Below are 55,743 nucleotides of genomic sequence, written 5' to 3'. Positions count from 1 at the left end.
GTCGTTGCGTCCAGCCCAGTGGAAGAGCAGCCCGTGGGTGTCGACGTGGGTCAACTCGAGGTGCTCGTGCACCAACGGGAACTGGCGCGCGAGCTCGACGAGGAACGCGTCGAACGCGGCGGTGTCGACGAGGCTCGGGTCCCGGTGGGAAACCGTCGGAATCCGGATCAGGGTCCGGAGCTTCTCCACGGCTGGATCGATGGTCTGTGCTCCCATGCGAGCACAGTAGCCGCGAGATTCGACGCTGGGTGAGCTTCTGGGACGGCTAGGAGCACTTCTTCACGGTGCGCGCCACACCACGCGCCCAGACCTTCCGGCCCTTGACGGTCGGGTGCACGCCGTCGGCCAGGATCAACTTCGCCGCGTTGCGTCGTGCTCGACGGTGCCAGTTGAACACGCAGGTGTGTGGTCGCTCCCGAGCGATCTGTCGTACGTCGCGGGTGTATTGATCCATCAGGTCAGCCAGCTTTCCCGGACCTGCCTTCGTCGGCCGCCAGCGCTGCGGATCGCGCCACGTCGTCGTGAAGGTGACGCGGGTCGTCTCCGGCAACAGCTCCAAAGCCGCCCGGTAGTCCTCCGCGCCCCAGCTGGGGTGACCGTTGGCCCCGAGGGCGACCACGACGTTCTTGGGAGCGGGGCTCAGTTGCATCCGCGCCTCCAGCAGCTCGGGCAGCTGCCGCACGTTGCGCCCGGCGACGGCATCGACCTGCCACGCGGGCTTGCGAGCGTGCAGTTGCCTACGGGAGTGGAAGGCGATCGAGTCGCCGACGATGTAGACGCTGCTGGGACGGACCACGACATCTGCCTCGGGGACACCCGCCGCCGGCAGCGCAGCGCTCGTCAGCAGTCCGCAGATGAGTGCTGCAGTGACCACGACGCTGGAAGCAAACCGGCCCGCTCCGGGGCCACCCCACAGGTTCATCACGCGGAACAATGTAAGAGATGCCGCGATCGCCCGCACAAGGAACCGTCAGGTTCCCGCGATCCACGCGCCGTGGCTCGTCGAGGACAGGCTCAGTGGGTGGCACCGGGAGCCGGGATGCTCCGGTCGGCCCCGTCGTCGACGCGCACCTCGAAGTCGTAGCCGCCGTCCAGGGTCGCCGTCGCGAACACTGCCGGGGAGCCCGGCGTCACCACGAACGTGTCGGTGAGTTCATTGAGGTTGACGCCACCGCTGTCACCCTGCGGCGCCATCTCCTCGGAGGTCTCGATGGTGATCTCGTCTCCGTCGACTTCGACCACTTCGATGTCGATCCCACCCATCACCTCGACCCGCACCTGCTCCCCCACGCCACCCTTCAGCTGCAGTTGCGCGACCGTGGGCTGGTGATCGGGCTCCCAACCGTTCCAGTCCGAGAACTCGACCACCAGGTCGCGCGCCGGCCCGGTGGACGTGCCAGCGTCCGAGTCATCACAGGCCGTGGCGATGGCAACCATCAGGACGAGAGCGGGCAGTGCGGTCAGCGACTTCGGCATCCTCATGGTGGGTGGGACGGCGTACGTCGCCCGGTGGTTCCCGCTGGAGCCTCGACGTAGCGTGGCTGCCATGAAGCTGGCCGTGGTCCGAGGAGACATCACCGAGCAGCAGGTGGATGCCGTGGTCAACGCTGCCAACAGCCGGATGCGCGGAGGTGGAGGGGTCGACGGGGCGATCCATCGGGCGGGCGGGCCAACGGTGCTGGAGGACTGCGTCGCACGGTTTCCCGACGGCCTGGTCACCGGCGACGCCGGGTGGACGACCGCCGGCGACCTGCCGGCACGATGGGTGATCCACACCGTGGGCCCGGACCGGCGAGTTGGCCAGAGAGACCGTTCGCTCCTCACCTCCTGCTATCGCCGATGTCTCCAGGTCGCCGACGACCTCGGCGCACGCTCGGTCGCCTTCCCGTTGGTCGGCGCCGGTGTCTACGGCTGGCCGGCCGACGTTGCCGCCCGGACCGCCGTGGAGACGCTGCGCGACACACCCTCGCAGGTCGAAGAGGCGCTCATCGTGGCGTTCTCCGAGCCACTTCGTGCGCTGGTGGCGGCGCTGCTGGACTGAGGCCTCCCAACCCGGCCCCGCTCAATCACTGTCGTCGGGGCCGGCACCGGAATGGGTCGCCGGCCCTTCAGCCATGGCGCCGCCCTCAGAGGTCCAGTCGGACGAAGTGCCGTCGTCGGACGATGGATCGCGTGAGTCGTCGAGATCAGGATCGCTCACGACGTCGGGCTCACGCTGCGGCTCGTCCTCACGGTCGGGCAGGTGCTCACTGCTGCGGGTTCCTCTCGGGTCGGACCAGTTCGGTACCCACGTCGAGCCCGGCCAGCTGTCGCCGAGCCGCGGCGCACCACTCACAGTGCCCGGACCCGCAGCTGCACGCCGTCGGCTCGCGCCTTCAGCTGCCAGGTCACCAGGCAGTCGCGGCAGATCAGGTGCACCGTGACTGCGCAGTCGCACCCGGCTTCGAGGCACACCACCGTCACCCTGAACTCGGCCACCTCCGGGCAGGACCAGCGGCGCTCACCTGCTTCATGGACACACTCGCACGGCGGTTGCCTCCCTCGGTCGGTCTCGAGCCGGGAGAACACGTCGGGGTCGTCGGTCAGCGATGCCATGGGAACCTCCAGGTCGGTCGGAGCGCCCAGCCTGCGCCCCGCCTCCGACACATCCCGGGTCCTGTCCACAGGCGCCGCTGCGCGTCACCGGCCCCGCGCGGACCCGGTCAGTCGAGGAGTCTGCGCACGTAGAGCTGGCGGCGCAGCCGCGCCACCACTTCACCCGCCTCGTCCGTGAGGTCGATGTCGAACCACCGCAGGTGCTTCTGCCCGCTGGCGGTGGCGATCCGCATCGCCTCGACCGTCTCCGGTCCCACCTCGATGCGGGCGGTCACCGCGCTTCGCCCGGGGCGGATGAAGTCGATCTCCGCGGCCTTGTCCCAGCAGGCGTATCCGGGGCCGAGTTGTCGGTCGGCGAGGATCGGCAGGAATGGGTCCGTCATCGAGAAGAGGGTGCCGCCGAACGCGGTGCCGAAGAAGTTCGCGTTCTCAGCGGTCAACTCCATCCGCACCACGGCGTGGCTCCAGTCCGGCGCGATCTCGGTGACCGACACCTTGGCGGCGACGAAGGTGGGCCACTGGTTGATCAGCGCGCGGAACTCCTCGGGGCTGAACTTCATCTCTGCAGGGGTGCTCACAGGGCAGGCTCCTTCGGGTTTTCAGACAGCGGAGGCGAGTGCGAGCTTCAGCGCGAACCCGAGGAAGACCGCGCCCACGACCGTGGTGCCGCCGGCCGCCAACGCCCGCCGGCGACGTACGGCCGCGGCCAGTCGGGCGCCGGTGAAGATGAGCGCGCTGAGATAGAGGAAGCTGGCGATCTCGACGAGCGCGCCGAGCACCAGGAACGACAGCGCGGGCTGCGCATAGGCCGGGTCGACGAACTGCACGAAGAAGGCGATGAAGAAGAGGATCGCCTTGGGGTTGAGCAGGCTGATCACCAGCGCCCGACGGAACGGCCGCTCAACCGGGACCCGTTTGTCGACGACCTCCTCGACCATGTCGCTGTCCTTGCGGTGCCACACGCCCCACGCGCCGCGCAACATGCCGATCGCGAGCCACCCGAGATATCCGGCGCCGAGATACTTGATGACGTCGAAGACCAGGTCGTTGGCCTTCAGCACCGAGGCGACACCGGCCGCCGAGAGCACCATGAGCACCGCGTCGCCGGTGAAGACGCCGCACGCAGCCGCATAGCCGGTGCGCACGCCCTTGCGTGCCGCGACGGAGAGCACATACATCGAGTTGGGCCCGGGCAGCAGGACGATCAGGATCATCCCGATCAGATAGGTCCCCAGGTCCGTGATGCCCCACACGCGGGAATCATCCCACCACCCGGCTCGTTTGGGTACGCCGCGACGCAGCAACCGCAGCCCTCTTGCCGACCGCGCCGAGCGGCGTACTGTCACCACTGACTGCCCGCCACCCTCAGGAGGTCTGATGTCCGTCGTCCCCGAAGCCCTGCGCACCTATGTCGCTGATCTGGACCCGGGGCACGGGATCTGGGCCGGCGGCCCGTCTGCCGGCGAAGGTGGACGTACCTTCGTGGTGCTCGACCCGGCCGACGACTCCGAGATCGCCCAGGTCTCCAACGGATCCGCGGTCGATGCCGTACGTGCAGTGGATGCGGCAGCCGGAGCCTTCCCCGGGTGGGCTGCGACGGCGCCCCGTGAGCGCAGCGAGGTGCTGCGTCGAACCTTCGAGATCATGCACGCCGAGGCCGAGCAGCTCGCCGGACTGATGGCGTGGGAGAACGGCAAGTCGCTGGCCGATGCCCGCGCCGAGGTCAGCTACGCCGCCGAGTTCTTCCGATGGTTCTCCGAGGAGGCCGTGCGCACCGAAGGCAACTACGGGAGCTCGCCGGCCGGCGGCACCCGCACGATCGTGACCCATCGTCCTGTCGGCGTCGCCGCCCTCGTGACCCCGTGGAACTTCCCGGCCGCGATGGCCACGCGCAAGATCGGCCCGGCGCTGGCCGCCGGTTGCACGGTGGTGCTCAAACCCGCCTCCGAGACTCCCTGACCGCGCTCGCCATCGCCAGGGCGCTCTCGCGCGCGGGGGCTCCCGACGGTGTGGTCAACGTGGTGCCGTCAAGGGACGCGGGAGGGTGGTGACCGCCTGGCTCGAGGACGAACGGGTCCGCAAGATCTCCTTCACCGGCTCCACCGGGGTCGGCCGGCAGCTGCTGGGACAGGCCGCTGACCGTGTCGTCAACACCTCCATGGAGCTCGGTGGCAACGCACCCTTCGTGGTGGGTCCCGATGCCGACGTGGCGGCCGCCGTCGAGGGCGCGATGTTGGCGAAGTTCCGCAACGGCGGCCAGGCCTGCACCGCTGCCAACAGGTTCTACGTGCACGCCGACGTGGTCGACGACTTCGTGGCGAGGTTCGGTGCCGAGATCGAGGCGCTGAGCGTCGGACCGGCTTTCGAGGACCACCAGATCGGCCCCCTGATCACCGCCAAGGCCCGCACGAAGGTCGTGGAGCTGCTCGACCAGGCAACCGCTGTCGGAGCCACGGTCTCCCACCGCAGCGCCGCCCCCGACGGCCCTGGCCACTTCCATCCGGCAGTGCTGGTCACCGACGTCCCGCCCGATGCGCAGTTGTTGGCCGAGGAGGTCTTCGGCCCCGTCGCACCGGTGGTGACGTGGACCTCCGACGACGAGGTCGTGGCGCTGGTGAACGGCACCGAGTTCGGCCTGTCGGCCTACGTGTTCGGCAGCCTCGGCTGGGCACTCCCCTTCGCCGAGCGCATCGACGCCGGCATGGTCGGCGTCAACCGCGGCCTCGTCTCCGACCCCGCGGCCCCGTTCGGCGGGGTCAAGCAGAGCGGCATCGGACGCGAGGGATCGCGCGAGGGCATCCGCGAGTACCAGGAGACCCAGTACTTCTCCGTCGACTGGCCCGCGAGCCAGCAGTAGTTGCGCCCGCGACGAGGTCAGGGAACCGCAAAGTTGCGCGACCTCGCGGGACAAGGTGCGCGACCTCGCGGGACAACTTGCGCGACCTCGCGGGGACGGGCGGGTCGGAGGACTCCCGACCCGCCCGCATCTCATCCCCTGGTCATCACTCGGGGCCCGACTGCGCTCGAACCACGTGCGCCGGGCCCGACGTACGCCGTCACGACATGTCGACGATGGCGGCGACGGGGCCGCCACCCTCAGGACCCTGGTGGGCAGCGGAGACGGACACGAAGACGGCCGGGTCACCGGTCACTGCCGCGGTCACACCACCGACACAGGACTTGATCTGACGGTGCCAGTGCACGTCGGAATCGTCGAGCATGGCGTTGCGGCGACCACGGACCTCGCCGGACTGCGACGCCTCACACTTGAGGAACACGTTGACGAGGCGGCCGTCGAGATCGGACGTGCGCGGGCGCTCGGGCAGGTCGAGGCCGGCGCTCTTGATGGCCTCCCAGATGCCGTCCGCGTCGAGCGCGTCCTGCATCACCGAGTGACCGATGCGGTAGTTGCCGCCGACGCCGCGGGCGTTGCCGACCACCACGATCTGCGCCTGGTCGAGCTCCACGCCGGACGAGCAGGAGGCGACCGCGGAGAAGAGCTCGCGGTTGTTCATCACGTCGGCGTCGGTGGGCATCTCGATCTCGCCCAGTGCGACGGCGATGCCCAGACCGGTGACACCGTTGGAGAGGTCCATGGACTCGTGCGTGTGCTCGGTCCACACCTCCTTGCCGCGGGCCTTGGCGTCGCGGATGGTGTGGATCGTCAGCAGCGGGGTCTTGGTCTGCACGTAGTGGACGTCGGCCGGGTCGGTGATGCCGGCCTTCTCCATTGCCTCCTTCACTCCGGCTGCGACCTTCTCGATCATCGCGGTGTAGCCGATCTCCTCGGGCAGGATCGGCTCGCTCATCGCGAAGCCGACCGTCAGCCGCAGGTCGTCGGTGGGCTCGGCGTCGGTCGTGGCGAAGATCGTCGCGTGCGGGCTGATCACCCCGTCGGTGCCACCCGACCACACGATCGGGACCTGCTTGACCTGGTCTTCCGGCGCGCCCTTCTCGACGAGCACCTCGCGGAACGCACGGTCGGCGATGATCCGCGTGTAGTCGTTGACCCCGCCGTTGCCCTCGGTCTTGCCGATGATGGCGATGACCCGGTCGGCGGCCATCACGCCGTCGTCGATCAGCTTGGCGAGCTCCGAGGCGTCGGCGACGGAGTGGATCGGGACCTTGCGCACCTCAATGGCAGAAGGCATCAGGAGTTCCTTTCGGTTGGTACTGGGCTACTGGCTTTGTCGAGGAGAAATCAGGGTTCGGGTACGACGCGGGTCCCGGCATGTCCGTGCACCGCGTCGGTGATGTGGGCGAGATCGGTGATCACCCCGGTCTTGCCGGTTGCTTCCACGAAGTTGCACAGGGCCTCGACCTTCGGCCCCATCGATCCGGCGCCGAAGTGCCCTTCGGCCGCATAGGCGCGCATCTTCGACAACGACACCTCACCGAGCGCCTCGGCGTCCGGGGTGCCGAAGCGCAGCACCGCCTGGGGCACGTCGGTGGCGATGACCAGCACGTCGGCATCAACGAGCCGTGCGAAGAGCTCGGCACCGAGGTCCTTGTCGATCACCGCCGGCACACCCACCAGGGAGCCGTCGTCACGACGGACGACCGGGATGCCGCCGCCACCGTTGGCGACCACCACGAAACCGGCCTCGATCAACGTCTGGGCCGCCGGAGCATCCACGATCTCGAGGGGCTGGGGCGAGGCGACCACCCGGCGCCAACCCTTCTCGCCCATGTCGTGCCACACCTCGCCGTGGTCGATCAATGGCTGCGCCTCCGCGAGCGGAAGGTGCCGTCCGATCGGCTTGGTCGGCTTCTGGAATCCCGGGTCGGCGGCGTCGACGACGGTGCGGGTCACGAGGGCCGCGGTCCGTCGGACCACTGCGCGACGTGCCAGAGCGGCGTCGAGCGCATTCATCAGGATCAGCCCGAGGGTGCCCTGGGTCTGGGCGCCGCACCAGTCCAGCGGCACCGGCGGCACGACCTGGGCCGCCACCTCGTTCTTCACCAGCAGGTTGCCCACCTGCGGTCCGTTGCCATGCGTGACCACCACGTCGTGGTCGTGCTCCAGGAGTCCGGCCACCGCTGCCATCGCGGTCTCCGCGGCCTCGATCTGGTCCTCCGGACGAGCGCGTCCTTCGGCATTCGTCAAGGCGTTTCCGCCCAGTGCCATGAGTACTCTCATGCAGCCAAGTTAGTGGTGCCCGTCACCCCGTTCACCGGCAACTCTGGCCAGACCCGCGCCGATTCCTAGGCAGATGTTGTGCACTGCGATCGCTCAGCCCAACTCACGGCGCACGACCTCGACCAACGGCAGGCCATCGCGCCCCAGGACGGCGCGCACACCGCGTCCGCCGACTGGCAGACCGTGCCGGTCGTAGTGGTCGAACATCCGCAGCAACCACGCACGCTCGCGCTCCGGCAGACCGGCTCCGGGCCCGTCGGCCCACCCTCCGGGGTCGGTACGGCGACACGCGACCTCACGCCCCAGCACCCGGGCCGCGGCACTCGCCACGTCGCTCACCGAGGCGAGCCCGGGACCGGCGATCTCATAGGTGGCCCCGAGATGGCCCTCCGGGGAGATGATCACCTCGGCGGCGACCTCACCGACATCGACGAGGTCCGCGAAGCCGAACAGGGCGTGGACGTCGTAGGGCACCGCCAGCTCGGGCACGTCGGCCCGCAGCGCCGGCAGGAAGTTCTGCACGTAGGCACCCGGTTGCAGCACCGTCCACGCCAGGCCACTGCGGCGGACTGCGTCCTCGGCATGGGCCTTCGCCAGGTGGTGGGGCATCGACGGCGCAAACGGCGACGCCACCGAGTGGTGGACGACCCGCGAGACACCGGCGGCACGGGCCGCGGCGAGGGCCTCCTCGGCGTAGGACAACTCGTCCGGATGCATGTTGGGCGCCAACAGGTAGAGCGCAACGCACCCGCGCAACGCCGCGGTCAGGCCCCCGGGGGCAGCCAGGTCGCCACGACCCAGGGCCCGGGCACTCACGCCACGCGCAGCGAGGGCACGGCAGACCGACTGTCCGGTCTTGCCGTGCCCTCCCAGCACCGCGACGCTGAGGTCAGCGGACGTCGACATCCGCGCGCTGTGCTCCCCGGCGAGCTGGGCGTAGCCCGGTCCCCGGTCGAAGAAGGCGTCGTCGTCGGACTCCCAGGCCGGCCGGCTCGCACGCTCGGCCGCGGTCGCGTCGGCGTCGTACCCGAGGGCCTGCCCCGAGCCTGTCGAGGAGTCGTCGAGCGAACCGGTGAGCACCACGCCGTAGTCGCGCAGCGCTGCCTCGACCGAGACCTTGCGCCAGACCACGTCGCGCACGACGAGCTCGGGGTCACGGGCAAGCGGGTCGCCCCAGCCGCCACCACCGGTGGTACGAATCCGGATCACCTCGCCGGCCTTGATCGGCTCGGCGTCGGCGAGGGCGTCGACATCGCGCTCGTTGGGGCCGCCCGGGTCGACGGTCACCTCGAACGGCTTGCCCGCCTTGCCACCCCGTACCCCCAGCAGGCAAGGATCGACCGGTCGGCGATGGACATGAAGTGGGCGTCCTTGAGCATGCGGATGTGCTTCTCATAGCCGAGGCCGCCTCGGTAGGTGCCGGCACCACCCGAGTCGACGGCCAGGGTCAGCGACTCCACCAGGAAGGGGAAACGCGACTCGGTGAACTCGCTCGGCAGGTTGCGGGAGTCGGGCACGACATGGATCGTGTCCTCGCCGTCGGCGTAGTAGCGACCACCGGAACCGCCACCGAGCACCTCGCGCATGAGGTAGGGACGGCCCTCGCGGTCCTCACCGTAGACGCCCGTGTAGCGGATCGTCTCCTGGTCGGCGGGCATCTTGCCGTCGACCGCCTTGGCCACCACTCCCGCCAGCACACCCAGCAGCCGCAGGATCACGAACGTGCGGGCGTTGGTCGGCGCCGGGAAGATCGGCGTCAACAACGTGCCGGGCTCAGGGAACCTCATCTCGATCAGGGGAACGATGCCCTCATTGACGTCGAGCTCGGCCATCCGCTCCGGGGTGTCGGCGAGGTTGCGCAGGATCGGTGCCAGCCACTTCTTGAGGAAGACGCCGTCGGCGTAGTCGCCGCAGTGGTTGATCGGTCCCTTGGCCTGTGGGCTGGTGCCGGAGAAGTCGAGGATGAGCCGCTCCCCTCCGGGTCCTCCGCCGCGGTCCGGGTCAGGGTGATCCGCTGGGTGTGCAGCTGCGGCTCCTCGACACCGTCGTGCTCGGCGTAGTCCTCCCACACCCACGAGCCGACAGGGATCTTCGAGAGGATCTCGCGGCGGTAGGTCTCGGTGGTGCGTTCCAGGATCGCGTCGAAGCACGACTCGACCGTCTCCACGCCATAGCGCTCGAACAGCTCACCGAGGCGACGGGCGCCCATCAGGCAGGCGGAGCACTCGGCATCGAGGTCGGCAGAGAGCGACTCGGGCATCCGGGAGTTGCGGGTCATGATCGCCAGCGCGCTGCGGTTGGGCACGCCCGCGTCCCACAGCTTGATCGGGGGCACCATCAGCCCCTCCTCGAAGACGCTGGTGGCGGCCGACGGCATCGAGCCCGGCACCGCTCCACCGATGTCGTCGTGATGGCCGAAGGCCTGCACGAACGCCACGACCTTGCCGTGCGCGAACACCGGCACGGTCACGCAGAGGTCGGGCAGGTGGCCGATGCCACCCTCGGAGCGATAGACGTCGTTGTGGAAGAAGACATCCCCCTCCTTCATCTCCTCGAGCGGGAAGTCGCGAGCGACGGGGTGCACCAGCGCCGAGTAGGACCGACCGGTCAGCTTGCGCATCAGCCGGTCGTGGATACCGGCTCGGAAGTCGTGCGCGTCGCGGATCATCGGGCTGCGGCTGGTGCGTGCGATGGCGGTCTCGACCTCCATCTCCACACTGGAGAGCGTTCCCTGGACGATCTCCACCAGCACCGGGTCGGCGCCCGCACCGCGGTCGCCGGTGAGGAAGTCGTAGGGGAAGTCCGTGGGGGCCCTCCGGCCCACCTGCTCCTGGGGAACCGCGCTCATCGGTCTGCCTTCCTGGTCACGATGATGTTGCCGAAGTCGTCGATCCGGGCAGCGAAGCCCGGGTGCAGCGGGACGGTCGAGCCGAACTCCTCGATGATGGCCGGGCCCTCGATCTCGGCGCCCGGCGCCAGGTCAGTACGCCACAGCAACGGCGTCTCGACATAGCCGTCCTCGGGGTCGAAGCACACCTTGCGGCTGCCCCGCGCGGCGTCCTGGCCGGTGGCCTCGATCCGCGCGATGTCGGGACGCTGGATCGGGCCGACGCCCGACACCCGGAGGTTGACCCACTCGACCTGCTGGGTCGCGTCGTTGGAGAAGTCGTAGCCGTAGAGCGCCCGGTGCTCGGCGTGGAAACGCTCGGCCACCTCGTCGAGTGCGGCCTTGTCGAGATCACCCTCGGGTACGGCGACCCGCACCTCGAACGCCTGGCCGAAGTAGCGCAGGTCGGCGGTGCGCACGAACGCGTGCTGCTCAGGCGCGAAGCCCTCCTTCTCGAGAGCGACCCGGGCCTGCTCGGTCAGGGTCTCCACGACCTCGGTGATCGCGGTCGCGTCGAGCTGTTCCTGGAGGCTCACGTGGGTCTGCACGTAGTCGTTCTTGACGTCGACGGTCAGCAGGCCGAAGGCCGACACGTTGCCGGGGTTGGGCGGCACCAGCACGGTGGGCACACCGAGGATGTCGACCAGTCGGCACAGCAGGAGGGAACCGGAGCCGCCGAAGGTGGTCAGCGCGAAGTCGCGCACGTCGAGACCCCGCTTGACCGTGACCTGGCGCAGTGCGTTGGCCTGGTTCCAGGCGGAGATCTCGAGGATGCCGACGGCGCACGCCTCCGGTGAGAGGTTGAGCTTCTCGGCCAGCGCCACGATGCCCTCGCGAGCGGCCCCGACGTCGAGCGGGATCTCCCCACCCAGCAGGTGGGGAGGGATCCGGCCGAGGAAGACGTGGGCGTCGGTGATGGTGACCTCGGTGCCGCCCTTGCCGTAGCAGATCGGGCCGGGGTCGGCACCTGCCGACTGCGGGCCGACCTTGAGGGTCCCCTCGGGCGACAGGTGCGCGATCGAGCCGCCGCCGGCACCGACGGTGACGACGTCGATCATCGGGATCTTGCTCGGGTAGACACCGACGGAGCCTTCGGTGGTGAGCGTGGGCTCGCCGTCGATGACCACGGACACGTCGGTCGACGTACCGCCACCGTCGCTGGTGAGGACCTTGTCGAAACCGGCGTTCTGGGCGATCAGGGCAGCCCCGAGCGCGCCGGCGGCCGGACCGGAGAGGACGGTGGTGATCGGCTGGTGCACGACCTCGTCGGCCGAGAGCACGCCGCCGTTGGACTTCATGACGTAGAAGGGGACCTGGCGACCCGCGCCCTCGGCGAGCCGCATCTTGATGTTGTTGACGTAGGCGCTCAGCCGCGGCTTCACGGCAGCGTCGACCAGCGTGGTCATGGCCCGCTCGTACTCGCGGTACTCGCGCAGCACCTCGCTGCTGACGGAGACGGTCGCGTCGGGGTGCTCCTCGGCGATGATCTCGCGCATCCGCTCCTCGTGGGAGGAGTTGGCGTAGGCGTGGAGGAAGCAGACGCCGAGGGTGTTGATGCCGCGATCGCGGAACCAGCGGGCAGCCTTGCGAGCCGCCTCCTCGTCGAGCGGGCGCACCTCGGCACCGGTGAAGTCGAGGCGACCGCCGACCCCCTTGACGAGGTCGCGGGGCACGATCCGGTCGGGCTTCACCCAGAAGTAGGAGTTGCCGTAGCCGTCGGGCACGCTCTGGCGGGCGATCTCGAGCATCGCTTCGTAGCCCTCGGTGGTGATGAAGCCGAGTGCGTCGACCTTGCCCTCGAGCAGCTGGTTGGTCGCCACCGTCGTGCCGTGGCTGACCGCGCCCACGTCGTCGTACGACGCTCCCTCCAGCAACCCGAGCACCTTGTCGATGCCGGCCAGGAAGCCGTCAGCCGGATTGCTCGGGGTGGAGGGGTCTTCGTCGTCACCTGACGGCCCGTCGCGTGGTCGAAGGCGACCACGTCGGTGAAGGTGCCACCGGTGTCGATGCCGATCCGGATCGCGCGGTCCGCTGTCGCCGCATCTGGAGTGCTCATGAGGACGATTCAACTCGGCCCACGTGTCGGCGACCACGGCAACTTCTGCCATTCAACTCGCGATTCTTGGGCAATGTTTGCGACGCTGTTGCGTGAGGTCCATCCGTTCACGGCGCGAGACCCCGGCGGCATCGTGAAACTGGGTGCTCAACCGCACACAAGTGTCGCCGCGGCGCGGGTCAGAGAGCGGTGAAGGCAGCCGCGATCTCCAGCAGGCGGCGGTCCGCTCCGTGCGGCGCCACGAGCTGCACGCCGACCGGCAGACCAGCTGGCGTGTGGCCGGCAGGCACCGAGATCGCCGGACATCCGGTGACGGTGATGGCCCAGGCCGAACGCATCCATGCCAGGTAGTCAGGCATCTCCTGCCCATTGATCGCGGTCGGGAACTCCTGCTCGACCGGGAAGGGCGGCACCTGCGACGTCGGCAGCAGCAGCACGTCGACGCCGCCGAAGAACTGCCGCATCTCCTCGCTCAACGCCGTGCGCTGGGTGTAGGCCCGCGCCACGTCGACCCCGGTCAGCGAGGCACCGGCACGGATGTTGTCGGCCAAGGACTGCTTGAAGTCATCAGGGCGCTGCGCCAGCAGGTCAGCGAACTTCGCATGGAAGTGCCAGGCCCGCAGGGTCCGGAACGTGTCGTCGGCCAGCGCCAGGTCGGGTGCCGCCTCGACGAGCTCGGCACCTGCCGCAGCGAGCCGCTCCGCGGCGCCGCGTACGACGGCACCCACCTCTGCGTCGACGACCAACGTGCCGCCGAGGTCGGGGGCGAACGCCACCCGAAGGCCGGCCAGCGAGGTCGCCAGGGTTCCCCGGCGGAGCGGCGAAGACAGTGCCGGGATCGCCCAGCGCCTGGGGCGCCCGCGGGTCCGGCCCAGCGAGCACCGAGAGCAGCAGCGCGAGGTCATCGACGTTCCGCGCCATCGGTCCACCGACCGAGGTGGTCTCCCACTGGTTGTAGAGCGGCCACTCGGGGACCCGGCCCAGGGAGGGCCGCAACCCCACGACGCCGCAGAAGGAGGCCGGATTGCGCAGGGAGCCACCCATGTCGGAACCGTCTGCCAGCGGCACCATGCCGGCAGCCAACGCACATGCAGCGCCGCCGCTCGACCCACCGGCCGAGTGCGTCGGCGCGACCGGGTTGCGGGTGACCCCGAAGACCTTGTTGAAGGTGTGGGAGCCGGCCGCGAACTGCGGCACGTTGGTCTTGCCGACGAAGACGGCGCCGGCGTTGCGGATGCGCTCGACCAGCAGGTCGTCGCCGTCGGCGACATGGTCGACGTGGGTCGGCGAGCCGTAGGTCGTGGGCCAGCCCCCGAGCCGATGCGTGTCCTTCACGGCGAAGGGCAGCCCGTGCAACGGACCGACCTCCTCCCCGCAGCCAACGCCTCGTCGGCAGCCAGGGCAGCGGCACGAGCCCGTTCCTCGTCCAGGGACACGATCGCGTTGAGTTCCCCGTTGCGCTCGGCGACACGCGTCAGGTGGAGCTCCAGCAGCTCTCGTGCAGAGATCTCACGGGACCGAACGGCCGCGGTCATCTCCCGCGCGGTCGAGTCGGGGGTGATCATCGACGACGACCGAAGATCCCGCCGACCACGACGCCCACCAGCACCAGACCTGCACCGAGCACGACCCCCTTGACGAAGTCGTCCGGGGAGCCGGTGCCACGGGCTGCGACGGGGGCGGTGAAGACAGCACCCGCTGCCGGGGCGGCGCCCGGCTCGGCGACGGCTGCCGGCGCACCGGCAGGTGCCGTAGCGGCAGCCGCGGCAGCAGGTACGGCACCCGAGAGCACCTTGTCGACGTTGCCGAAGAACTCGCCGGCCATCCGGCGGCTGACCGAGGTCAGCATCCGCTGCCCGACGCCGCCGATCATGCCGCCCACGACGGCGTCGGCCTCGTACCTGATGGTGGTGGTGCCGTCACCGTTGTCTGCGAAGGCCACGTCGACAACCGCACCGATCGTGCCGGGCGCGCCGGCTCCGTCGAGCTTCATCTTGAGGGACTGCTGGTCGACGAGGTCGCTCATGACGCAGGTGCCGGCGTACGTGCCCTTGATGGAGGCCACGCCAGCGGTGACGGTCATCGCGTAGGCGTTCTCGCCCGTCGCCTCGAGACGCTCGCAGCCGGGGATGGTCTGCACGAGCACCGCCGGGTCGAGCAGCGCCTGCCAGGCCTTCTCGACGCTGGCGTTCAGGACGTTCTGTCCGGTGAATTTCATCAGGGGCTCCTCAGGAGTGCTGGAGACGGAGCTCGAAGAGCTCGGACGGGGAGATCGGCATGGCAGTGATCGGGATGCCCTCCGCATCCTCGATCGCGGCCGCGAAGACCGCGGACGCGGGGATGACCCCGGCTTCGCCGGCACCCTTGATGCCCAAGGGGTTCAGCGGTGAGGGCGTCTCCTGGTGGTCGATGGCGATGTGTGCGGGGATCTCGGTGACGAAGGGCATCAGGAAGTCCATGAAGGATGCGTTGAGGAGCTGACCGGAGTCGTCGTAGGCCATCCGCTCGTAGAGCGCGCCTCCGATGCCCTGGGCCACGCCACCGTGGATCTGACCCTCGACGATCATCGGGTTGATCACGTTGCCGCAGTCGTGGACGACGGCGTACTGCAGGATCGTGATCTCCGCAGTGTCGGGGTCCGTCTCCACGATGGCCGCATGCATTCCCGATGCGAAGGTGGAACGAGACGGTGAATAGAAGTCCTTGCCCTCCAGCCCCGGCTCGTCGTCCTCGGCGACCGGCGGCTTGCCGGGGTCCCCCACGGAGAACTGGGTCGCCCGCTTGGAGGCCTCGTCGAAGGCATAGCGCAACGGGTTCGAGAGCACTGCCACGGTGCCGAGGTCGATGGAGGCATCGGTGCCCTTCACGCTGACGACACCGTCGGCGATCTCGAGGTCCGACTCGTCGACCTCCAGCGCCTCGGCGGCGATCCGCAGTGCCTTCTCCTTGGCCCGCAACGCGGCCAGGTGGATCGCGGACCCGCTCATCACGGCGGCCCGCGACGCGAAGGTGCCCACGGCATAGGGCATCTTGCGCGTGTCGCCCGTGGTGATCTCGACGTCCTCGAAACGGACGCCGAGGGTGTCGGCCACGATCTGTGCGAACGACGTCTGGTGTCCCTGCCCCTGGGTGGTCAGGCCGGTCGCGACCTTCACCTTGCCTGAGGTCTCGATGTGCACGTGCGCGCCCTCGTAGGGGCCGGCGCCGGTGCCTTCGACGTAGCAGGCCAGACCGATGCCCACCTTGCGTCCCTGGGCTGCCATCTCGGCCTTGTAGGCGGGGAAGCCGTCCCAGTCGATGAGCACCTTGAGCTTCTCGAGCAGCGCAGGGTAGTCACCGGAGTCGTACTCCAGTGCTCGGCCGTCCTGGAAGATGATCCCCTGGTCGTAGGGGAACTCGTCGGGTTGGATGAAGTTGGCCTGCCGCACCTCGACACGGTCCAGGCCGAGCTCCTTGGCGATGGCATCGATCGTGCGCTCCATGACGAAACAACCCTGCGGCCGTCCAGCGCCGCGATAGGGCGTCACGATGACGGTGTTGGTGTAGAGCGAGTCATAGACCACCCGATAGACCTCGGGCTTGTAGGGCCCGAGCAACTGGGTGGAGGCCACGATCGGCACGATCAGGCCGTAGGGCACGTAGGCACCGTTGTCGTGCCAGAAGCGTACGTCGAGGGCGATGATGCGCCCGTCGTCGTCGTAGCCGACCTCGACGTGGTGCTGCTGCGCGCGTTCATGGGCCGAGGAGATGAAGTGCTCGCGACGGTCCTCGGTGAACTTCACCGGCGCACCGAGCGTCTTCGCGGCCAGCGGCACGAGGAGCTCCTCGGGCCACGGGTGGTTGATCTTCACCCCGAAGCCGCCACCCACGTCGGGGGTGATCACGTCGACGTTGGCCAGGTCGATGCCCAGCTTGGCGGAGACGCAGCCACGCACACCGGTGGAGGTCTGCGTCGAGGTCCACACGGTCAGCCGCGAGCTGGCCGGGTCCCAGCGAGCCACGACCCCGCGTCCCTCCATGGGCATGCAGGCGCTGCGTTCGATGTCCCAGTCGAGGGACAGCCGGTGTGGTGAGCGCGCCAGCGCTGCTTCGACGTCTCCGGTGTTCTGCTCCGAGCGGGCAGCGATGTTGCCCGGTACGTCGTCGTGCACCAGTCGCTCCGCCTTGCGGGCCGCGTCGATCCCCACCACGGCGGGCAACGGCTCGTAGCTGACCCGGATCCGATCGAGCGCGTCCTCGGCGATGTAGCGGTCGGTGGCCACCACGAAGGCAACCGCCTCACCGACGTAGTTGACCTCGTCCTTGGCCAACGCATACTGCGTGCGGCCGTGGGTGAGGGTCGGGTGAGGGATGAGCAGCGGCAACGGCTCGGCCATCGGGCCGGTGAGGTCGTCGTAGGTCCAGACAGCCTGCACCCCTCGAGGTCGAGAACCGCGTCGACGTCGATGTCGAGAACCCTGGCGTGTGCATGCGGCGAGCGGAGCACCGCGGCGTGCAGGAGTCGCGGGTCGTCAACGAGGAGATCGTCGGAGTACTGGCCACGGCCGCGGAGGAACCGTTGGTCCTCGACGCGCGCCACCTTCTCACCGAACATCTTGCCGGTCATGCCTGCTCCTCCCCGCCGCGTCGTCGCTCTCGGCACCGTCGGCACGTTCACGTTGGATCTCGGCGGCCCGCAACACCGACTTCACGATGTTGGTGTAGCCGGTGCACCGGCAGAGGTTGCCGGCAATCATGTCGCGGGCGTCGTCCTCGGTGGGGTCGGGGTTGGTCTCGATCCCAGCAGAGATGGTGGTCAGGAAGCCGGGCGTGCAGAAGCCGCACTGCAGCCCGTGGCACTCCCGAAATGCCTGCTGCACCGGGGAGAGTGAGTCGTCTGCCTCGGTGAGGCCCTCGACGGTGGTGATCTCCGCACCCTCGGCGGAGACGGCGAACATCAGGCACGATCGCATCGGTACGCCGTCGACGAGCACCGTGCAGGCCCCGCAGACCCCGTGCTCACACCCCACGTGGGTGCCGGTCAGTCCGCAGTCGTGGCGCAGTGCATCGGAGAGCAGGCGCCTGGCCGGCACCCGGATCTGCTGCACGCCGGCGTTCACCCGGAGTTGGACGTCGTGCAGTTCCTCACTCATGGAGCCTTCCTCATACACGTCCGGCAGTGGCGCCGGACCGGGTCATGGCAACCGCGCGCTCGAGCACTCGCGGAGCGAGTACCCGCACCAGGTGGGTGCGGAAGGCGGCGGTGGCGTGGATGTCTTCTGCCGGCTCGAGCTGCCCCAGGGCGGCCTCGGCCGGGTCGTCCAGTGCGTCGGTGACGTCGACGACGACGGGAATGTCGCTCACCGACACGAAGCCCAGGCGCGCGGAGGTGATCCGATCACCTTCGGAGGTGACCGCGGCGCCGACACCCACCAAGGCGTAGTCGCCATGGCGGCGGGCGATCTCCTCGAAGGCCACGCCTCCCCGGCCGGAAGCGCGGGGAAGAAGACCTCCACGGCGATCTCGTCATGCTCGAGCGTGGATTCCAGCGGCCCGAGGAAGAGGTCGGCGGCGGCGATGGTTCGGCGACCACGCACCGACACCACGTCGACCGACCCACCGAGGAGGCAGAGCACCATCGGCATCTCGGCCGCCGCATCGGCGTGCACGATCGAGCCGAGCGTGGTGCCCCGGTTGCGGATCGTGGCATGGGCGACGTTGGAGAGGGCTTCCGCCAGGAGCGGCTGCACCTCTCGCGCCGCCTCGGAGCCGAGCACGTCGGCGTGTCGGGCGAGTGCCCCCACCCGGACCCCGGTCACGTCGGCAGTGACGTGACCGAGATCCGGCAGGCGGTTGATGTCGATCAGGGTCTCGGGTGCCGCGATTCTCATGGAGAGCAGCGGCACCAGGCTCTGCCCGCCCGCGAGCACCTTGGCTCCCGGCTCCTCGGCGAGGAGACGTGTGGCCTCGTCGAGGGTGGTGGGTCGCCGGTAGGCGAATGGGGCGGGCTTCACCGGATCACTCCTTGTGCGAGAGGGCTTCGGTGACCTGTCCGGCTCCGGAGCCGCGACGACGGTTCACCAGGTGGAAGTAGGCGATCACCATGATGGTGCCGAGGGCGATGCCCTCCAGCGTGAAGTCGTCGGTGAAGACGAGGGAGACGCCACCGACACCAGCGATGATGCCGCCGGCCAGGCCGACCATGTTGACGGGATCACCGAAGTCGACACGGTTCTCCACCCAGATCTTGGCGCCGACGAGGCCGATCATGCCGTAGAGCACGACCGTGATGCCGCCGAGCACACCACCCGGGGTGGCGTTGACCACCTCACCGAACTTCGGACACAGGCCGAGGATGATCGCCACGAACGCAGCGACGTAGTAGGCCGCCGTCGAGTAGACCTTGGTCGCACTCATGACGCCGATGTTCTCGGCGTAGGTCGTGGTCGGCGAGCCACCGAAGGAGCTGGCAAGCGCGGTCGCGAAGCCGTCAGCACCGATCGCCCGGCCCATGTAGGGGTCGAGGTCCTCGCCGGTCATCTCTGCGACGGCCTTGACGTGGCCGGTGTTCTCCGCGATCAACGCGATCACACCGGGCAGCACGACGAGGATGAAGCTGAGCGAGAACGACGGTGCGTGGACCACGTCGACGCCGTCCGCCAGCTGACCCGACGGCAGGCCGAACCAGTCGGCGGTCTTCACGGCTGCCCAGGAGACGCGGTCGTGGTCGAAGGCCTGCGACACCCCGTTCTCATCGACGTTCTGGCCCGACACCACGGAGTTGATCTGTCCGAAGACCTTGTCGGAGAAGAACGACAGCAGGTAGCCGAAGATCAGCGAGAGAAAGACTGCGATCCGGGACCAGAAGCCCGGCAACACCACGGCGGCGAAGACCATGAAGGTCGCCGTGATCAACGCGATCCACTGATCCTGTGGCCAGTAGACACCGGCCACGACAGGGGCGAGGTTGAAGCCGATGAGCATGACGACCGCGCCGGTGACTGCCGGTGGCAGCAGCGCGTGCAGGAAGCGAGCTCCCGCGAAGTGGATGAGGACGCCGACGACCATGAGCACCAGGCCACCGACCAGGATCGCGCCGGTCACCTCGGCGGAGTCGCCGCCTTGGGCACGGATCGCGGCGACACTCGCCACGAAGGCTGCGCTGGTGCCGAGGTAGCTGGGCACCTTGTTGCTCGTGATGAGCAGGAAGATGATCGTGCAGATACCGGAGAAGAGGATCGCCAGGTTGGCGTCCAACCCCATGATGAGCGGGAACACGAAGGTGGCGCCGAACATGGCGACGACGTGCTGGGCGCCCAGCCCCGCCGTCTTCCCCCACGGCAGGCGCTGGTGAGGCAGGACCGGCGTACCCGGCTCTGGGTCGACTTCGACCCACTTGAACATGGACATGTGGCTGACCCTCCATCTTGGGTGGCTGATTGCCCCGAGACTCCACAAACTAGTGGCTCACCTCACAGGGCCTCACTGGCAAAGTCTGCCCAACGGGAGCGACAAGTGCTGGCAATCATGCCCAGCGGGTCGGTTACCCCTTCATCCGGTTGTCACTCTGCCGTCATGAAGGTGGCTCATTCAGCGATCTCGAGCACCCGCAACGCCACGGCGACGTCCAGCCGGAGGTGGGGATCCGTGGCCAGCGGCCCCAGCAGGCGCTGCAACTTGCCCACCCGATAGCGCATCGTGTTGTAGTGGAAGAACTGGGCTCGCGCCGCCTCCGCGACGTTGAAGTTGGTGTCCAGCAGCACCCGAAGGGTCTCGCGCAGGTCGGCCGCCTCCGGCGTACGTTCCGCCAGCGGACCGAGCACGTCCTTGGCATAGGCCGACAGCTCCGCGGGGTCCGGCACCAACGCCAGCAGCCGGTGCAGACCGAGCTGGTCGAAGTAGGTGGTCGAGGCGCCGCCGCGCACCCGACGCCCGATCTCCACTGCTCGCCGGGCCTGCTTGTAGGCCTCGGGCAGTTGCGCCATGGTCGGCGCAACTCGGCTCACCCCGACGGAGAACGGCAGTCGGCCGCCGCCGCGGTCACCGTGCACTCCCTTGGCCGCCCGCAGCACCACCGACCGCCCCGAGGGCGTCTCCTCGATGTCGGCGACCGGGAGGAGGGTGACGACCTCGGAGGAGAAGTCGACCGCCGGGATCTGCTGGTCGATCCCGCGACAGACCTGTCGCCAGGCATTGGCGAACCGAGCCTGGAAGTTGCGGCGCCGCTCGCTCGAGGGGTGCTCCCCTTCCAACCCCTCGGGGTCGAGCTCGGCCACGCAGACGACCACCGGTCGATCCAGGTTCCAGCCGAAGGCCTCGGCATGCTCGGAGATGTATCCCAGATCGTCGGCACGGCGCAGGAAGAGCTCGCGCAGGAAGTCGCCGCGGTACTTGTTCTCGACCGCGGTGATCGCCTCCTCCCTGGTGATCAGCAGCGCGGCGACGATCGCGGCACGCTCCAGGGCCTGGACGTCGGCATCGGCGATCGGACCCGTCGGGTCGTAGGCGAGCAGCCGGGCAAGGTCGACGCCGGCCGCCCCCACCCCGAAGTGACGGATCTGGCCGACCCCCACCTGGCTGCCGTCGGAACGCAGTCGCTCCACCCGGATCCGCCCGGTCGGGTCCACGAGCTCGGCGTCGATGAGCACCTCGCGGGTCTCGAGGCTCAGGTGCGCGGCCTGCTCCCGACCGTCAGGGGTGGTGAAGCAGACCTCGCACTCCAGGGTCCGGGCCACCTCCGCCGCGATCTGCTCGAGATCGCCGCCCTCAAGCACCAGGTGGGTGAGGGCTTGATGGAGCTGATCGGCGCGGGCCAGCGTGCGGAGCGCCTCATCCTTCATCAACTCTTGCTCCCCTCGGGCCAATCCTTTGTGGTTACCTGCCATGGGGTGAGTGTGGCACGAGACACTAGCGTCGACAGCGTGATCCCGGTTTCTGCACCTCTCCGCCTGCGAGAGCGGCTGCGCGCAGCAGCAGACGGACCGCGGCCGGTGGTGCACCGCGGCCCGCAGGCGGTGTACGTCGATCTCGACGGCCACGTCGCCGGTGTCGTGTCTGCCGGGGCCACCCGCGTGCCCTGTGCCGCGTGGAGCTCGGCTCGTGACCTGCCGGCCGTCGGCATCACCGGCGAGCATGCCGAACTCCGCTCCGGGAGACTCCTCATCGACGGTCGCGAGCTCCGCGTCGCGCGCCTGACGGACCCTCGAGTCCGCCCCGATGCCCGGCTGCGCCCGAGCAGCCACCGATTCACCCCGGAACTCCTCGCCCGCCTCCTCGGACGCGGGGAGGGGCTCACCCCCTATGCCGACGACGTCGTCTGTGGCTGGCTGGTGGCCCGGCATGCGGCCGGAGCGCCGGATGCCGAGGTGAGCAACGCCGTACGCACGCTGGCGCACCGCACGACCCCGCTGTCGGCCACCCTCCTGGACTGCGCCGCCCGGGGAGAGTCGTTCCCCGAGCTGACCGACTGGCTGCGCGCTCGATCCGGCGCCGACGAACCCGTTGCGCGGGCGGCCCTGATCGCTGTCGGCGCCAGTTCCGGAACCGGGATGCTTGCCGGCGCCGAGCTCGCCCTCGAGCCCCCTGGACCCCTCGAACCCCCAACCGCCGAACCCGTCCACGAATGGAGTGTTGCGTGAGAGACCACGTCGAGATCCGCACCGGTGCCTATGCCGACTCGGTGACGTTGCTCCAAGTGAGCCGGACGGTGCAGGACGCCCCGGGCGTGACCGCCGCCCAGGTCGCGATGGGCACCGAGCTCAACCTCGAGGTGCTCGAGCGCATGGGCTTCACCATCCCCGAGGGCACCGGCCCCGTCGACATGCTGGTCGCGTTGCGACTCGACGACGACGCCGACCTCGACGCCGCCCTTCGGGCCGTCGACGCCGCCCTGGCACCGCGCCGCCAGTCGGCGCAGGACACCACACTGGCGCCACCGCGCACCACGGGCAGCGCGCTCGACCGGGTCGGCGACGACACCGTCGTACTCGTCTCCACCCCGGCGCCCACGCCGTGATCGAGGCGGTCGACGCGGTCGAGCGCGGCCACGACGTGATGATCTTCAGCGACAACGTGCCCCTCGAGCAGGAGGTGGCACTCAAGGAGCTCGCCACGCAGCTCGGCCGGCTGGTCATGGGTCCTGACTGCGGCACCGCGCTCGTCGACGGCATCGGTCTCGGGTTCACCAACACCACCCGGCCCGGCCGGATCGGCATCGTCGCCGCGTCGGGCACCGGCAGCCAGCAACTGCTCACCCTCCTCCACCACGCGGGCGAGCAGCTCGACGGCGTCGGGGTCACCTGGGCGCTCGGCGTCGGGGGTCGCGACCTCTCCTCCACGGTGGCCGGCCGCTCCACTCGCGAAGCCATGCGTCGCCTCGACGCCGATCCGGACGTCGACCTCCTGCTCGTGCTCTCGAAACCGCCGGCCGCTGAGGTCGCCCGCAGCCTCGAGGAGTACGCCGCCACGCTCGCAACGCCTGTCGAGTTCGGCCTGCTCGGGCCCGGTCAGCGCGATCTGACCGCAGTGGCCGAGGCAGCGTTGGAGCGCCTCGGCCACGCCGCTCCGACCTGGCCGGTCGACGGCTCCGACAACACCGGCGCAGCCACCGGTGACCTGCTGCGCGGCCTCTTCGTCGGCGGCACGCTGTGCGACGAGGCGATGCTGGTGGCCGGCGAGACACTCGGCCCGATCCGTTCCAACATCCCGCTCTCGCCGGAGCTCGCCCTGGGTGCCGACCTCACGGCCGAGACCCACACGATGATCGACTTCGGCGACGATGCCCTGACCCAGGGGCGCGCCCACCCGATGATCGACCCGACCCTCCGCCTCGAGCAGTTGGAGCGCGCCGCTGCCGACCCGCGCACCGGCGTACTCCTGCTCGACCTCGTGCTCGGTCACGGTGCTGAGCCCGACCCTGCGTCGCGCCTGGCCCCGGCGATCGCTGCCGCCCGTGGCCAACGCGAGATCCCGGTCATCGTGGCGCTGCTCGGCACCGATCTCGACCCCCAGGACCTTGCCGCCCAGCGGGCCCAGCTCGTGGCAGCCGGCGCCGAGGTCCACCTGTCCAACGCAGCTGCGACCCGCCGGGCCGTTGCCCTGCTGGCTCGCTGAGGAAGGAAGCAGACATGACCAACGTCGTCTCTGTCGGCGCCGACATGTTCGCCGACGCGGTAGCTGCCCAGGCCGTCGAGGTCGAGCGCGTCGACTGGCGCCCGCCGATGCCGGGCACCGAGTCCGACCTCGCCGTCATCGCCACCGACCCACGTCGCATCGAGGCCAACAAGCAAGCAGTCGCTGCCGCCCTGGGGGTGACCGCGCACCTGGTCGACGTCGCTCCGGCATCCGAACTGCTCGGTCTGGAACCGGGTCAGTTCCTGCACGCCGGACCGCCCCTCGCCTGGGAGCGTGCCTCAGGACCGATGCGCGGAGCGCTCATGGGCGGAGCGGCGCTGGAAGGGTTGGTCGACGATCCCGAGGACGCCGCCGCGCGCTTCGCCGACGGCACCTTCTCGCTCGAGCCCTGCCACCACCGCGACGCCGTCGGCCCGATGGCCGGCGTGGTCACCCCGTCGATGTATCTGTGGGTGCTCGAGGACCTGCAGACCGGCCGGCGTACCTACTGTTCCCTCAACGAGGGCCTCGGCAAGGTCCTTCGGTACGGCGCCTACTCGCCCGAGGTGCTGACCCGCCTGCGCTGGATGTCACGGGTGCTCGGGCCGGTGCTCCAGGCGGCGGTGCGCAAGGTGCGCGACGCCGAGGGGCCGGTCGACGTGACGGGCATCCTCACCCAGATGCTGCAGATGGGCGACGAGGCGCACAACCGCAACCGCGCCGGCACGTTGATGCTGCTGCGCGACCTCTCCCCGCGATGGTCTCCGGCTCGGCCGCACCTGAGGACCTCGCCGAAGTGCTGCGCTTCATCGGTGGCAACGACCACTTCTTCCTCAACCTGGCGATGCCCGCCTGCAAGCTGTCACTCGACGCCGCCCGCGACATCCCCGGAGCCACCATGGTGGTGGCGATGGCCCGCAACGGCACCGACTTCGGCATCCAGGTCTCCGGCACCGGCAACCAGTGGTTCACTGGCCCGGCCCAGGTCGCCGAGGGCCTCTTCCTCGGTGACTACGGCCCCGACGACGCCAATCCCGACATCGGCGACAGCGCCATCACCGAGACCGCCGGCATCGGAGGCTTCGCCATGGCAACGGCCCCGGCGATCGTGCGCCTGGTCGGCGGCACCGTCCCCGACGCCCTCGCCACCACCCGGCGGATGCACGAGATCACGCTGGGCGAGAACCCCCGCTGGTCGGTACCCGTGCTGGAGTTCCAGGGCGTGCCCACCGGGATCGACGTCTCGTTGGTCTGCCGTACCGGAATCCTGCCGCAGATCAACACCGGCATGGCCGGCGCCGTCGCCGGCACCGGTCAGGTCGGCGCTGGCCTCGTCACGCCGCCGGCCGAGATCTTCCCCGCTGCCCTGCACGCTCTCGCTGCCCGGGTTCCCACCCGCTGATCGGGTTCCCCGCTGAACGGTCGCACCTGCGCCGCTTCAGCGGGGTGCCGGCGCGAGTGACCTGCGATCTCGCGGCGCCGCGGGTGCTACTTCGCGGGTTCGGTCTGCCCCACCAAGGCGGCGACGACGAGTTCGGTGAGCTCGTCGAGCAGCGTGTCGTCGCGGTTGACCAGGTAGCCGAGCGTGAGGCCGTCGGTCATCGTGGTGACCATCCGGGCGAGTACGTCGGTGGGTACCTTCCAGCGTGCACCGGTGCGGTCCGCGATCCGAAGGATCAAGGACTCGATGAAGCTCTGGTAGGCCGCATACTGCGCGGTGGCGATGGCATTCAGTTCCGGGGTGCGCAGGGAGTAGAGGGACAGCTCGATCATCCCCTGCTCACGGGCCGGATCAGCCTTGAGCAGGTCGACGTAGGCCCGGATCGTGGAGCGCACCAGCGGTTCGAGCTCGGCCGGCCCCTCGACGTCGACGTCCGCCTCTGCTGCGACATAACCGTCGACCACGCGGCGCACCACCGCCTCGAGGAGCTCGTCGCGCGAGGTGAACGCGTAGTGGAAGCTCGCGAGTGACATGCCGGCCTCGGCGACGATCGCGCGGGTGGTGGCGGCGTGCACACCGTCGCGTTCGATCACTGCGAGCGCCGCGACGACGAGCGCTTCGCGTCGATCGGTCACCGACATCCTGGGCATGCCCTCACCTCTCCCGTGTCCACCAGACCTCTCGATGATCGTCCCACAAACGAGGGGCCCGGCCGGGTGCGGTCCCGTACTGGTGGGTCACTTGTTCAGGTGGCGGCTGGCGGGAGTACGAGCACGATCCGCACGACTCGCGATAGGTTCACGCCAAACCATCGGGATGACCCAGTTGGAGGGGACCATGACAAAGACCATCGTCTGTGGCGTCGACGGAAGTGAAACCGCAGCATCTGCGGCCCGCACCGCTGCCGAACTGGCACTCGGGCTCGGCGCGCACCTGCACCTGGTGTCCGCCTTCGGCAAGCTGAAGGCCGAGACGATCGAGATCGGTTCCGACCGGATGCTGCTGAGCAACGAGCAGGAGGCCGAGAGCACGGCCCGGCAGGTCGAGATCGACCTGCGGCGCGACTTCCCTGCCCTCGATGTCTCCTCCGGGCCGGCCGAGGGCCAGCCCGGCGAGGCGCTCGTCAACGTGGCCACCACACGCGATGCGAGCATCATCGTGGTCGGCAACAAGCGGGTCCAGGGCATCGCCCGGGTGCTGGGCAGCGTCGCTCGCGACGTCGTCACGCAGGCTCCCTGCGACGTCTACGTCGCGCACACCCACGCCTGACCCCAGGCCACAGCTGACCCCGTCGTACGCCGGCGGGGTCAGTTCGTCTCCCCGACCAGCCTCTCGACCACTCCGGCGACGGCGCTCGGCCGTCCGGTGACGTGCCAGCGGAAGCCGTCGACCTCGACGACCTCGGCGGCGCCCCCGGCACCCCGGACCAGGGCCGCACCTGCGTGCCAGTCCCACGGTGGGGTCGAGTGCTGGAACCAGACCCCCAACCGCCCCAGCGCGACGTCGACCATCTCCATGGAGCCGGAGCCGAACGTGCGCAGCGTCGCGGCGCCGCGTGCCGCGCGCAGCCAGGCGTGCCGCACCGCGTCCTCGTCGATCCAGCCCGGGTGGAGATAGGTGGCCGCACCGACCTCGTGGAGCGGTAGGTCCTCCATGCGGGGCACCGGCACACCGTTGGCGGTCGTCGGCAGGTCGGGACCACCCACCCACACCCGCCCGCTCGCTGCATGGGCGACCGCGCCGACCACGACCTCGTCGCCGTCGAGCAGCGCCACTGCCGAGCACCAGTGGTGCAGCCGGTTGGCGAAGTTGTAGGTGCCGTCGACCGGGTCGATCACCCAACGCCGTCCCGACGTACCGGCTCGGGAGGCGCCCTCCTCCCCAGCACCCCGTCGTCGGGGCGGTGCTTGGCCAGCTGCTCGACGACGAAGGCCTCCGCGGCACGGTCGGCATCGGTCACGAGGTCGGAGATCGATGACTTGTGGTGCACCGCCACACCCTCGCCCCGCATGTTGCGGGCCAGGAGTGCGGCCTCGGTGACCAGGTGCGCTGCGAGCGTCGCGTCGTCCACACCGTCAGCCTAGTGGCGGGCGTGCGGCCCCCAGCCCCGCCCTGGGACAGCACCTGCTGGTGGTCACATCACCCGGGTCTGCGCGCCGTCCACCACCAGCGACGTCCCACTGACGTAGCCCGCCTCATCGCTGGCCGCCCAGGTCACGACTCGGGCGACGTCCTCCGCCGTGCCCTTGCGGCCGGCAGGGATCACCCGCAGCACCTCGTCGCCGATCGGCACGTCGGTCTGGGTCATGCTCGTGTCGATCACGCCCGGGTGGATCGCCAGCACCCGGATGTCGTGTTCCCCCAGCTCGCCGGCGAGGGCATAGGTCAGCAACCGGACCGCGCCCTTGCTCGTCGAGTAGACGCTGAATCCGGGACCGCCCTGGATGCCCGCGATCGAGGCCATGTTGATGATGACTCCGCCTCGGCCGGCCGCAACCATCGCCGAGGCGGCGTACTTGGCTCCGAAGTAGGTGCCCTTGACGTTGATGTCCATCATCCGGTCGTAGGTCTCCTCCTCGGCCGTGAGCAGCGGCGTGTGGGAGAAGATGCCGGCGTTGTTGACCATGATGTCGATGCCACCGAACTGCTCCGCGGCCGCAACGGCCGCCTCCAGGTCGCCCAGGCGAGTCACGTCGGTCCTCACGAAGACGGCCTGCCCACCCAGCGCACGAACCGCGTCCACCGTCGACTCGCCACCTTCGCGCGGGGTCTCGGTGATGTCGGCGACCACCACCGCCGTGGCCCCCGCCTCGGTGAACGAGAGGGCGAACTGGCGCCCCATCCCGCTCGCGGCTCCGGTGATGACGGCGACCTTGCCTTCGAGGCTCGTGGGCACGTGTGACTCCTTGTTGCTCTCGTCCGATCGGGCGACTCCCGTGCCGGCACCGTAGTGGCGCGCTCGGCCACGGTTCTGCACGGGAGCAGCCCAGTGGGACCCACGATGACCTAAACTGATTCTTAATTCATATTTTGTTTTCCATCGTCGACCGCCAGGGAGCCACCATGACCATCCGCGTGATCCAGTGGGCAACGGGTTCGATCGGCCGGGTCGCGCTGCGGCACGTGATCGACAACCCCGAGCTCGAACTCGTCGGCCTGAAGGTGCACAGTCCCACCAAGGTGGGGCGTGACGCGGGTGAGATCGTGAAGCGCCCGCCGACCGGCGTGCTTGGCACCGACAGCGTCGAGGAGATCGAGGCGCTCGAAGCGGACGTGGTGCTCCACCTGCCCCTCAACGGCGACTCGCCCGACCAGCACACCGATGACCTCGAGCGACTGCTGCGCTCCGGCAAGAACGTCATCACCACGGTCGGCTTCACCTATCCGCAGGCCGTCGACCGCGCCCGAGCGGCTCGGTTGGAGAAGGCCGCCCGCGACGGCGGGGTGACGCTCTTCGGCACCGGCATGAACCCCGGTTTCATGGCCGAACGCCTCGGCGTCCTCCTCACCGGCATGTGCACCCAGGTCAACGGCCTCAGCGTGCAGGAGACCTACGACTGCACCCCGGTCGCCTCGCCCGGGTTCATCTACGATCTCTGCGGCTTCGGCGTGAGCGAGCAGGACTACTGGGACGCCGCCGACGGCCGCCGCAGCTTCTTCGCCAGCCTCTTCGGCGAGACCCTCGGCTACCTCATCGACACCTTGCAGCTGCCCGTCGATCGGATCCAAGAGGAGCACCGCGCGGTCGTCGCGGAGACCGAGGTGAACACCGCGGCCGGCCCGATTCCCGCCGGCACCGTGCGCGGTGTCGTGTGGCAGTGGCACGCCATGAACGGCGACGCGGCAGCCATCACGGTGCGCATGGTGTGGTTCACCGGCGAGCCCGAGGAAGGATGGAAGGACGGGTGGCAGATCCGCATCGACGGCGCCCCTCGCGTGCACATGGACCTCGAGTGGCTCGACCCGATCGGCCTGCCCGAGAAGTCGAAGGCCGTGCAGTTCGCCACCGCTGGGCCCGTCGTCCGGGCCATCCCGGAGGTGGTTGCCGCACCGCCGGGCATCCTCGTCCCGCCCACGTGGGCGACGTACCGCGGCCCGGGCGCACCCGACCTCTCCACGCTGCTGCCGATCCGCTCATGACCACGAGAGTCGACTCCGGGCATCGATCCTGACGTCAGGCTGCCGCGCGGAGGGAAGTCGGCGGCGGCACCCGCACACCCTCGACGAGGTTGGGCGCGCCCTCGACGGTCAGGAGCGCGATCTCGGCAAGGTCACCAGCTGAGTTCGATCTCCAGCTCGTTCTCCTCGCCGATCTCCACCTCGACCTTGAGCTTGACCTGGTCGGGCACGTCGATGGTGACGCGGTTGCCGTTGCGCACGAACTCGACCTCGTTGTGCCGCGCCAAGGCGTCGGCCAGGGCGTGCAGGCGCTTGGCCGCCTCCTCACGACTCACGGTCACGGTGTCGTCGGTCTCGAACAGCTCGCCCACGGTGTCTCCTCTGTCAGCTGGGATGTGTGTCGACAACGTAGCGATCTCCGCAAGCCGAGAGCGCCCCCATCCCCACCGAGAGCGCGCGAATCGTGGCCGAGAGCGCTCAGACGCCGGCGCTGCGTACGTCGGCGTCGTCGTACTGGACGAATGCCTTGGAGCCCAGCACCGGGCCGATGTGCGTGGAGATCACCGAGACATGGGCTGGGTGGGTCTTGTAACCCTGCCATGCCTCCTGGGACACGAAGCGCATGTGGAAGCGCAGGGTGGCATTGCCGTCGGCGAGCCCGGCGTCGCGCACCACATGTGCCTCGACGAGCCCATCGACCTGGTCGGGCAGTGCGAGCAGCCCGCTCAGGATCGCCTCGATCTGGGCGTCGCCGGCTTCGGGCACGAGCGTGAGGTGACCAACGTGGTTGAACATCCGTTGTCTCTTTCTCTCAGGTGGGTCAGTGGAGTTCGAGCAGCGAGCCATGACCGGCCAGCCGGTCGTCGATCCCGTTGACCCGGAAGGCGTGCCACATCGTGGCGAGGTTGATCGCGATCACCGGCTTGCCGAGCTCCTTCTCGAGCTCGGCCGCCACGGCGATGCACTCCAGGTTGGTACCGCACTGGATCAGCGCATCGACGTCCGGACCGTCGACCGCGAGGAACGCCTCGCGGAGGGTCTGCGGGGTCTCGTCAGCGATGGAGGTGGCCGACTCCGAACAGAGGCCCTTGATCGCAGCCACGTCGTGACCGAGCTCGGTGAAGTAAGCGACCACCTGCTCGTCTCCCACCGGCTGGTACGGCGTGACGATGCCGATGCGCTGGGCACCGAAGGCCTTCAACGCCTCGCCTGCCGCAGTTGCTCCGGTGGTGACCTCGAGCCCGGTCAGGTCACGCACGCCTTGCTCGAACGCTGCATTGCCCTTCACTCCGCCCCAGAAGGTCTCCGCGGACATGCCCATCACGATGTAGTCGGGCTTGCAGGTCATCACGACCTCCAACGCGTCCGGCAGCGCCTCGTTGAGACACTCCCGAAAGGCACCGAAGGCATCGGCCGAGTCGAGGGCCGGCGCCTTGATCATGATCCGACCCGTGTGCCAGGAGCAGTCCTGCGGCCGGAGGTGGTGGAACTCGCGCTCCACCGACGTGTTGGTGGAGGGCAGGACCAGGGCGAACTTGCGACCCTTGACCAACGCACTGCTCATCCGGACTCCTTGGGATAGCGAGGCGACACCATCGAACGATGAAGTGTAGATCATATATCCCAAACCGTTCCGGTGTCACTCGGTGAAGGGATCAGCCCCGTAGCGCCGACCAGAAGATCCCCGGCAGAGCCGACCAGCGCGGTCGCGCCGCGAAGGCAGTCAGCCGCTTCCCCGTCGCACGCTGCTGCACCGGATGGTCCGCCGCGAGATCGGCCCCCTCATGGGCGACGACAAGTTCCTCACCCAACTGCGGGAGACCGTGCTGGCCCATCTCACGAATCGGATGAACGTCGAAGCTGCCGCGGCCCAACTCTTCGTGCACAAGAACACCGTGCGATACAGACTGGCGCGGGCCGAGGAGCTCCTCGGGCACCCCCTTGCCGACCGTGCCGCCACCCTCGAGCTCGCCCTGCGCCACGTCTCGCTCTTCGGCTCCCCGTAGTCCAACCACCGGCCGAGGCGCGAGCCGGGCTCAGCCCCACTGCGGCAGCCGCTTCTCCAAGAAGGCAGTGACCCCCTCATGTCGATCCGGCGAGCCGGCGATCTCGCCGTCGGCAGAGCGAGTCAACTCCCATCCGCGCACCTCCCGCTCAGCAGCCTCCGTCGCGATCGCGCCGAGCGAGATGGCCACCGCATCGGGGCTGTTGACCACGATCCGCGCAGCGAGGTCAAGCGCCCCCTGCAGTGCGCCGCCAGCTTCGGTGAGCACGTTGACGAAGCCGACGTCGTGAGCGCGCTCGGCGCCGATCGGGTCCCCGGTCACGAGCATCTCGGTGGCCACGTTCACCGGCAGCCGGCCGGGGCCACGGAAGAGCGCGCCGGTGTTGGCGACCAACCCCCGTTTGACCTCGGGAGCACCGAACCGGGCGTCGCGAGCAGCCACGACCAGATCACTGGCGAGGACGCACTCGAAGCCACCACCGAAGGCAAACCCCTCCACGGCGGCGATCAGCGGCGTACGTCGCACCCGCGCCAGGAACCCGTAGGGTCCGCCCTCCGTCGCGGGTGGTGCGGTCGAGGTCAGATCGGTCCCCGCACAGAAGTAGTCGGGACCGCCGGTGAGTACGACGGCCCGCACGTTGCGCTCGGACTCGATCGCGTCGAATGCAGCGGACAGTTCCTCGGCCAGCGCCTGGTCGATCGCGTTGCGACGTTCGGGGCGGTGCAGGGTGAGGATGCGGACGTGGTCACGGTCGACGATGCGCAGTGAGCTCATGGGTGCACACGCTATGCGGAGCCGAACGGCGGTCGTGGGCGCGCCCGACCAGCAGCACCGGTGCAGCAAGTGGATCGTTCGCAGCTCTAGAACACGTTCCACTCATGTGACTAGGATCACGCCATGATCTCCACGATTGTCTGGGGCACCGGAAACGTCGGCCGCGCCGCCATCCGTGCCGTCGTCGCCCATCCCGCCCTGACCCTGTCGGCGGTCGTCGTCGCCAATCCCGACAAGGTCGGACGTGACGCCGGCGAACTCGCCGAACTCGACACCCACCTCGGCGTCGCCGCCACCGACGATGTCGACGCCGTGCTGGCCGCTCGCCCGGGAGCGGTCGTCTATGCCGCTTCGGGGGAGATCCGACCGGACGAGGCGCTCGCCGACATCAACCGCGCGATCCGGGGTGGCGCCGTCGTCGTGACGCCGTCCCTCTACGCGCTCTACGACCAGCGCAACGCCCCGCCGGAAGTCCGCGATCCGGTGCTGAAGGCGATCGCTGAGGGAGGCGGCTCACTGTTCGTCTCCGGCATCGATCCCGGGTGGGGCAACGACGTTCTCCCGCTGATGATCAGCGGCCTCGGCACCACGGTCGACGTCATCCGCTGCCAGGAGATCTTCGACTACAGCACCTACGACCAGCCCGACTCGGTCCGTTACCTGGTCGGCATGGGTGAGCCGATGAGCTACGACCCGCCGATGACCGCGCCGACCGTCCCGACGATGGTCTGGGGCGGGCAGATCCGGCTGATGGCTCGGGCCCTCGGTGCCGAACTCGACGAGATCCGCGAGACGGTGGACCGTCGCCCGCTTGAGAAGACCGTCAGCACCAAGTCGATGGGTGACTTCGAGGCCGGCACTCAGGGAGCGGTGCGTTTCGAGGTGCAGGGCATCGTCGACGGCGAGCCTCGCATCGTCGTCGAGCACGTCACCCGGATCCACCCTCCTGCGCGCCCGACTGGCCGACCCCACCGGACGGCGACGGCGCCCACCGGGTGATCATCGAGGGCGACCCACGCATCGAGGTCAACATCGAGGCAACGGACCACGTGGGCAACCGTTCCGGCGGCGGGAACGCCACGGCGGTGGGTCGTCTGGTGAGCGCCATCGACTGGCTGGTCGATGCCGCCCCCGGGCTGTACGACGCCCTCGACGTGCCCATGCGCCCTGCGGTCGGCAAGCTCGGCCAGAAGCCCGCTTGACGATCCGTGTGAGGGGACGGCAAGACCGCTGCCCGAGGGCGGTCAGCCCCGCCGGCGTCGCGCCACCGTGCGGGCAAGGATGCCGAGGGTGCCCTTGAGGTGCTGCTCGGAGATGACCGGGAAGATCGCCTTCCACTCAGCAAGCGCTGTCGACCAGTCGTAGTAGCTGGTGACGAGCGTCCGGGCGCTGCCGTCCTCCGCGGGTTCGATCGCGGTCAGGCGGTAGCCGTAACGATGACCGATCGGCGGCTTCACCGTGCCGACGATGCTCCAGGCGATCTCGTGCCCCGGTTCGAGCACCTCGATGACCACCTCGACGTCGTACTCCCCCATCGGGACGTCACCCAGCGCCTCGCGGTCCATGTGTACGACGAACGAGTCGCCCACCGCACTCACCGTGTCGCCCGTCGCAGCCATCAACATCCCCGAGGCGTCGATGTCGACATGGCCCCAGGGATCGGCCAACACCGCGAAGATCTCCTCAGGTGCAGCCGGGACCACCCGGTCGACGGCGATGCGTTCGTCAGCGTGCTCGTTCGGGCCGTCAGTCTCTGCCATCGGGCCAGAATAGATCAGGCGTCACGGATCGGTCGTCCCTCGCAGGCACCCGGAGGCGTCGGTGCATCGCTCACTCAGGAGCCGTGCCAGTGGCCGCCTGCTCCACGTGGCCGAGCGCCTCCAGCGACTCGCGGCAACGGGCGTCTCGCTCCGGATCCCTGCCCAGGGCAGAGGCGAGAATCGCCACCACCTGGTCGCGGCGACGCCGCTCGGCCTCCCGTGGGATCATCCTCAGGCCGGGCTCGACAGTCGCATCGCCGATGGCGAGGGGCCGCGCCGGCTCTCGCACCTGACGGAGATCGCGGGGAAACGAGTCGGGAACGTTCATCGAAGACCCCATCAGCAGACCAGTCGCACGACTTCGTGCGACGGCTGTGGGCCCAACCGACAACGTCAACGTAGTCTCGGCTCCCCGGTTGCGCAAACGACGAGACGAGCAGTCAGGTCGTCCGGCCCGAGATGCGACGGCGGCGTAACCTAGCGACGACCACAGACTCTGCAGGGATGGAGGCAGGCATGGTTTCGGCTGAGCAACAGGCATCTGTTCACGACAACGTCAAGCCCTTCAGCGTCCTGCAGACACTGCTTCTCGCCACCGAAGGTATCGAGGGGTTCCTCCGGGAACTGGCGATGGCCACGACCGACCTGATCGATGAGTCGATGTCGTGCGGGATCACGACCGAAGACCAAGGTGTGCCCCTCACCGTCGCATCGAGCGACGACCGCGCGAGCGCGTTGGACGACGCGCAGTACAGGCTCGATGAGGGACCCTGCTTGCACGCAATGCGTGCGGCGGAAGTCGTCGACCTCGCGGAGATCGGGGCTGCGGCCCGCTGGCCGGCGTTCTTGGCCGAGGCCCGCCGACAGGGACTCAGGTCGTCACTGAGCCTCCCCTGATCGTCAAGGGCAGATCGATAGGGGCGATGAACTTCTACAGCTTCGATGCCCCGCACGACTTCACGGACTCGACCCGCAGCCTGGCTGAACTGCTCGCCGCACAAGCGGCGACCGCATTGTTTCTGGCCATCCGACAGATCCGCAGCGACGAGACAGCCGCGCAGTTGGAGCGTGCGCTCACCTTCCGGTCGGTCATCGACCAAGCGATCGGCATCGTGATGGGGCAGCAGCGATGCGGACCCGAGGAAGCCTTCGCACTGCTGCGCGCCCACTCACAGAACAACAACAAGAAGTTGCGGACGGTCGCCGAGGATCTGGTCACCCGTACCGGCACACGACGTACCGCAGCGGAGGGCTGACGGTCCAGCGCACAGGTCCGGCGAAGGCCTGCGGAAGCACCTGCCGCACAGGGGCGGGGGTCTCGTTCGAGTCGGTGCGAGATCCGTATAACCTGTGCCGAAGGTTGGGAAGACAGCCTGCATCCTCAGAGATGCATCAGGCTGACCCCGACAAGGAATCAGATGAGCGACGAATCGTCGCCCGAACCATTCACGCGCCTCGAGCAGTGGCACCCTGTTGCGCCGGACGAGTTCCCCAACGAAGTGCCTGCGACCGGCGGAGCCGAGGAAGTCGCGCTGCTGCGATCAGAGGTGGACCACCTTCGCCGTGCCCTGGCGAGTCAGCCCACGATCGACCAGGCCAAGGGCATGCTGATGGCGCGGTTCCGGATCGACTCCGAAGCCGCCTTCGCTGTGCTGAAACGCTTGTCCCAGGACCACAACGTCAAGGTCCGCGACATCGCTGGTGCCATGGTGGCGGTCATCAGTGCGAAGCAGATCGGAACCGAGCCGTCGCGCTCGAAGACCGCCAGGATCGCCGTGGATCTCCTCACCCGCGACCCTGATCAGGCGCAGCCAACGGTCGGACACCACGCGTTCGCGAACCAGGAGCCATGACCGTTTGAACGAACATCACGTTTGGTTCAACCGCACGACGGGTAGATGCGTCGCCGGTGATGTCCCAACAGGTGGGGCAACTCGGGGAGGAAGCAACATGCTCGTGGCGCCCAAACGCCTGTTGACCGTCGTACTCACTGCGCTCGCCCTGCTCCTGTCGGGGCTGGTGCTCGCGCCTGCCCAGGCGGCAGAGACAGGAGTGATCACCGGATTGGTGAAGGCCAAGGTGGGGGGCACCACCTCGGTCCACCCCGATGCCAACCTCTATCTGGCGAAGTACCGAGCCGATGACGACTTCTTCACCGACCCGGTGGGGTCGACCAGTTCCGATGCCAGTGGTCGGTTCAGCTTCGACGGCCTCAGCGACGGGTTCTACGAGCTGCGCGCCTACCCCCAGGGCCCGCTGGGTCCCGGTGAACTCGGCTACGAGTACTACGACAACAAGTGGAGCCCCTACGGCAGCACACGGATCGAGGTCAGCGGTGGCACCGTCACCCTCAACGACATCGTGTTCGAGGAGACCGGCTGGATCACCGGCAGCGTCACCGACGAAGCTGGGCAGCCGATCCCGGACAGCACCATCTCGATCGGCGATTCGGAGAACTCAGGCGGGGCCGGCGGCACGGTTGGTGCCGACGGCAGCTTCGACAGCCGCGACTACGACCACACCGGCAACCTGATCCCGGGCAGCTACGTCGTCAGCGCGAATGCCTACGGCGACGACATCGAGGGACCTGTCTACGCCGGCGCAGAGGTGCCGGTGACCGTCACCGCGAACCAAGGCATCACGGCACCTGCGATCGAGCTCAAGCAGCTCCAGACCGCGGTCATCACCGTGCTCGACACGGACGGAAGCCCGCTCGTCGAAGCACCGATCCGCATCTGGGTGCAGACCGATCCCGGAGCTCCGTTCATGCCGATCCAGTCCGGTCCCCACGAGACCGACGCTGACGGCAAGTACCGCTTCGTCGAAGGTTGGGCCAACTACAAGTTCCAGGTCCTCACCCCCACGGAGTACGACGGCACGGGAGTCGCGGAGTACTGGGACGGACCGAGCGGCGACGGTGCCTACGCCTTCGCCGACGCAGCAACCCTCGACTGGCCGGCGAGTGGTCCGATGAAGCGCAACTTCACCGTGCAGCTCGGTGCGGCGCCCACGATCAAGCCGAGCACGCCCACGATCGAGGGAACCGTCGGCGTAGGTAGGACCGTAGTCGCCCAGCACGGCGCCTGGAGCCCCAGCGACGTCAGCCTGACCTATGAATGGTTGAAGAACGGCGTGCCGATCCCGGGTGCCACCGAGCGGGAACTGACCATCACCGAGGCGATCGCCGACGAGCTGACCCTTCTTCAGGTACGCGTCATCGGCACCAAGTCCGGCCTACCGAGCGTGGACATCCTCAGCGACTACTGGAGTGGCACCCCGGCCCCGGGCGATCCGCCGGTCACCTTCACCCGTCCGACGATCACCGGCACTGCCCAGGTCGGCCTGCCGTTGACTGCCGTCGCAGGTGATTGGGGTCCAGTTGGCGTGGAGCTCACCCACCAGTGGGCAGCGGACGGCGCGCTGATCGAAGGTGCCGATGAGCCGACCTTCACGCCGACAGGAGCCCAGCAGGGCAAGGCGATCAGTGTCGCCGTCACCGGAACTCTCGCCGGCTACAGCACGGTCTCTCGTACCTCGGCTCCGACCGCGCCCGTCGCCGCAGCACCAGTCGTCGAGATCGTGCCTGGCACTCCGATGATCACCGGCAAGGCGCAGAGTGGTTCCACGTTGACCGTCGACACCGGCGCCTGGGGTCCTGACGGCGTCAAGCTCACCCAGCAGTGGCTGGCCGGCGGCACCCCGATCGCGGGCGCCACCGGCACCACTCTCAAGGTCAGCAACGCCATGGCGGGCAAGCGGATCAGCATCAAGGTCACCGGCAAGCTTGCCGGCACGGACGACGTCTCCGTGACGTCGACGGCCACCTCGGCAGTCGTCGGCGTACTGACCTCGACGAAGCCGAAGATCAAGGGCAAGGCAAAGGTCGGCAAGAAGCTGAAGGCGAAGACGGGCTCCTGGGGGCCGAAGCCGGTCACCCTCAAGTACCAGTGGCTGCGCAACGGCAAGAAGATCAAGGGCGCCACCAAGGCCAACTACAAGCTGGTCAAGAAGGATGCCAAGAAGAAGATCTCGGTCAAGGTCGCCGGCAAACGGGCCAACTTCACCACCGTGAGCCGCACCAGCGCCAAGACAGGCAAGGTCAAGCGCTGAGCTGATCTAACAGGACGGCCCTCCAGGCCCGGCGGGTTCCAGCGGTCCTCGCAACACCCAGGATGGGAGTTGCGAGGACCGTGGCCGTTGCGGAAGAGGTGAAGCCCTGCGCTCTCTGCCGGACTGCTTCCGGACGGCGCCGAGGCGGCGCATACTGGTCGACAGCCGAGGAGTGAACTCGTGCGGAGGTGCTTCCAGTGGTGCGTCGTCGACTCTTCGCGACCGTTGTCGTCAGCGTGGTCTTCGCGAGTCTTGCCCTGGTCGCCCTGACGTCATCCGCCGGTTCAGCGCCGCCTCCCCTACCGCCTCCTGTCGATGGTCCCTTGTCGACCGGTATGCCGTGGCAGGGCTCGGTTCTCATCCAAGGTTCGGGGACGGACCGGACCGCTCTTGTTCCACCGATGAACATCGAGCTGCCCCCAGGCGGCTACTGGTCGTTCGAGGTGGGTGACGAGGAACAGTGCACCCAGAGCTGGTCGTTGCGCTTCACCTTCATGGGCGCGGCCGAGAGGGACTCGGAGTTCTCCGGAGTGTGGTGGCCGCGGGGCGTCATCAATGCCATCGGCACACTGAGCTGCAGCGCCAACTACAAGTACGACCCGACACCTGACGATCCCTTCGACACCGATGTCAAGTGCTCGTACTCCATGAGTGCGACGCTGAATGTCGAAGATGATCCGGTGGCCACCGAGGCGTACGCGCAGTGGGCACACTTCGACGCCTGGGACTTCTCCATGACCTACGAAACCGACGAGTGGCAGGTGGCCTCTTTCGAGGATTCCTGCGGACGGCTCGACTACACGGTGGGCACCTGGCACCAGCTTTTTGAGACCACCGACCCGGACAGCGAGTGGACGCCCACCACGCTCCGGACAGGTGCCCACATCTCGGGTGTCGCCGATGACCCCGACGTCGGACGCGATCTGGCAGTTCGCCGGACATGGGACCTGACCTACCTCGGCACCAGCGGCGACGCGGACGCTGACGGAGTGCTCGACGTCGACGACAACTGCCCCGAGGTCGCGAATCCGGACCAAGCCGACGAGGACGGCGACGGGGTGGGCGATGCCTGCGACGTGACGGCGATGGCCTCGTGGCAGATGAAACCGCTGATCACGGACAAGAACAAGGACGGGCTCATCGATGCGCGCTACCGGGGTGGAAACCGGACGAGCGATGTCCCCGCCAACGGCCGCTACCCGGTGGTCTTCGACGGCTGCGCGTCGAAGAACGCTCAGCGCTACAGGTGGCAACTCGGCGACGAGACACCGTTCCAGACAACGAGCTGCCGCGTCGAGACCACGGCACTCGAAGGACTCAACACGGTCTCGTTGACGGCGTACGGGCGCAGCGGACTGGGCGATACGACGACGATCCCCGTCAACCCTCAGAACATCATCATCGTCGCACTCGGTGACTCCTTCGCCTCTGGGGAAGGAGTGCCACGCAAGAAGGCGAAGCGCGCCAAGAACGTGGTCTGGGACGACAAGGCGTGTCATCGCTCTGCCCATGCCGGGCCGGCGCGCGCCGCGCTCAACCTGGAGAAGGGTGACTCGCGGACCTCGGTGACGCTGATCCACTTGGCCTGCTCAGGCGCGACGTTGGCCAAGGGGGTGCTCGGCGCGTATCCGAAGCCACCCGGCGGGGGCAGGCAGCAAGCCCAACTGGTCGAGGCGATGGCGTTGCTGAAGGGACAGATACCCGATGTCGTCACGGTCAGCCTGGGAGGCAACGACATCGGATTCTCCAGCGTGATCGGCACGTGTGCCCGGTATGCACTGTGTCCGCTCGAGAAGCGGCGCAGCGTGATCGAGGTGTCGAAGAAGTGGCTCTTCAAGCTCCCACTCCACCGGGAGTCGCAAGCTCGCCTCAAGAAGCTGCCCCAGAACTTCAAGAAGCTCGACGCGTGCCTGTCCGGCGCTGGGATCTGCAAGGTGGATGGCAAGAAACATGCGCCGCTCGGAGTGGCGGCATCCGACGTCTTCATCACCGAGTACCCCAGCTTGGCGAAGGACCAGCGAAGAAACTACTGCGACGGCGTCTTGCGCCCGCCGCTGCCGTCGGGAATCGCCGACGAGGAGTTCGCCTGGGCCGACAAGGTGCTGCTCAAGGGGAAGCCGGGACAGAAGTTCAAACTGGAGACCAACCTCAGGCGGGACAAGACTCTCAAGGTCACGCAGTACGGGCTGAACCAAGCGGTCAGGCGCACGTCGAAGCTCGGGTGGAGGCCCGTCACGGGCATCTATCAAGCATCGGTCAAGCACGGCTACTGCGCGAAGAAGAACTGGATCGTCCAGATCGACGAGTCGCTGGGCGGGCAGGGCGACAAGTTCGGGACCATGCATCCCAACGCCGCCGGTCAGAAGAACTACGCCCGCGCTCTCACGAGCGCGATCACACGCCACGTCCGACGCTGACCCGGCCGGGTGTCAGCCGGGTACGCCGCCGCCCGCCGAGAGTGCTGCCCGCATCTTCTCGCCCGTACCAACGAGCCACTCGATCCACTCATCCCATCGAGTCACATCAACGACGTCGGCAACGTCCGCGTATGCGGCAAGTCTCGTCGACTTCAGCCCCTCGCGGGTCTCCCAACTCAGCGACCCTCCGAAGGCCTCCTCGATCATTGCCCTCTTGGCGGAGAGCCGGTCGAACCGAGCGATGTTGAGCTCCCTGTCCGGGTGCTCGAAGACCAGCTGGACGCCGAGTCCTGCCTGACTGAAGGTGGAGACCCAGTTGACCCCGGCCACGCCGGCCGACATCTGGAACCAAGACGACTTCGTGGACATGGACGACCGGGTCCACGTCGGATGCTCGGCGAGCACCCGGAGCCGGTACTTCTCCCAGAACTCAAGGTAGTGACGCTCCCGTTCCGAGATCTCGCCGTTCGCATGCGCTGTCACCGCCTTGACCTGTTTGGCCCAGTCGTTCGGCTGCGCGACCAACTTGAAGGCGGGTGCAGGCGGCGAGTTGCCGATACGGATCACCTCGATCTGCACTGCGAAGAATCGGGTCCGTTCGTCCGTTCGGTCATTGAGCCAAGCGATGGCCTCGCGATGCTCAGCGCGGAAGCCTGTCGCGACCCACACGATCGTCGTCGGATCAGTCCCGGCGGCGTAGGTCAGGATCTGCCCGAGATGGAGGTGATCGGACATCTCCAGTTGGTTCTCCACGATCACGATCTCGTCGTTGCTCTCGTCCTTGCCAATCAGGTCGAGACTGAAGTCGCCGACCGGATGCTCCGCGGCTTCCAGGACGAGATGCCCCATGCCGAGGAGGTCGGACAACACGTCGACGTTCTCGAGCAGCCAAGGCGTGAAGTCATGGGCCTCGTGCGGCCAGACCAGCCGCGGAGGCACGATCTCGATGCGGCCGAGGCTCGCACTCCCGATGGTCATTCGCAGCCCTTCTCGTCATCGACTCGATGTCCGTCCGAATCATGTCAGCAAGAGGAGCCCCCATCAGGGACTTGGGGACGCCGTTGCCCTGTCCGTCGATGAGTGCCCGCCGCAGCGGCCGTCCAACGACCTCGAGTCCGGCGCTAGGCACAGTATCCGTTGCTCGCGGTGCGCTTCATGACCACGTGCCCAAGGGCGACATTCGCCGACAGCCCGAGGATCATCTCCACCACGGCCACGACATCACTGATTCGGATCATCTGTTTCTCCGGGACGCGGTCGGTCGCCCATTGCGACATGTCAGTGGAAACGAAGGCGGGGGCAATTCCGGTGGCTGTCACACCCCGGGTCGATTCTTCCAGGTTCACTGTCTCGATCATCGACAGGAGTGCAGCTTTGCTGGCACCGTAGACCGCCAGCCCTGGTTCTGCATATACCCCCGAAATAGAAGATAGCGCGACGATCTTTGCTCCATTTTCTGGAACCTCTGCGGCACCTGCACGGAGCAACGGAATCGCTGTCTTGGTCAGCACGAGCGCGGACGCGAAGTTGACATCAATGGTCTTCTTCAGTCGCTTGAGCGAATACGTCGCAACGTCCCCTGCCGAGCCCACCCCGGCATTGAGCACCAGAGCGTTCATCGAGCCGTGCCTCGACGCGTGACTCGCAACGAGCGCGGGGAGCGAGTCAAGATCGGCCATGTCCGCTGCCACCGGTCCCACTTCAGGGCTGCCGGCCCTTCGAAGTTCTTGCGCCAACTTCTCAAGATCCGCGCTTGAACGCGAAGTCACGGTGAGGGCGTAACCACGCTTCGCCAGTCGAAACGCTATCTCGCGACCGATGCCGCGCGATGCGCCAGTGATCAAAGCAGTTTTCATTTTCTTCATCACTCCAACGTGCGCTTCTCATGATTACGTGAAATGTGCTCTTCATCCTCGGAGGAAACCAAGCGCCCGAAAAAGCGCCGAACCATGTCCCGGTCAGCAGCACATCGGCAGCCCGTCGTGGTGCTAGATCCTTGAGGACGCGGAGACGCCCGCCATCGATGACAACGATCCGTGAGCGGTCGAATGTCACCGGACGTCGATATCGGTCAGCCGTGGCCGACCTGCTCCTTGCGAATCCTGATCCCGAGATCTTCGCGATCGATGGTGTCCCGGGTGATGCCTGTTGCTCTCAGGGCATGCTTCTGGACCTTGCTGGTCGGCGTCTTGGGCAGCTCGTCGAGCACCCGGTAGTACCGCGGGACCATGAAGTGGGCCATCCGCGGCCGGATGAACGCGATCAGCTCCTCGACGTCGATGGATCGGCCAGGCGCGGGCGCGATCACGGCAAGCACCTCGTCCTCACCCTCCGGGCTCGGAGTCGCGACGATCGCCACCTCCGAGACGCTGGGATGCGCGATGATCTCGTTCTCCACCTCGAACGACGAGATGTTCTCGCCTCGACGCCGGATCGTGTCGCCCATCCGGTCGATGAAGAAGTACTCACCGTCGACCCGCCGGAAGGCGTCGCCGGTATGGAACCACCCATTGCGCCAAGCCGCAGCGGTCGCCTCAGGTCGCCCGAGGTATTCGGTCGCGATCGTCCAGGGATCGACGCCACGCACGACGAGCTCGCCGACCGTTCCCTCCGAGACCTCCATGTCGTATTCGTCGACCAGGCGGACCTCCATGCCCGCGCGGACCCGGCCGGACGTGCCGTCAGCCGCGGGATTGGGATCCGAGACGATCGGGATCGAGATCTCGGTCATGTTGTACATCGCCACGACCTCGACACCGAACCGCTCGGAGAAGGTCGCAGCATCCGAGAGCGGGATCATGAACACCCGGCGCAGGCTGTGCTCTCGATCGTCGGCCGACGGTTCCTGCTTGCTCAAGAAGGTTGCCATGACGCCCAGCAGCGTCACGTGCGTGGGACGGGTCGCGCGGACGAACTCCCAGAAGTCGCCGGTCCTGAAGCCGGAGCTCAGCACGAAGCTGCCGCCCAGCACCACGGCGGCGTTCACCCCGATGGTCCCGCCGGCGTGGAAGAGCGGGAGCGTCACCAGGTAGCGGTCCTCCGCACCGAAGTTGCCGACGAAGGCGGCATCGGCGCAGGCGGACAGCTGCGCATAGGAGCAGACCACGCCCTTGGAGGGCCCGGTGGTCCCCGACGTCAGGACCACCGCATAGCAGTCCCACGGCATCACCTCCGGCCACTCGTCGGGCTGTGCCGCGCGCTCCTCGTCGAGCACCGATGCCTCGTGGACCCTCAGGCCGTCGAGCGACGCCGATCCCCCCACCACGATCACGTCGGTCAACTGCGCCCGGTCGACACCGCGCAGCCGCTCGATGAGATCGACATGCACCACGGCCACCTCGGCGCCGGAGAGCGCAACCGAGTGCTCCAGCAGCCCGCCGCGATAGGCGGTGTTGAGCGGCACCAACGAGGCACCGAGCAGATTGACGCCGAACCACACCCGCAGCGCGTCAGGCCCGGTGGGTAGCCAGGAGAGGACCCGGTCGCCGCGGCCGACACCGATTCGACGCAGGGCGCGCGCCACCTGCTCGGCCTCCTCCAGCGTCTCCCGGTAGCTCCAGCGGCTGCCGTTCTCGAACACGACAAGGGTGCGGTCCGGATGCTCCGCGGCCCGACGCCGGAGCTCCTGGGGCAGCACGGCTGCCCGGCTGGGAATCGAGTTCATGGGTCTCCCATCGTTTGGGTCCGATCATGTCGGTGGGGTCGGTGGCATGCACGCCGGGTGTCACCGGCGGCGCGGGTCGAGCAGTCGCTGGGCTTCCTCCCCCACGATGTTGAGAGCGAAGACTGTCAGCGCGATCGCTGCTCCCGGCACGAAGATGCTCATCGGAGCCCGCTCCAGGAAGGTGTAGGACCGCGCCAGGATCGTGCCCCACGACGCCGTGGGTGGCTGCACCCCGAGCTGCAGGAAGCTCAGGCTGGCCTCGGCGATCAGGGCGAAGCCCATCAGCACGGCCAACTGGGCGATGATCGGCTGGACGACGTTGGGCACGATGTGCGGCAGGATCATCCGTCGCACCCCACGGGCCCCGAACGAGGCCGCGGCCTCGACGTAGGTCTGGCCGACCACCGCCATCGTCTGCGCACGAGTGAGCCGGACGACGACGGGCACCAGGACAACGCCGACCGCAACCATGGCGGTCGTGATGTCGGGTCCCAGCATCGCAGTGATGCCGATGGCGAGGACGAGCGCCGGGAAAGCCATCACGGTGTCGAGCAGCCGCATCAGCACGGCGTCCACCCAGCCACCGCGGTAGCCCGCGAGGATGCCCAGAGGGAATCCCACCACCACCGCGATCCCGACTGCCAGGAGTGCCGCCAGAACCGACACCCGGGTTCCGTGCAACAGCCGGCTGAGCACGTCTCTGCCCAGGTCGTCGGTGCCCAGCGGATGCTCGGCGCTCGGACCGAGGAGCATCGAGCCCAGCTCCTGCTGGTTGGGGGCGTGCGGCGCCAGCACGTCGGCCAGGACGACGACGGCCAGCACCACGAGGAGGATCGCGTAGCTGAGCCAGATCACCCCGGACTGCCGCGGAATGCCGCGTCGTGGCTTGACTGGGGTCGTCGTTGTCATCAGGTGATCCTCGGGTCCAGGAGCCGATAGGCGAGGTCGACGACCAAGTTCGTGACCAGCACGATGACCGCAGCCAGCAGGACCACCGCCTGGATGACGATGTAGTCGCGCTGGTTGGTCGCCTCCACCACCAACGAGCCGATGCCGGAGAGGCCGAAGACTGCCTCGACGACCACGGCGCCGCCGACGAGGTGCGACACCTGGATCCCCAGGATCGTCGCCAGCGGAAGACTGGAGTTCTTCAAGGCGTGCTGCCACACGATCGTCCGTTTCGAGAGGCCCTTCGCGCGCAGCGTCCGCACGTAGTCGGCGCCGAGGTTCTCGATCATCGCTGAGCGCACTTGGCGACAGATCTCCGCCGACCCGACCATGCCCAGGGCGACCGCGGGCAGAATGAGCGCACGCAGCGCGCCAGCGGGGTCATCGGCGAAGTCCACGCCGCCCGGGCCGGGGAACCAGCCCAGCTTCACGGCGAAGACGGCAATCAGCATCATGCCCAGCCAGAAGTTCGGGATCGCGATGCCGGCCGTCGCCGCGGTGGTGAACAGGCGATCAGTCCAGCTACCGGGGCGCTGTGCTGCCGCGATCCCGCTGGGCACGCCGATCGCGATCGCGATGAGCAGCGCGAACAGCGTCAGCAGCAGGGTCACCGGCAGCCGGTCAAGCACGATCTCGGCCACCGGCTGCCCGGTGCGGTAGGAGGTGCCGAGGTCGCCGGTGAGTACGCCTCCGACCCAGTCCAGGTAGCGGGTGAGCACGGGTTGGTCGAGACCGAGATCGGCACGGATGGCGGCCAGTTTCTCGTCACTGGCGTACTCGCCGGCCAGCGCGACGGCCTGGTCTCCCGGGATCAGCTGCTGCAGCAGGAACGCGATGAGCGTCGCGAGCAGCAGCGTCGGCACCGTCCACAGCAACCGGCCGGCCACGACGGTGAGGATCTTCATCGAGCACCTCGGATCACCGACGGACCGGTGTTGTCTGCCGGATAGAGATCGGCCGCGCGTAGGCAGGCAGAGGCGCCGGCATCGACGGGCATCAGCACCGGTTGCTCCGTCGCGCAGGCGGCAACTGCGTGCATGCACCGTGGATGGAAGCGGCAACCGGGCGGCGGCGCGAGCGGGCTGGGCACATCACCGCGAAGGATGATCCGCTCGGCGCCCGGAGCCCGATGAATGTCGAGCCGCGCCGAGAGCAGTGCCTCCGTGTACGGGTGCCGCGGCTTCTCCAACAGGTCGCTGGCCACGGCCACCTCCACCAGCTTGCCGAGGTACATCACCGCAACACGATCAGCGATGTGGCCCACCACGCTCAGGTCATGGCTGATGAAGACGACCGTGAGTCGGTACTCGTCCTTCAGGTCGCAGAGCAGGTTGAGGATCTCCGCCTGCAACGCCACGTCCAGAGCGGCGACGGACTCATCACAGACCAGCAGCCGCGGTCGGGTCACCAAGGCGCGCGCGATGTTGACCCGCTGTTTCTGTCCGCCGCTGAGCTGGTGCGGGTAGCGATCGTGCAGGTGCGTGGGCAGCCCGACGTCCTGCAGCGCTTGCCGGGCCGCCTCATCACGGTCGCGCCGGTGACCACGCCTCAGCACGTCGAGGGGCTCGCGGACGCTCTGCCACACCCGGCGCCGCGGGTCGAGCGCACTGTGCGGATCCTGGAACACCATCTGGACCTGGCCGGCGAACTCCCGGCGCTGCTGCCGCGACATCGTCGCGACCGCCACGCCCTCCCAGGTGACGGAGCCCGCACTCGTCGGGACCAACCCGAGCATCGCTCGCGCCAACGTGGACTTCCCGGATCCGCTCTCACCGATCAGGCCGAGGGTCTGTCCCTGCACCACCTCCAAGGACACGCCGTCGACCGCGGAGACGCTTCGTCGGCGCGCGATCGGGAAACGGACGGACACCTCGTCCAGGCGCATGACCACCCCCGGATCTGACCGTCTCGCTCGCTGAGGCGCACTCATGTCCTGCTCCCTGTGAGTCGCAACTGCTCGGCTCGTACGCACCGGACACGACGGCCGCCGTCGAGCTCCCGAAGGTCGGGAACGACCGAGCAAGGCGGTTCCTTGTGCGCGCACCGGTCCGCGAAGACGCAGCCCTCGACGGCACGTCCTGGAGCCGGTACGACGCCGGGGATCGTCGGCAGCCGACCGCCGCGGTGCTCCGGGGCAGGCAGGGCGGCCAGCAGACCACCGGTGTAGGGGTGGAGGGGGCGAGCGAGCACGTCGGCGACCGTTCCGGACTCAATGACGCGACCGGCGTACATCGTGATCATCCGGTGGCATGCCTCAGCGACCACACCGAGGTCATGGGTCACGAACAACACACCCATCCCTTCCTTTCGTGCCAGGTCGGAGATCAGTTCCAGCAACTGGGCCTGGATCGTGGCGTCGACCGCCGTGGTCGGCTCATCGGCGATCAGGAGCCGCGGCGAGCAGGCGAGGGCAAGCGCGATCACCACCCGCTGACGCATCCCGCCGGAGAGCTCATGCGGGTAGGAGCGCAGGCGCGCCTTCGGATCAGGGATACCGACCTGGTCGAGCAGCTCCGCGGCCCGGGCCATCGCCTCGCGACGACTCACCCGCTGCCGCCGTCGCAAGGTCTCCACCAACTGGTGGCCGATCCGGAAGACCGGGTCGAGCGCCGTCATCGGCTCCTGGAAGACCATCGCCATCGGGACGTCGACATGTGCGCGGAGTCGACCGTCGTCGTCCCACAGCGGCTCGCCGTCGAGGCGTGCCGCCCCTTGGACCCGCGACGTGCGCGGGTCCAAGAGGCCCATGAGTGCCAACGAAGTCACGGTCTTGCCGCTTCCGCTCTCGCCGACCAGGCCGACGATCTCTCCGGGCTGCACCTCGAAGGAGACGCCGTGCAGCGCCTGGACCTCCGAGCCCCGTTCACCGCCCGAGCCGAAGAAGACCTCCAGCCCGTCAACTTCGAGCAACGCGCCACTCATGTCAGCACCGCCCTCAGCCCAACGAGACGCCGAGGAACTTCGGCTTGCCGAGCAGGTTGTCCTCGAAGCCGGCGACCCCGTCCGCCAACGCGATCAGGTTGTCCGGGAACGCGATGGGCAGGAAGGACGAGTTCTCGAAGACCACACCGGCCGCCTCCTGGAAGCCGGGTGCCCGCGCGTCGTTCTCCAACGAGGCGTCCGTCGCCGCGAGGGCCTCGGCCAGGCCGGGAGTCGCCACACCGCCGGTGTTGTAGAAGCTCTTCTCCGAGAAGAGGACGTCGAAGGCCATCTTGGGGTCGGGCCGCCCGGTGAAAGCGGACAGCAGGGCCGGCTCGGCATGGTCGACGAAGTAGGCGTTGACGGCCTGGACGCCCTCCAGCGGCTTGAGATCGACCGTCACGCCGACGTCCGCCCACTGCTGCTGGAGGATCTCGCCCATCCGAACCGTGCCGACGTCCGCGCTCAGCAGCATGTCGAAGGTCAGGTCGGAGGCGCCGGCCTCCTTCAACAGCGCTCGCGCCCGGTCCGGGTCGAACTCGTAGGCGAGATCGCCGTTCGCCGCCCAGTACGCATCGGGGAAGACCGTCGAGGCTGGGCTACCGAGGCCGAAGTACGCGCTCTCGACGATCGTGGTGCGGTCGACCGCCAGGTTCAATGCCTCCCGAACCCGCACGTCCTTCAGCTCGTCCGAGTCGGTGTTGAAGTACACCTCGTCCACCCAGAGCCGCGGCGTCCGAACGAGCTGGATCTTCGACTTTCCGGTGATCTCGGCGGCATCCGCTGGGGCGTACCCGAGGGCCACGTCCTGCTTGCCCGAGCGCAACGAGGTCGCGCGGGTCGTCGGATCGGCGATCACGTTGAACTGGATCTCGGGGACCCGCTGTGCATCACCGTCCCAGTAGTCGTCGAATCGCTCGACCCTCAGGAACTGACCGCGGTTCCATTCCACGATCGACCAGGGGCCGGCACCCACCGGGTTGTTGCTGACGTCGCCGTCGCTCTTCTCGACGGCAGCCGGCGAGACCATCATCCCGGCGCGGTCGGAGAGGACCATCAGCAGCGAGGCATCCGGGTGCGCCAGCTCCAGCGTGACCGTGCGCGGATCATCGACCCGGACCGCGGTGACCGCGGCGAGATCGACCGCGACGTTCGAGCCCTCTCCCTTGGCTCGCTCGAGGTTGGACTTCACCGCCTCGGCGTCCAGGGGCGTCCCGTCGTGGAAGGTCAACCCTTCACGCAGCGTGAGGGTCAGCTCCTTCGGGTCGGGCTGATCCCAGGACTCCACGAGGCCGGGTTGGGGCACCATCTCGGCGTCGAAGCTGATCAACGTCTCGTAGAGCGGGTAGAGCATCACGTGGTCGCCCCCGGCACTGCCGAGGATGGGGTCGAGCGAGGAGGCGTCGGCGGGCACAGCGACGTCGAGCCTGTCGTCGTCGCCACCGCCTCCTCCGCCGCCGCACGCAGTGAGCACGAGCGCGCACGCGGTGATCAGCACCAGGCTCACCTGCCTGAGCGTCATGAGTTTCGTTGTCCTCATGGGTTCTTTCCTTCCTTGACAGCGCTCAGCGCGCTGGGGGTTCGGGATGCGGCCCGAGCCGCGCGTCACTACCGGAGCGAGTTGCCGCCGTCAGCGATCAGCGACTGACCGGTGACCCAGCCCGCCGCCGAGCTGCACAGGAAGCTCACGACGGCTCCGATGTCGGCCGCGCGTCCCACCCGCCCGAGCGGGGTGGCGCGCCGGACCGCCTCCTTGAGGCGCTCTGGATCGGCGCTGATCTCGGCGAGTGCCTCGGTGTCGATGACACCGCCGACCGCCGTGTTCGCGGTGATGCCTCGGGGCCCGAGCTCGGCGGCCAGGTAGCGCACGACACTCTCAACCGCGGCCATCGACGCCGCAATGGGCGCGTAGCCCGGGACATGCCGCTGGGTACCGGTGCTGGTCACCGCCACGACGCGGCCGCCGAGGTCGAGGTCCGCACCTGCTGCATGGACCAGGGCCAACAGCGCGCCAAGACGCGCGGTGAACATCTCCTGATACTCCGCGAGCGGGACCGTGAGCGCCGTCCCGAGTCCGGGGCTATCGGCACCGAAGCCGGTGGCATTGGAGACGACGGCACGCACCGGCCCCAACGCCGCACGGGCTTCGGTGACGAACTGCGTGCACGACTCCGGGAGCGCACATCGACCTGGAACGCCTGCGCACGTACGCCGAGCCGCGCGGCAGCCGCAACGACCTCGTTTGCGGCAGCGACCTGCGCGAAGTAGCCCACCGCGACGTCGTAACCGTCCGCGGCCAGCTGCTCTGCCACCGCCCGGCCGATGCCACGACTCGCACCGGTGATGAGTGCGGCGCCGCTCATGCCGGCGCCCCCAGGGCTGCGAAGTCCACGGCGGACCCGGCGTCGGCTGCGGAGTACCGTTCCCGCGCCGCCTCCTGCAACCGGAGGGAGTCGGGGGTGGCGAGCAGCTCGCCGAAGGTCGCGCCCTCCAGCCGCAACGCCTCACCCTGGCCGAGCTCGGCCCCTCTCGCATCACCCGCTTGGCGGCGGCGATCGCCGCTCGCGGCATCCGGGCCAGCTCGACCGCTGCCGCTCGGAGCTCGGCGTCGAAGTCGTCGACGAAGACCCGACTGACGATCCCGAGTTGCAGCGCTCGCGCCGCGTCCACGCGCAGTCCGGTGACGACGAGGTCGGTCGCCGGTCCACGGCCGATCAGCCGGAGCAACCGCTGCGAGCCTCCCGCTCCCGGGATGATCCCGAGAGCGGTCTCGATGGCGGAGAAGTGGGCTCGCGGACTCGCCCAGCGCAGCGTGCAGGCCAATGAAAGCTCCAGTCCCCCGCCCCAGGCCTGCCCGTCGATCGCGGCGATCACCGGCTGCGGCATCGTCTCGATCAGGCGCATGGTCGTGTACCACGCTCGAGCCTCGGGCACCGGCCCGTCGGCGAGCCGGCGCAGCTCGTCCAGGTCCGCATGCGCGATGAAGCGCTCCGGGTCCGCGCTTCGCAACACGATCACGGCGGCGTCGGGGTCTGCAGCCAACTCCGAGAGTCGAGCGCCGAGCTCTTCCAGGGCGGCAAAGGTCAAGAAGTTGCGCGGCGGGTTGTCGAAGGCGAGCTCCACGACGCCGTGGGCACGCTCGAGGTTCCAGAGCGACATGGTCAGGGCTGTCCTTCCGAGGGCAGTACGTCGAGGGAGAGGGTCGAGCGCGAGAGGTGGACGTCGACGGCGACGACCCGGGCTTCAGCGGAAGTGCTCGAGGGCTTGCCGGTGTTGAGGTTGCGATCGATGTGCGGGAAGGCGCTGCTCGTCACGAGCAGCCCCAGCCGATGGCCCCGCTCGAAGCGCTGTGCGGCGTACCCGAGGCTGATCGACGCACGCACCGGCGCTCCGGCGGTGACCGAGCCGACCGCATGGCTGAGCCGGGTCACCCCTTCGGCGACGGGGTAGACGCGACCATCGGGCCAGAGGTCGACCAAGCGCACCACGAGATCGGTGTCCGGCTGGTCGATCGACACGGTGAGGTCAGCGCGTACGCCGCCCGCCACGTCCCACGGCTCATCGAGCGCAGGAGTGAGATAGCTGAGCACGTCGGCCCGGTCGAGCTGCCAGCTCGACTCGATCGGCCCAGGGGTCGACCGGCCCAGATGGATCACCCGCCCGCCCCGGCTCGGCACCGGATCGGCAGGGTCGTAGCGATAGCGCTCGGTGAGGTCGTCCGGTCCCGGGGAGGTCATCAGAGCTCCGGAGCCGTCGGAGGTCTGGCCGAGGTGGAGCACCTGCTCCCGTGCGCCGCGCGGTGGCCAGGCGTCCGCCGTTCGCCAGAGGTCGGCGCCCATGAGGAAGTACCTGACCTCGTGCTGCCCGGCGGCCGCCGCGGGGTCCTCGAAGAAGCCCAGCTGAAGCGCGGGGACCATCGCTGCTCCGGCGGAGGCGGTGATGCCGAAGTTCCGCTCGGCCGTGTGGTGGGGCAGGGGCCCGGTGTGTGCCCACGGGCCGACCACCAGGCGATGGGGCAGCTCCGGGTGCGTGCGTACGGCCTCTCGGAAGACGTCGATGGTCGCCGAGCTGAAGACGTCGAACCAGCCGGTGGTGACGAACACCGGCACCTCGACGGACGCCGCTTCCCACTCCGGCGTGGTCGGCACCTGCCCGGCCAGCAGGGCGGGGATGTCGATCGGGAAGCCACGGAGCTTCGCCAAGGGGCCTTCTGCCAGCGGCAGGGCACTCAGCGCCGGCTCCGGATCGAGGAGTAGTGCCCGGAGAGTGGCGATCGTCTCGGGGTCGGCGACGTCGGGATGGCGCCTCATCCAGTCGGCGGCCATGTAGAGCAGCCAGCTCACCACCTGCTCCAACCGCATCGCACCACCGAGCTCCTGCAGGTCCCGACTGCCCGAGGTCACCATCGCCGCGGCCACACCGGCCAGGCTCGGTGGCTGCTGGGCGGCGCCCAGGAACGAGACGATGCCGCCGTAGGAGGTGCCGGCGAGAATGACCCGCCCGTCGCACCACTCCTGGCGGGCGACCCACTCCACGGTGTCGTAGGCGTCGAGTGCCTCCAGCTCCCACATGATCGGCTCCCAAGCACCGTCCGAGCCGAAACGGCCCCGGGTGTCTTGGCACACGGCCGCGAAGCCGCCGTGCAGGCAGTCGACGGGACGCAGCACGTCGGAGGTGATCGCACGCCGTCCGTAGGGAGTCCGGAAGAGAACTGCCGGGCGCGGCTCGCCGTGGTGCCACACATCCGCTTGGAGGTTCACCGCGTCGCGCATCGGGGTCGCCACGTCGCCGAGCCAGAACGCCTTGCTCGACGGTGCTGCATGAGACCCGCTCATGTCGAGACCGCCGTCTGCAGCATGCCCAGCCCCATCTCGTTCCAGCCGGCGGTGGCGCCGCCGTCGACGGTGATGACCCCGCCGTTCAGGAAGGACGACCCAGGCAGGGCGGCGAACACCGCCGCCCGTGCCTGCTCCTCCGGCCTGCTGAGCCGACCCGCCGGCGTCGCACGAAGGAACCCGTTGCGCGCCACCCCGTCCTCGGGCCACAACTCGTCGGCCATCGCGGTCTGCGTGGGCCCGGTGACCATCGCTACGGCCCGGATGCCCTGGGCGCCGTAGTCGACGGCGACGGATCGGGTCAGGCCGATCACTGCGTGCTTGGCCATGTTGTAGGCCGACGATCGGGGCGTAGCCCCGACCCCGCACATCGACGCTGTGAAGACGAAGACACCGCCACGCTCCCTCATGTACGGCACGCCGGAGCGCACCAGATAGAAGTTGGCGTCGCAGCACACGCCCATCACCCGGCGGTAGTCGTCGTCCGAGATCGAGTGCGGTCGGCCGGGGATGCTGATGCCGGCGTTCCCATGGACGACGTCGAGACGGCCGTGTTCGGCCACGACGTCGCGCAGCGCCTCGTGCACCGCACCCGGGTCGGAGACGTCGCAGCGGCGGATCCGGGGGCCCTCGTGCAGATCGAGGCCCACCACGGTCGCCCCGGCACGCTCGAAGAGCGTCATCGACGCTGCTCCGATGCCGGACGCGGCTCCCGTCACGACCACGACGTGGCCGTCGAAACGACCGAAGATGCTCTCACTCATGGCGAATTCCTCTCACTTGCCCACGAAGCGCGGACGGCGCTTCTCGATGAAGGCCGTGGCTCCCTCGACCGCGTCCGCGACCTCGGCGTTGTTGCGGATATGGACGGCGTTCTGCAACCGCAGTGCCTGATGCAGGGGTTGGCCGATGGTCTGTTCGCGCAGTTCCTTGAACAGGCCGATCGCCGCCGTCGGGGCGTCGGCGAGACGCCGCGCCTCCGCAAGGGTGACCTCGACGAGTTCCTCGGGTTCGACGACCTTGGTGAAGATCCCGAGACGCTCCGCCTCGCTCGCGTCGAGCAGCGTGCCTGACAGATAGATCTCGGTCGCCCGGGCAACGCCGACGAGCCGCGACATCATCACCAGGCCACCGGCCTGGGCGACGTTCACCAAGGCGCTGCCCAGTCGGGCACGGGAACTGGCGATCCGGACGTCACCGGCGCAAGCCAGCTCGGCACCGGCGCCTGCCGCATCCCCGTTCACGGCCATCACGACCGGCACCCGGCTGGTCACCAGCATCTCGATGATGCGCAGATACATCGGGTCGGGCGTGGTGCCGATCACCGGCGAGTGCGTGTAGACGCCGCGGAGGTGCTCCTCGACCGCGCCGAGGTCGTCCCCGGCGCAGAAGGAGCGGCCCTCCCCGGTGATCACCACGACCCGCGTATCCGGTGCGGCCAGGGCATGCTCGAGGGCGGCGTACAGCTCCTCCCCGAGCTGCCGATCGATGGCGTTCAACCGTTCCGGACGGTTGAGGCCGATCCAGCAGACGCCCGGGTGAGGTACGTCGAGGCGCAGGGTCGCGTAGGTGCGGCTCTCGCTCACGGTGGTCATTGGCGGTTCATCCCTCCATCGATGAAAAGGGACTGCCCGGTGACATATCCGGCGTCCTCACTGAGTAGCCAACTGATGGCTCCGGCCACGTCGGCCGGTCGTCCAAGTCGCCGCAACGGCAGGGTGCGGGCCACGCGTTCGGCAATCGAGCGCAGGGCACCTTCGTCGAGCATCGGGGTGTCGATGAACCCCGGGCAGATCGCGTTGGCGCGCACTCCCCGTGGTCCCAGCTCGACCGCCAGCGAACGGGTGAGGGTCAACAGGCCGCCCTTGCTGGCGTCGTACGCGATCTGTCCGGCGAAGCCGGTCACCGCGATCGAGCACACATTGACCACGGCGGGTGTGTGGCCGGCGGCGAGCAGGTCGACCAGGTCGCGGGCGAGCCGGAACGGCGCACGCAGGTTGATGTCGAGCACCGTGTCCCAGCGCACGTCGTCGTGCTCGGCAAGGAGGCCCTCACTTCGACACCGGCGTTGTTGACCAGCGCGTCCAGGCCGCCGAACGCGTCCTGGCAGTGCTGGGCGATGGTCGTCGATGCCGCCGGGTCCCTCAGGTCGACCCCGACCCTGCGCTCGGAGCCGTGCGCCTCGCCGGCGCGGCGTACGACGTCGGGCCGGTCGACCGCAAGCACCTGCGCGCCATCGGCAAGCAGCCGCTGGGTCACCGCCGCGCCGATGCCGCCCAATGCGCCGGTGACCACGACGCGGCGCCCTGCGGGCCGGGCACTCATGCCGCCGCCTCTCCGCGTTCGCCCAGCAGCGGCAAGGCGTTGTGGCGCAGCCAGGCGTCGCGCACCTCGGGAGCGATCGGGAGGTCTTCGGCGGCTTGGACCAGGGCGCCCGGTCGCTCGGGCATGCGTCCAACTCGTCGAGCCGAAGAGCACGCGACGCTTGACCGACCGGGAACCGTGGAAGAAGAGCGGCTCCCAGCCGGATCCGGCGGCGGCCATGGTCTGCGGGTGGTGGGAGGAGAACTCCAGGTAGACGTTCGGATGCCGCTGCAGAAGGAGCGACCGCCTCCAACACACCCCGGCCATCCTGCCGTGCCCCAACACGATGCGCAGCTCCGGGTGACGCACGGCGATCCGGTCGATGACGTGTGGGCTGCTCACCCCCATCGACTGCGCCGCGAAGTTCTGCCCGCTATGGATCCAGACAGGCACCTCACGCTCGACGGCGGCACGCCACAACGGATCGAGAGTGGGAGCGCTCGGGTCGACTCCGTCCAGGAACGGGATGACCGACAGGCCGGCCATGGCGAGCTCGTCGAGGGCTCGTTTCGCCTCGGCGATCGCCTCCTCGGGCTCACTCAGGCAGACACCGGCCCAGGGCACGAGGCGGTCGCTGAGCGCGGCGATCTGCGACGTGGTCGTTCGTCGTCCCCGTT

General features: G+C 68.6%; 55 protein-coding genes and 8 pseudogenes (1 of these 63 only partly in view). 17 read left to right on the top strand and 46 right to left on the bottom strand.

The window, feature by feature from the left end:
- From L1066_RS16800 to L1066_RS16790, 3 genes are all read right to left on the bottom strand, one after another.
- Positions 1-216: the beginning of a M20/M25/M40 family metallo-hydrolase gene (locus tag L1066_RS16800; protein ID WP_235737407.1), read on the bottom strand. Its footprint begins 1,131 nt before the window's first position; the window shows 216 of its 1,347 coding nt (coding positions 1-216); its start codon is at positions 214-216; its stop codon lies off the left edge, out of view.
- A gap of 49 nt (positions 217-265) precedes the next feature.
- Entirely contained in the window at positions 266-925 is a 660-nt protein-coding gene (locus tag L1066_RS16795) for an SGNH/GDSL hydrolase family protein (protein ID WP_235737406.1), read from the bottom strand.
- An 89-nt stretch (positions 926-1,014) separates the two neighbouring features.
- A complete protein-coding gene (locus L1066_RS16790; RefSeq protein WP_235737405.1) occupies positions 1,015-1,548 on the bottom strand; it encodes a hypothetical protein in 534 nt (177 codons plus the stop codon).
- Here L1066_RS16790 and L1066_RS16785 point away from each other — a divergent pair.
- A complete protein-coding gene (locus L1066_RS16785) occupies positions 1,547-2,041 on the top strand; it encodes an O-acetyl-ADP-ribose deacetylase (protein ID WP_235737404.1) in 495 nt (164 codons plus the stop codon). The two genes, L1066_RS16790 and L1066_RS16785, sit on opposite strands and share 2 nt — an antisense overlap.
- A 21-nt stretch (positions 2,042-2,062) precedes the next feature.
- Here the strand turns inward: L1066_RS16785 and L1066_RS16780 are convergent, their stop codons facing one another.
- The 4 genes from L1066_RS16780 to leuE form a co-directional block, all read right to left on the bottom strand.
- Positions 2,063-2,335: a hypothetical protein gene (locus tag L1066_RS16780; RefSeq protein ID WP_235737403.1), complete on the bottom strand. Its 273-nt coding sequence runs from the start codon at positions 2,333-2,335 to the stop codon at positions 2,063-2,065.
- Positions 2,332-2,595 (bottom strand): hypothetical protein, encoded by a 264-nt coding sequence (locus L1066_RS16775; protein WP_235737402.1) that lies wholly within the window; start codon positions 2,593-2,595, stop codon positions 2,332-2,334. Before L1066_RS16775 ends, L1066_RS16780 begins: the two co-directional genes overlap by 4 nt.
- Positions 2,596-2,702: 107 nt before the next feature.
- The gene (locus L1066_RS16770; RefSeq protein ID WP_235737401.1) at positions 2,703-3,173 is read right to left on the bottom strand and encodes a DUF4442 domain-containing protein; all 471 of its coding nucleotides are present in this window, start codon (positions 3,171-3,173) and stop codon (positions 2,703-2,705) included.
- 21 nt (positions 3,174-3,194) lie between these two features.
- Positions 3,195-3,848: a leucine efflux protein LeuE gene (gene leuE, locus L1066_RS16765; RefSeq protein WP_235737400.1), complete on the bottom strand. Its 654-nt coding sequence runs from the start codon at positions 3,846-3,848 to the stop codon at positions 3,195-3,197.
- Between the two features lie 124 nt (positions 3,849-3,972).
- On the opposite strand from leuE, the gene L1066_RS26935 reads away from it, so the two are divergent.
- Both L1066_RS26935 and L1066_RS26930 read left to right on the top strand, forming a co-directional pair.
- Entirely contained in the window at positions 3,973-4,554 is a 582-nt protein-coding gene (locus L1066_RS26935; protein WP_283095480.1) for an aldehyde dehydrogenase family protein, read from the top strand.
- Positions 4,555-4,642: 88 nt separating this feature from the next.
- On the top strand, positions 4,643-5,452 hold the full coding sequence (locus L1066_RS26930; RefSeq protein ID WP_312008022.1) for an aldehyde dehydrogenase family protein: 810 nt from the start codon (positions 4,643-4,645) through the stop codon (positions 5,450-5,452).
- Positions 5,453-5,651: 199 nt separating this feature from the next.
- Here L1066_RS26930 and bar read toward each other — a convergent pair whose 3' ends face one another.
- The 16 genes and pseudogenes from bar to L1066_RS16680 form a co-directional block, all read right to left on the bottom strand.
- The gene (bar, locus tag L1066_RS16755; RefSeq protein WP_235737399.1) at positions 5,652-6,746 is read right to left on the bottom strand and encodes a barbiturase; all 1,095 of its coding nucleotides are present in this window, start codon (positions 6,744-6,746) and stop codon (positions 5,652-5,654) included.
- A 50-nt stretch (positions 6,747-6,796) separates the two neighbouring features.
- Entirely contained in the window at positions 6,797-7,735 is a 939-nt protein-coding gene (locus L1066_RS16750; protein WP_235737398.1) for a carbamate kinase, read from the bottom strand.
- 93 nt (positions 7,736-7,828) lie between these two features.
- Entirely contained in the window at positions 7,829-8,641 is an 813-nt protein-coding gene (locus tag L1066_RS16745; protein ID WP_235737418.1) for an NmrA family NAD(P)-binding protein, read from the bottom strand.
- A gap of 318 nt (positions 8,642-8,959) precedes the next feature.
- A pseudogene (locus L1066_RS26925) lies at positions 8,960-9,804 on the bottom strand (hydantoinase B/oxoprolinase family protein); the annotation flags it as partial.
- Positions 9,798-10,445: pseudogene (locus L1066_RS26920) on the bottom strand (hydantoinase B/oxoprolinase family protein); the annotation flags it as partial. The pseudogenes L1066_RS26920 and L1066_RS26925, both read right to left, overlap by 7 nt.
- 134 nt (positions 10,446-10,579) lie before the next feature.
- Positions 10,580-12,730, bottom strand: a complete 2,151-nt coding sequence (locus L1066_RS16735; RefSeq protein WP_446499913.1) for a hydantoinase/oxoprolinase family protein — start codon at positions 12,728-12,730, stop codon at positions 10,580-10,582.
- 127 nt (positions 12,731-12,857) lie between these two features.
- The gene (locus L1066_RS16725) at positions 12,858-13,583 is read right to left on the bottom strand and encodes an amidase family protein (protein WP_235737397.1); all 726 of its coding nucleotides are present in this window, start codon (positions 13,581-13,583) and stop codon (positions 12,858-12,860) included.
- Positions 13,582-14,013: pseudogene (locus tag L1066_RS27925) on the bottom strand (amidase family protein); the annotation flags it as partial. The pseudogene L1066_RS27925 and the gene L1066_RS16725, both read right to left, overlap by 2 nt.
- Positions 14,010-14,243 carry a hypothetical protein gene (locus L1066_RS16715; RefSeq protein ID WP_235737395.1) on the bottom strand — a complete coding sequence of 78 codons (234 nt, stop codon included), beginning with the start codon at positions 14,241-14,243 and terminating at the stop codon, positions 14,010-14,012. The pseudogene L1066_RS27925 and the gene L1066_RS16715, both read right to left, overlap by 4 nt.
- Positions 14,240-14,896: an SRPBCC family protein gene (locus tag L1066_RS16710; protein WP_235737394.1), complete on the bottom strand. Its 657-nt coding sequence runs from the start codon at positions 14,894-14,896 to the stop codon at positions 14,240-14,242. The genes L1066_RS16715 and L1066_RS16710 overlap by 4 nt, the downstream gene beginning before the upstream one ends.
- Before the next feature lie 10 nt (positions 14,897-14,906).
- A complete protein-coding gene (cutA, locus tag L1066_RS16705) occupies positions 14,907-17,093 on the bottom strand; it encodes an aerobic carbon-monoxide dehydrogenase large subunit (RefSeq protein WP_235737393.1) in 2,187 nt (728 codons plus the stop codon).
- Between the two features lie 168 nt (positions 17,094-17,261).
- Positions 17,262-17,810, bottom strand: a complete 549-nt coding sequence (locus L1066_RS16700) for a (2Fe-2S)-binding protein (protein ID WP_235737392.1) — start codon at positions 17,808-17,810, stop codon at positions 17,262-17,264.
- Positions 17,811-17,820: 10 nt separating this feature from the next.
- A complete protein-coding gene (locus tag L1066_RS16695) occupies positions 17,821-18,090 on the bottom strand; it encodes an FAD binding domain-containing protein (protein ID WP_235737391.1) in 270 nt (89 codons plus the stop codon).
- Positions 18,018-18,671 (bottom strand): FAD binding domain-containing protein, encoded by a 654-nt coding sequence (locus L1066_RS16690; protein ID WP_235737390.1) that lies wholly within the window; start codon positions 18,669-18,671, stop codon positions 18,018-18,020. Before L1066_RS16690 ends, L1066_RS16695 begins: the two co-directional genes overlap by 73 nt.
- Positions 18,672-18,675: 4 nt before the next feature.
- The gene (locus tag L1066_RS16685; protein ID WP_235737389.1) at positions 18,676-20,067 is read right to left on the bottom strand and encodes a uracil-xanthine permease family protein; all 1,392 of its coding nucleotides are present in this window, start codon (positions 20,065-20,067) and stop codon (positions 18,676-18,678) included.
- 176 nt (positions 20,068-20,243) lie between these two features.
- On the bottom strand, positions 20,244-21,497 hold the full coding sequence (locus L1066_RS16680; RefSeq protein WP_235737388.1) for a PucR family transcriptional regulator: 1,254 nt from the start codon (positions 21,495-21,497) through the stop codon (positions 20,244-20,246).
- An 81-nt stretch (positions 21,498-21,578) separates the two neighbouring features.
- On the opposite strand from L1066_RS16680, the gene L1066_RS16675 reads away from it, so the two are divergent.
- The 4 genes and pseudogenes from L1066_RS16675 to L1066_RS28815 all read left to right on the top strand — a co-directional run bounded on the left by L1066_RS16675 (position 21,579) and on the right by L1066_RS28815 (position 25,171).
- Positions 21,579-22,295 carry an oxamate carbamoyltransferase subunit AllH family protein gene (locus L1066_RS16675; RefSeq protein ID WP_235737387.1) on the top strand — a complete coding sequence of 239 codons (717 nt, stop codon included), beginning with the start codon at positions 21,579-21,581 and terminating at the stop codon, positions 22,293-22,295.
- A complete protein-coding gene (locus tag L1066_RS16670; RefSeq protein WP_235737386.1) occupies positions 22,292-22,672 on the top strand; it encodes an AllF/FdrA family protein in 381 nt (126 codons plus the stop codon). The genes L1066_RS16675 and L1066_RS16670 overlap by 4 nt, the downstream gene beginning before the upstream one ends.
- The gene (locus L1066_RS27920) at positions 22,669-23,769 is read left to right on the top strand and encodes an AllF/FdrA family protein (RefSeq protein ID WP_235737385.1); all 1,101 of its coding nucleotides are present in this window, start codon (positions 22,669-22,671) and stop codon (positions 23,767-23,769) included. Before L1066_RS16670 ends, L1066_RS27920 begins: the two co-directional genes overlap by 4 nt.
- Positions 23,770-23,783: 14 nt before the next feature.
- Positions 23,784-25,171, top strand: a pseudogene (locus L1066_RS28815) (YlbE family protein).
- 86 nt (positions 25,172-25,257) lie between these two features.
- Here the strand turns inward: L1066_RS28815 and L1066_RS16655 are convergent.
- Complete coding sequence (locus L1066_RS16655; RefSeq protein WP_235737383.1) at positions 25,258-25,860, bottom strand: TetR/AcrR family transcriptional regulator; 603 nt, start codon at positions 25,858-25,860, stop codon at positions 25,258-25,260.
- A 187-nt stretch (positions 25,861-26,047) separates the two neighbouring features.
- On the opposite strand from L1066_RS16655, the gene L1066_RS16650 reads away from it, so the two are divergent.
- The gene (locus L1066_RS16650; RefSeq protein ID WP_235737382.1) at positions 26,048-26,479 is read left to right on the top strand and encodes a universal stress protein; all 432 of its coding nucleotides are present in this window, start codon (positions 26,048-26,050) and stop codon (positions 26,477-26,479) included.
- A 38-nt stretch (positions 26,480-26,517) separates the two neighbouring features.
- Here L1066_RS16650 and L1066_RS16645 read toward each other — a convergent pair.
- Together L1066_RS16645 and L1066_RS16640 are read right to left on the bottom strand one after the other, a co-directional pair.
- Positions 26,518-27,221, bottom strand: a pseudogene (locus tag L1066_RS16645) (inositol monophosphatase family protein).
- 123 nt (positions 27,222-27,344) lie between these two features.
- The gene (locus L1066_RS16640; RefSeq protein ID WP_235737381.1) at positions 27,345-28,106 is read right to left on the bottom strand and encodes an SDR family NAD(P)-dependent oxidoreductase; all 762 of its coding nucleotides are present in this window, start codon (positions 28,104-28,106) and stop codon (positions 27,345-27,347) included.
- Between the two features lie 167 nt (positions 28,107-28,273).
- Here L1066_RS16640 and L1066_RS16635 point away from each other — a divergent pair, with 167 nt between their 5' ends.
- Positions 28,274-29,350, top strand: coding sequence for an NAD(P)H-dependent amine dehydrogenase family protein (locus L1066_RS16635; protein ID WP_235737380.1), 1,077 nt, complete (start codon positions 28,274-28,276; stop codon positions 29,348-29,350).
- Between the two features lie 131 nt (positions 29,351-29,481).
- On the opposite strand, the gene L1066_RS16630 is transcribed toward L1066_RS16635, so the two are convergent.
- The 3 genes from L1066_RS16630 to L1066_RS16620 form a co-directional block, all read right to left on the bottom strand.
- On the bottom strand, positions 29,482-29,700 hold the full coding sequence (locus L1066_RS16630) for an amphi-Trp domain-containing protein (RefSeq protein WP_235737379.1): 219 nt from the start codon (positions 29,698-29,700) through the stop codon (positions 29,482-29,484).
- Between the two features lie 106 nt (positions 29,701-29,806).
- Positions 29,807-30,124 (bottom strand): Dabb family protein, encoded by a 318-nt coding sequence (locus tag L1066_RS16625; protein ID WP_235737378.1) that lies wholly within the window; start codon positions 30,122-30,124, stop codon positions 29,807-29,809.
- 25 nt (positions 30,125-30,149) lie between these two features.
- A complete protein-coding gene (locus L1066_RS16620) occupies positions 30,150-30,893 on the bottom strand; it encodes a maleate cis-trans isomerase family protein (RefSeq protein ID WP_235737377.1) in 744 nt (247 codons plus the stop codon).
- A gap of 193 nt (positions 30,894-31,086) precedes the next feature.
- On the opposite strand from L1066_RS16620, the gene L1066_RS16615 reads away from it, so the two are divergent.
- The gene (locus L1066_RS16615) at positions 31,087-31,335 is read left to right on the top strand and encodes a helix-turn-helix domain-containing protein (RefSeq protein WP_235737376.1); all 249 of its coding nucleotides are present in this window, start codon (positions 31,087-31,089) and stop codon (positions 31,333-31,335) included.
- A 30-nt stretch (positions 31,336-31,365) separates the two neighbouring features.
- Here L1066_RS16615 and L1066_RS16610 read toward each other — a convergent pair whose 3' ends face one another.
- On the bottom strand, positions 31,366-32,109 hold the full coding sequence (locus L1066_RS16610; protein WP_235737375.1) for an enoyl-CoA hydratase-related protein: 744 nt from the start codon (positions 32,107-32,109) through the stop codon (positions 31,366-31,368).
- A 123-nt stretch (positions 32,110-32,232) separates the two neighbouring features.
- On the opposite strand from L1066_RS16610, the gene L1066_RS16605 reads away from it, so the two are divergent.
- Complete coding sequence (locus L1066_RS16605) at positions 32,233-33,108, top strand: NAD(P)H-dependent amine dehydrogenase family protein (RefSeq protein ID WP_235737374.1); 876 nt, start codon at positions 32,233-32,235, stop codon at positions 33,106-33,108.
- A complete protein-coding gene (locus L1066_RS16600; RefSeq protein ID WP_235737373.1) occupies positions 33,105-33,311 on the top strand; it encodes a hypothetical protein in 207 nt (68 codons plus the stop codon). Before L1066_RS16605 ends, L1066_RS16600 begins: the two co-directional genes overlap by 4 nt.
- Before the next feature lie 42 nt (positions 33,312-33,353).
- On the opposite strand, the gene L1066_RS16595 is transcribed toward L1066_RS16600, so the two are convergent.
- Positions 33,354-33,869 (bottom strand): SRPBCC family protein, encoded by a 516-nt coding sequence (locus tag L1066_RS16595; protein WP_235737372.1) that lies wholly within the window; start codon positions 33,867-33,869, stop codon positions 33,354-33,356.
- 70 nt (positions 33,870-33,939) lie between these two features.
- Positions 33,940-34,197 (bottom strand): hypothetical protein, encoded by a 258-nt coding sequence (locus L1066_RS16590; protein ID WP_235737371.1) that lies wholly within the window; start codon positions 34,195-34,197, stop codon positions 33,940-33,942.
- A 188-nt stretch (positions 34,198-34,385) separates the two neighbouring features.
- Between L1066_RS16590 and L1066_RS16585 the strand changes: the two genes are divergently transcribed.
- The 5 genes from L1066_RS16585 to L1066_RS29305 all read left to right on the top strand — a co-directional run bounded on the left by L1066_RS16585 (position 34,386) and on the right by L1066_RS29305 (position 40,396).
- Positions 34,386-34,766 carry a hypothetical protein gene (locus L1066_RS16585; protein ID WP_235737370.1) on the top strand — a complete coding sequence of 127 codons (381 nt, stop codon included), beginning with the start codon at positions 34,386-34,388 and terminating at the stop codon, positions 34,764-34,766.
- Positions 34,767-34,792: 26 nt separating this feature from the next.
- On the top strand, positions 34,793-35,125 hold the full coding sequence (locus tag L1066_RS16580; RefSeq protein ID WP_235737369.1) for an ANTAR domain-containing protein: 333 nt from the start codon (positions 34,793-34,795) through the stop codon (positions 35,123-35,125).
- A 162-nt stretch (positions 35,126-35,287) separates the two neighbouring features.
- Positions 35,288-35,722, top strand: a complete 435-nt coding sequence (locus L1066_RS16575; RefSeq protein ID WP_235737368.1) for an ANTAR domain-containing protein — start codon at positions 35,288-35,290, stop codon at positions 35,720-35,722.
- Positions 35,723-35,819: 97 nt separating this feature from the next.
- Complete coding sequence (locus tag L1066_RS16570) at positions 35,820-37,979, top strand: carboxypeptidase regulatory-like domain-containing protein (protein WP_235737367.1); 2,160 nt, start codon at positions 35,820-35,822, stop codon at positions 37,977-37,979.
- Between the two features lie 401 nt (positions 37,980-38,380).
- Entirely contained in the window at positions 38,381-40,396 is a 2,016-nt protein-coding gene (locus tag L1066_RS29305) for a thrombospondin type 3 repeat-containing protein (protein WP_312008009.1), read from the top strand.
- 12 nt (positions 40,397-40,408) lie between these two features.
- Here the strand turns inward: L1066_RS29305 and L1066_RS16555 are convergent, their stop codons facing one another.
- From L1066_RS16555 to L1066_RS16490, 14 genes and pseudogenes are all read right to left on the bottom strand, one after another.
- Positions 40,409-41,374 (bottom strand): DUF4268 domain-containing protein, encoded by a 966-nt coding sequence (locus L1066_RS16555; protein WP_235737366.1) that lies wholly within the window; start codon positions 41,372-41,374, stop codon positions 40,409-40,411.
- 143 nt (positions 41,375-41,517) lie between these two features.
- Entirely contained in the window at positions 41,518-42,261 is a 744-nt protein-coding gene (locus L1066_RS16550; protein WP_235737365.1) for an SDR family NAD(P)-dependent oxidoreductase, read from the bottom strand.
- A 206-nt stretch (positions 42,262-42,467) separates the two neighbouring features.
- Positions 42,468-44,060: an AMP-binding protein gene (locus L1066_RS16545; RefSeq protein WP_235737364.1), complete on the bottom strand. Its 1,593-nt coding sequence runs from the start codon at positions 44,058-44,060 to the stop codon at positions 42,468-42,470.
- Positions 44,061-44,120: 60 nt separating this feature from the next.
- A complete protein-coding gene (locus L1066_RS16540) occupies positions 44,121-44,969 on the bottom strand; it encodes an ABC transporter permease (RefSeq protein ID WP_235737363.1) in 849 nt (282 codons plus the stop codon).
- Entirely contained in the window at positions 44,969-45,913 is a 945-nt protein-coding gene (locus tag L1066_RS16535; RefSeq protein ID WP_235737362.1) for an ABC transporter permease, read from the bottom strand. Before L1066_RS16535 ends, L1066_RS16540 begins: the two co-directional genes overlap by 1 nt.
- A complete protein-coding gene (locus L1066_RS16530; protein ID WP_235737415.1) occupies positions 45,910-46,893 on the bottom strand; it encodes an oligopeptide/dipeptide ABC transporter ATP-binding protein in 984 nt (327 codons plus the stop codon). Before L1066_RS16530 ends, L1066_RS16535 begins: the two co-directional genes overlap by 4 nt.
- A 41-nt stretch (positions 46,894-46,934) precedes the next feature.
- Positions 46,935-47,930, bottom strand: a complete 996-nt coding sequence (locus L1066_RS16525; protein WP_235737361.1) for an ABC transporter ATP-binding protein — start codon at positions 47,928-47,930, stop codon at positions 46,935-46,937.
- 13 nt (positions 47,931-47,943) lie between these two features.
- Positions 47,944-49,467, bottom strand: a complete 1,524-nt coding sequence (locus L1066_RS16520; RefSeq protein ID WP_235737360.1) for an ABC transporter substrate-binding protein — start codon at positions 49,465-49,467, stop codon at positions 47,944-47,946.
- A 68-nt stretch (positions 49,468-49,535) separates the two neighbouring features.
- Positions 49,536-50,290: pseudogene (locus tag L1066_RS16515) on the bottom strand (SDR family oxidoreductase).
- Between the two features lie 160 nt (positions 50,291-50,450).
- Positions 50,451-51,086 (bottom strand): annotated as a pseudogene (locus L1066_RS16510) (enoyl-CoA hydratase/isomerase family protein); the annotation flags it as partial.
- 2 nt (positions 51,087-51,088) lie between these two features.
- Positions 51,089-52,762 carry a CocE/NonD family hydrolase gene (locus tag L1066_RS16505; RefSeq protein ID WP_235737359.1) on the bottom strand — a complete coding sequence of 558 codons (1,674 nt, stop codon included), beginning with the start codon at positions 52,760-52,762 and terminating at the stop codon, positions 51,089-51,091.
- Entirely contained in the window at positions 52,759-53,526 is a 768-nt protein-coding gene (locus L1066_RS16500; protein WP_235737358.1) for an SDR family NAD(P)-dependent oxidoreductase, read from the bottom strand. Before L1066_RS16500 ends, L1066_RS16505 begins: the two co-directional genes overlap by 4 nt.
- Positions 53,527-53,538: 12 nt before the next feature.
- Positions 53,539-54,357 (bottom strand): enoyl-CoA hydratase/isomerase family protein, encoded by an 819-nt coding sequence (locus L1066_RS16495; RefSeq protein WP_235737357.1) that lies wholly within the window; start codon positions 54,355-54,357, stop codon positions 53,539-53,541.
- Positions 54,354-55,690 (bottom strand): annotated as a pseudogene (locus tag L1066_RS16490) (SDR family oxidoreductase). The gene L1066_RS16495 and the pseudogene L1066_RS16490 overlap by 4 nt, the downstream one beginning before the upstream one ends.
- Between the last annotated feature and the right edge of the window lie 53 nt (positions 55,691-55,743).

It is taken from the genome of Nocardioides alcanivorans (assembly GCF_021555175.1).
Classification (GTDB): Bacteria; Actinomycetota; Actinomycetes; order Propionibacteriales; family Nocardioidaceae; genus Nocardioides; species Nocardioides alcanivorans.
This window is presented reverse-complemented; position numbering and strand designations above follow the sequence as displayed.

Coding starts and splice junctions, on each gene's coding strand:
- L1066_RS16785 (WP_235737404.1), top strand. CDS start 1,547: ATGAAGCTGGCCGTGGTCCGAGGAGACATCACCGAGCAGCAGGTGGAT.
- L1066_RS16790 (WP_235737405.1), bottom strand. CDS start 1,548: ATGGCAGCCACGCTACGTCGAGGCTCCAGCGGGAACCACCGGGCGACG.
- L1066_RS16775 (WP_235737402.1), bottom strand. CDS start 2,595: ATGGCATCGCTGACCGACGACCCCGACGTGTTCTCCCGGCTCGAGACC.
- L1066_RS26935 (WP_283095480.1), top strand. CDS start 3,973: ATGTCCGTCGTCCCCGAAGCCCTGCGCACCTATGTCGCTGATCTGGAC.
- bar (WP_235737399.1), bottom strand. CDS start 6,746: ATGCCTTCTGCCATTGAGGTGCGCAAGGTCCCGATCCACTCCGTCGCC.
- L1066_RS16750 (WP_235737398.1), bottom strand. CDS start 7,735: ATGAGAGTACTCATGGCACTGGGCGGAAACGCCTTGACGAATGCCGAA.
- L1066_RS16745 (WP_235737418.1), bottom strand. CDS start 8,641: ATGTCGACGTCCGCTGACCTCAGCGTCGCGGTGCTGGGAGGGCACGGC.
- L1066_RS16735 (WP_446499913.1), bottom strand. CDS start 12,730: ATGGCAGAAGTTGCCGTGGTCGCCGACACGTGGGCCGAGTTGAATCGT.
- L1066_RS16725 (WP_235737397.1), bottom strand. CDS start 13,583: ATGACCTCGCGCTGCTGCTCTCGGTGCTCGCTGGGCCGGACCCGCGGG.
- L1066_RS16715 (WP_235737395.1), bottom strand. CDS start 14,243: ATGATCACCCCCGACTCGACCGCGCGGGAGATGACCGCGGCCGTTCGG.
- L1066_RS16710 (WP_235737394.1), bottom strand. CDS start 14,896: ATGAAATTCACCGGACAGAACGTCCTGAACGCCAGCGTCGAGAAGGCC.
- L1066_RS16700 (WP_235737392.1), bottom strand. CDS start 17,810: ATGAGTGAGGAACTGCACGACGTCCAACTCCGGGTGAACGCCGGCGTG.
- L1066_RS16685 (WP_235737389.1), bottom strand. CDS start 20,067: ATGTCCATGTTCAAGTGGGTCGAAGTCGACCCAGAGCCGGGTACGCCG.
- L1066_RS16680 (WP_235737388.1), bottom strand. CDS start 21,497: ATGAAGGATGAGGCGCTCCGCACGCTGGCCCGCGCCGATCAGCTCCAT.
- L1066_RS16655 (WP_235737383.1), bottom strand. CDS start 25,860: ATGCCCAGGATGTCGGTGACCGATCGACGCGAAGCGCTCGTCGTCGCG.
- L1066_RS16650 (WP_235737382.1), top strand. CDS start 26,048: ATGACAAAGACCATCGTCTGTGGCGTCGACGGAAGTGAAACCGCAGCA.
- L1066_RS16635 (WP_235737380.1), top strand. CDS start 28,274: ATGACCATCCGCGTGATCCAGTGGGCAACGGGTTCGATCGGCCGGGTC.
- L1066_RS16625 (WP_235737378.1), bottom strand. CDS start 30,124: ATGTTCAACCACGTTGGTCACCTCACGCTCGTGCCCGAAGCCGGCGAC.
- L1066_RS16620 (WP_235737377.1), bottom strand. CDS start 30,893: ATGAGCAGTGCGTTGGTCAAGGGTCGCAAGTTCGCCCTGGTCCTGCCC.
- L1066_RS16615 (WP_235737376.1), top strand. CDS start 31,087: ATGGTCCGCCGCGAGATCGGCCCCCTCATGGGCGACGACAAGTTCCTC.
- L1066_RS16610 (WP_235737375.1), bottom strand. CDS start 32,109: ATGAGCTCACTGCGCATCGTCGACCGTGACCACGTCCGCATCCTCACC.
- L1066_RS16605 (WP_235737374.1), top strand. CDS start 32,233: ATGATCTCCACGATTGTCTGGGGCACCGGAAACGTCGGCCGCGCCGCC.
- L1066_RS16595 (WP_235737372.1), bottom strand. CDS start 33,869: ATGGCAGAGACTGACGGCCCGAACGAGCACGCTGACGAACGCATCGCC.
- L1066_RS16590 (WP_235737371.1), bottom strand. CDS start 34,197: ATGAACGTTCCCGACTCGTTTCCCCGCGATCTCCGTCAGGTGCGAGAG.
- L1066_RS16585 (WP_235737370.1), top strand. CDS start 34,386: ATGGTTTCGGCTGAGCAACAGGCATCTGTTCACGACAACGTCAAGCCC.
- L1066_RS16580 (WP_235737369.1), top strand. CDS start 34,793: ATGAACTTCTACAGCTTCGATGCCCCGCACGACTTCACGGACTCGACC.
- L1066_RS16575 (WP_235737368.1), top strand. CDS start 35,288: ATGAGCGACGAATCGTCGCCCGAACCATTCACGCGCCTCGAGCAGTGG.
- L1066_RS16570 (WP_235737367.1), top strand. CDS start 35,820: ATGCTCGTGGCGCCCAAACGCCTGTTGACCGTCGTACTCACTGCGCTC.
- L1066_RS29305 (WP_312008009.1), top strand. CDS start 38,381: ATGAACATCGAGCTGCCCCCAGGCGGCTACTGGTCGTTCGAGGTGGGT.
- L1066_RS16555 (WP_235737366.1), bottom strand. CDS start 41,374: ATGACCATCGGGAGTGCGAGCCTCGGCCGCATCGAGATCGTGCCTCCG.
- L1066_RS16550 (WP_235737365.1), bottom strand. CDS start 42,261: ATGAAGAAAATGAAAACTGCTTTGATCACTGGCGCATCGCGCGGCATC.
- L1066_RS16545 (WP_235737364.1), bottom strand. CDS start 44,060: ATGAACTCGATTCCCAGCCGGGCAGCCGTGCTGCCCCAGGAGCTCCGG.
- L1066_RS16540 (WP_235737363.1), bottom strand. CDS start 44,969: ATGACAACGACGACCCCAGTCAAGCCACGACGCGGCATTCCGCGGCAG.
- L1066_RS16535 (WP_235737362.1), bottom strand. CDS start 45,913: ATGAAGATCCTCACCGTCGTGGCCGGCCGGTTGCTGTGGACGGTGCCG.
- L1066_RS16530 (WP_235737415.1), bottom strand. CDS start 46,893: ATGCGCCTGGACGAGGTGTCCGTCCGTTTCCCGATCGCGCGCCGACGA.
- L1066_RS16525 (WP_235737361.1), bottom strand. CDS start 47,930: ATGAGTGGCGCGTTGCTCGAAGTTGACGGGCTGGAGGTCTTCTTCGGC.
- L1066_RS16520 (WP_235737360.1), bottom strand. CDS start 49,467: ATGAGGACAACGAAACTCATGACGCTCAGGCAGGTGAGCCTGGTGCTG.
- L1066_RS16505 (WP_235737359.1), bottom strand. CDS start 52,762: ATGAGCGGGTCTCATGCAGCACCGTCGAGCAAGGCGTTCTGGCTCGGC.
- L1066_RS16500 (WP_235737358.1), bottom strand. CDS start 53,526: ATGAGTGAGAGCATCTTCGGTCGTTTCGACGGCCACGTCGTGGTCGTG.
- L1066_RS16495 (WP_235737357.1), bottom strand. CDS start 54,357: ATGACCACCGTGAGCGAGAGCCGCACCTACGCGACCCTGCGCCTCGAC.